Source organism: Roseateles sp. FW305-36 (assembly GCF_058787015.1).
Map to the genome: position 1 here is coordinate 365,874 of NZ_JBYSZK010000004.1, position 56,480 is coordinate 422,353.

Sequence of the window (56,480 nt, forward strand, 5' to 3'; positions counted from 1 at the left end):
CGTGGTGCTGCTGGGTGACTTCAACTCCCACGGCCAGGAAGACCCGATCGACACGCTGACCAGCGGCGGTGCCATCGTCGACGCGGTGGCCCACTTCGACCCGGCCGACTGGAGCTACATCTTCGACGGCGCCTCGGGCCGACTCGACCATGGCCTGGTCACGGCCGGCCTGCTGTCCAAGGTGGTCTATGCGACGTCCTGGCACATCAACGCCGACGAGCCCATCGTGCTGGACTACAACACCGAGTTCAAGGTCTTCGGTGCCAACACGACCGGCAGCCCCGACTACTACACGCCGACGGCCTATCGCTCGTCTGACCATGACCCCATGGTCATGGGCTTGAACCTGGTCAAGAACATCACCGGCACCAACGGCCGCGACACCATCGTGGGCACGCCGGGCGACGACATCATCGAAGGCGGCCCGGGCGCCGACACGCTGACCGGCAACGGTGGTCGCAACCAGTTCGTCTACGGCAGCATGCTGGACGCCGGCGACGTCATCACCGACTTCACCGTCGGCATGGACACGCTGGTGCTGACCAAGCTGATGGCGTCCCTGGGCATCGTCAGCGCCGATCCGCTGGCCAGCGGCCACGTGACCTGCACGGCTTCGGCAGCAGGTGCCGTCATCAACATCGATGCCGATGGCAGCGCCGGCGCGGCCAAGGCCAAGCCCCTGCTGCAGCTCAAGGGCGTGGCCTGCTCGGCCATCAACGCCTCCAGCTTCAAGTTCTGAGTCCCCGCATTTCCAGGAAGAACAACATCATGATCCGCAAATCCTTGCTGGCCCTCGCGGCCTTGACCCTGGCCGGTGCGGCCCTGGCTTCGCCCCACAGCATCACGGGCAGCTTCGACAGCAACCCCGGCGTCAACGTGCTGACCGGCTCCTTCGACTTCGACGATGCCCAGGTCGCCGCGGGCGGCTTCGATGGCGCCTTCGACCTGACCTCGCTGAACTTCATCTTCAATGGCGAGAGCTTCTCGCTGGCCCAGGCCGCCTTGAACAGCGCCTATGTGCAGTTCGACGGCGGCACGCTGACGGGCCCCAACGGCTTCTTCACCACCGCAGGCGGCGACTCGCTGGAACTGCAGTCCTTCTTCGGGTCGAGCAATTTCACCTTCAGCACCGCGCGCGGCGATCAACTGGGCACGCTGACGGTGTCCGCCGTGCCTGAGCCGGCCAGCCTGGCCCTGGTGCTGGGTGGCCTCGCTGCGGTCGGCGCCGTCTCGCGCCGCTTTCGCAAGGCGGCCTGAACGGCTTCGCAGTCGATAGAACGGCCCGCCTCGGCGGGCCGTTCTGCTTGCGTCAGTAGGTCCGACCGCCCTTGAACTGGGCGTGCTGGCGGCGCTGCAGCGTGGTGCTGCGGCTCATGGCCTCGAAGCTGGTGCGCGCATGCGCATGCATGACGGCCAGTCCGAGCGCATCGGCTGCGTCCTTGCCGGGCACGCCGGGCAGGTTCAGCAGGCGCTGCACCATGGCCTGGATCTGCTCCTTCTTGGCCTGGCCGTGGCCGACGATGGCCTTCTTCATCTGCGTGGCCGTGTACTCGCTGACGGCGAGGTCGGCCGACACCAGCGCCGCCAGCGCCGCGCCGCGCGCCTGGCCCAGCAGCAGCGTGGACTGCGGGTTCACGTTGACGAAGACGATCTCGACGGCCGCGCACTGCGGCTGGTAGCGCGCCGTGACTTCGCGGATGCCGTCGAACAGGATCTTCAGCCGCGCCGGCAGGTCACCGACGGCGACCGCGTTGGTCTTGATGGTGCCGCTGGCGACATAGGCCAGGCGTGGGCCTTCGGCGTCGATGACGCCGAATCCCGTCGTCTGCAGGCCGGGGTCGATGCCGAGAATTCTCAACGGTAGTACCAGCGTGCCGAATGGAAGAGCACCGGCGCGGCGAAGCACAGCACCGCGATGCGGTCGAGCAGGCCGACGGCGCCGGTGATGGAGCTGCGGTTGCCCCAGTACAGCACGCCGGCGTCCTTCTTCAGCGCTTTCATGACGAGGCCGCCAAAGCCCGCGGCGCCGGCCGTCAGGAAGGCCATGACGAGGGCCTGGCCGGCCTTGAAAGGCGTGATCCAGTACAGCAGCAGGCCGGCCAGCGAACCGGTCAGCGTGCCTATCCACCAGGCCCGCATCGAGAAGCTGCGGCTGATCTGGCGCGACACCGGGCGGCGGCGCAGCGTGCGGGTGGCGATCTCCTGCGCGATCTGCGAGGCCGCCACCACCATGACGAGGAAGAACAGCAGGAAGGCGCCGCGGCCGGTGTTGCCCGGGATGTCCAGCAGCAGCAGGGCCGGCGCATGCGACAGGCCGTAGACGCAGACCATCACGCCCCACTGGATCTTGGCGTTGCGCTCCAGGAAGCGCTGCGGGTCGCCGGCCAGGGCGCTGACGATGGGCAGCACCAGGAAGCCGTAGACGGGCAGGAAGACGGTGAAGAGGTCGAAGAAGCGCGTGCCGCAGATCATGTACTGCACCGGCAGCAGCACGAAGAAGGCGACGATCAGCGTGCGGTGGTCGCTGCGCTGGGTGTGCACCAGGGTGATGAACTCGCGCAGGGCCAAAAAGGAAAACAGCGCGAACAGCAGCGTCGCGCCCAGCGGCCCGGAGATCCAGGCCACCCAGAACATGCAGCCGCCGATCCAGGCCGCGCGCAGATCGCGGCGCACCCGCTCCCAGGTCAGCTCGGAGGCGCGGCGGGCTTCCTCGTCCTCGCGCTCGCGCAGCGAGTTCAGGAACAGGCCGATGGTCAGCAGCATCAGGAAACCGAACAGCACGACGAAGAGCAGGGCCACCTGCTCGCTGGCGTTGAGGGATTTCAGCCAGCGCATCAGTCGGCCTCCACCGGTCGGCCCACCAGGGTCGGGTCGGGCCGCTGCTCCATGACGGCCTCGCGGGCCCGGCACAGGAAGTCGGCCTTGGTCTCGCCCTCGCGCAATTGGATGGGCGCGCCGAAGGTCACCGTGCACAGGATGGGCACGGGCACGACCTCGCCCTTGGGCATGACGCGCTGCACGTTGTCGATCCAGGTCGGGATCAGCTGCACATGCGGGAACTGCTCGGCGAGGTGGAAGATGCCGCTCTTGAACGGCATCGGGTTGCCCTTGTTGGAGCGCGTGCCCTCGGGAAAGATCACCAGGGAGTCGCCATTGGCCAGGGCCTCGATCAGAGGCTCGAGGGGGTCTTCGTCGGGGTTGGCGCGGGTCCGGCTGACGTAGATGGCGTTGAAGACCTCGGTCGTCAGCCAGCGCCGGAAGGCGCTCTTGGTCCAGTAGTCACGCGCGGCGATGGCGCGGGTCTGGGCGCGCAGCTCATGCGGGAAGGCGGCCCAGATCAGGACGAGATCGAAGTGACTCTGGTGGTTGGCGATGTAGATGCGCTGCTCGGCTTTTGGCGGGCAGCCCTTCCAGTGTCCCTGTGCGCCCGTGATGAGACGGGCGATGAAGGCGAGCAACTGGCCGGTGAAGGCGGCTGGCGTCATGGGGCGGGATTATCAGGGTCCCAGACGTGTGGTTCGCGGGCCGAGCGCCGGGCCGCTCCCTAGCCGGCCCGCTCTGGCGATGTGCCTTGCGGCTCGATGCCGCAAGCATCGCCGTCCCCTCGGGGGACCGGCCAAGGTACTCCTTGGACGAGGGGCTTAACGTTTACCAGTCGTCGCTGCCGCCACCGCCGCCACCGAAATCGCCGCCTCCGGCATCACCGCCGCCCCAGCCGTCACCACTGCCGAAGTCGACATCGCGGCGACTCAGGTCATCGGCGGCGCTGTTGTAGCCGCCGTTGTCGAAGCTGCCTGGGATGAGGCCGCCAGCACTGCCGCCGTCGTCACGCGGGACGCTGCGCTGATCATCATGGCCGTGCAGCAGCTTCTCGGCCAGCATGCCGGCGGCGACACCGCCGGCTGCCGCCAGACCCACGCCCATCAGGCCGGGACCGCCCGAGGTGGGCGGCACGCCGGGGCCATAGCCCTGCGAGCCGTAGCCCTGGCCATAGCCGCCGCCATAACCACCCGCCATGGCCGGCTGGCTCTGCATTGCAGTGCGACGGCGCATCCAGCTGACGGCGACCCAGATGAAGACGACGACGCCGACCACGAGCAGCCAGACGGGCACGCCGCCACCGCTGCTTTCACGCTGCACCGGCGCTGCCCGCATGGGCGGCGGCGGCGCATTGACGATGGCCGGCGTCGTTGTGGATGAGCGGGCCACGCCGGCCTGCTCGCGCTGCAGCAGTTGCTCGAAGGCATTGAACTTGGCCGGGTCGGCGAACTTGATGGCCGGGTCCAGGGCGCGGGCGCGGCGCGTGTGCTCGGCGGCCTCGTTGAACTGGCGCTGGTGGGCCAGGATCTCGGCCAGCACATAGTGGGCACGCGGGCTGTCGGGCTTGGCCGCGACGACCTCGCGCATCATCTTCTCGGCGCCGGGGTAGTCGCCGCGCTGCACGGCGGCCTGCACCTCGTCGACATTGGGCAGAGCCTGGGCCGCGCCCAGCCACAGCCCGGACAGCAGAGCCATGCACAAGAGCAGGAATCGGGGGAACTTCATCGCAACACTCCTCAAGCCATGTGGCAGTTTGCGCCCCTGAGATGGCACCGGCGCCGCCGGTTTCAAGGCTTTACGCGTAGGACAGGGTCGGGTCAGAACCAGTAGTCACCCACGCAGCGCCCGTCGCGAGGCAGATCATCGAAGGAGTCCAGCCCGTCGAAATGGTCGATGGGAATATTCGCTACCGCCCCTGGTTCGGCCAGACGCAGGTTGACGGCGATGCGCCGGCGCCCGTCTTCCTCCAGCCTCAGACCCTTCCAGTAGGCCACGCAGCCGCAGTGGGGGCAAAAGTGGAATTCGATGGCCTTGCCACGCACATAGGTCTTGGTCGGGCCGGTGACGTGGATGCCCTCGTCGACATAGTCATAGGCCCACAGCGCGCCATAGCGCCGGCAGACGGTGCAATTGCAGGCCGTCGCGCCATCGGGCTGGCCATCGAAGCGCCAGTGGACGCTGCCGCAGTGGCAGGAACCTTCGATCATGCTCACTCCACAGGCCGCACGGCGGCGGCATAGACCGGGTCGATATAGATCTGGCCGCCGAACTCGAACTCCTGGCCACCGACCTTGGCAAAGCCGAAGCGCTCATAGAACTCGACGGCGCGCACGTTGCGATCGTAGACGCCGAGCCACAGCGTCTGCGCACCGCGCAGCCGGGCCTGCTCGTGCACGGCCAGCAGCAGCGCGGCGCCCACGCCTTGGCCGATGAAGCCCTCGCCCAGGTAGATGCGCCACAGCTTCAGCGGCGCCGCCCCCATCACGCAGGCTGGTGCGGGCTCGGCCCTGACGATGGCATAACCGGCCAGTTGCTCGCCCACCCAGGCCAGCAGCACCGTGCAGGCCGGGTCCCGGATGACGCCGGCCATGACCTCGGGCTGGAAATGCTCGGCCACGTAGTCGGCGATCTCCTGCGCGTCGCTGAGCTCGCGGTAGGTGTCGCTGAAGGCCTGGGCAGCAAAGGACGCCAACAGGGCGGCGTCCTGGGGCGCGGCGAGGCGGATGGCGGTGGGCATGCGGCGATTCTCGTCGCCGCAACCCAAGCGCCCGGATCACGTCAAACGATGCCGGCCACCTGCGCCGCCGGCTCGGGTCGGCGGGCCGCCGCCTGCATCATCTGCGCCGCCTTCTCGCCGATCACCATCGCCGGCGCATTGGTGTTGCCGCTGATCAGCGTGGGCATGATGGACGCATCCACGACGCGCAGGCCCTGCAGGCCGTGCACGCGCAGCTCGGTATCCACGACGGCCATCGGGTCCGTGCCCATCTTGCAAGTGCCCACCGGGTGGTAGATCGTGTCGGTGCGCTGGCGCAGCAACGCCTCGATGTCGGCGTCGCTGCGGGTCTCGGTGCTCCACAGCTCGCGCTGCCAGTGCGCACGCAGCGCGGGCTGCTGCAGCAGCGTGCGCGTGAGCTTGAAGGCAGCCACCATCTGGGCCATGTCGTCGGGGTGCTGGAAGAAGGCCGGGTCGATCAGCGGCGCGGCACCGACGTCGCGGCTGGCGAGCCTGAGCGTGCCGCGGCTTTGCGGGCGCAGCAGGCAGACATGGCAGGACATGCCGTGGCCCCAGGTCAGCTTGCGGGCATGGTCCTCGACGGCTGCGACGACGAAGTGCAGCTGCATGTCGGGCCGCTGCTGCGCGGCGCTCGTGCGCAGGAAGCCGCCGCCTTCGGCGAAATTGCTGGTCAGCATGCCGCGGCGCTCGGCGCGGTAGCGCTTGATGGCCTGCCAGAACGCCAGGCCGCCGCGCAGCGACAGCCCGAAGGTGTGCAGGCTGCTGCTGCGCAGGCCGAAGACGAAGTCGGGGTGGTCCTGCAGATTGGCGCCCACGCCGGGAAGGTGGTGCAGCACCTCGATGCCCTGGGCCTGCAGCTGGGCCGCGTCACCCACGCCGGACAGCATCAGCAGCTGCGGCGACTGGATCGCACCGGCCGACAGCACGACCTCGCGGCGCGCCTGAAGGCGGCGCGTGACGCCACCCACCTTGACCTCGACGCCGACCGCGCGGCGGCCGTCGAACAGGATGCGCTGCACTTGCGCGCCCACCGTCACGCGCAGATTGGGCCGGCTCAGGTGCGGGCGCAGATAGGCGCGCGCGGCGCTGCAGCGCTCGCCCCGGTCCTGGGTGACCTGGTAGATGCCAATGCCTTCCTGCGTGTCACCGTTGAAGTCGGCGTTGATGGCATGGCCCGCCTCCCGGCCGGCGGCCAGCCAGGCCTCCTGCAGCGGGTTGTCGCTGCGCAGGCGGCTGACCTTCAGCGGTCCGTCGGTGCCATGCAGAGGTGCGCCGTGGCTGTCATTGCCCTCGCTCTTGATGAAGTAGGGCAGCAGGTCGTCCCAAGCCCAGCCGGGGTTTCCCAGCGCCGCCCAGTGGTCGTAGTCCTCGCGCTGGCCACGGATGTAGACCATCGCGTTGATGCCCGATGAGCCGCCCAGCATCTTGCCGCGCGGCACATAGCCGCGGCGGCCGTTCAGGCCCGGCTGCGGCACGGTCTCGAAAGCATAGTTGTGCAGCTTGCTGGGCACCATCAGCACGGCGCCCGTGGGCACGGTGCCGAGCCAGTTGTTGACGTCGGCGCCGGCCTCCAGCACCAGCACGTGGGTGCCCGGGTCCTCGCTCAGCCTCCCGGCGAGGGCCGAGCCGGAAGAGCCGCCACCGATGACGATGACGTCATGGATTTCATCGAAGCGCTGTGTGTCGTTCATGGGATGGACTGCGGACGTTCAGATGATGCGCTTGAGCAGCGAGAGCAGCCGCTCGAAGGTCGCGCCGTAGGGCGGCTGGAACAGCCGGGTGCCGGCGAAGCGCGACTGGATGAAGAGGGGCTTCTCCTTGCTGAAGGTGCGAAAGCCCCACTCGCCGTGATACGAGCCCATGCCGCTGGCACCGACACCGCCGAAGGGCTGCTCTTCCTGGCCCAGATGCCAGATGCAGTCGTTGACAGTCACGCCGCCGGCATGGGTCTCGCGCATGACGCGGTCGCGCTCGGCGCCGTCCTGGCCGAACCAGTACAGGGCCAGCGGCCGGTCGCCGCGGTTGATGTGGGCCAGGGCTTCGTCGACCTTGTCATAGGCGACGACGGGCAGCAGCGGGCCGAAGATCTCTTCCTGCATGACGGTGGCCTCGGGCGGCACGTCCAGCAGCAGGGCGGGCACGATGCGTCTATCGTCGGGCTGCTCGTCATGGCTGCGCAGCACGCGCGCACCGCGCTGGGCCGCGTCGGCGATCAGGCCTTGCAGGCGCGCATGGTGACGCGGCGCGACGATGCTGGTGTAGTCGGCATTGCCGGCGATGCGCGGATACATGCGGCGCATCTCGGCCAGGATTTTCCGGCTCAGCGGTTCGACCATCTCCCGGGGCACCAGCAGGTAGTCGGGCGCGACGCAGGTCTGGCCGGCATTGAAGAGCTTGCCGAAGGCCAGCCGCGAGGCGGTCAGGTCGAGGTTGCAGCTGCGGTCGACCATGGCGGGCGACTTGCCGCCCAGCTCCAGCGTCACGGGCGTCAGGTTCTTGGCCGCGGCCTGGGCCACGAGGCGGCCGACCGGCGTGGAACCGGTGAAGAAGAGATGGTCGAAGGGCAGCTCGGTGAAGGCCTTGCCGACGTCGGCGTCGCCCGTGATGACCTGCATCTCCTCGGGCGCGAAATGCTCGGCCACGATGCGGGCCATCAGCTCCGCGGTGGCAGGCGTCAGCTCCGACGGCTTGATGAGTACGCGGTTGCCGGCGGCCAGAGCCGCGACGGCGGGCTCCATCGCCAGGTAGTAGGGATAGTTCCAGGGCGAGACGATGCCGACGACGCCCAGGGGCTGGCGCATCAGCACATTGCGCGCGGGCAGGAAATGCAGCGGCGTCTCGACGCGCCGGGGCTTCATCCAGCGGCGCAGGCGCTTGAGCGCGTGCCTGGCGCCGGACTCGACGGTGAAGATGTCGGCCAGCAGCGATTCCTGGCGGGCACGGTGACCGAAGTCCTGGGCCATGGCGGCGGCGAGCGCGTCGCCATGCTTGACCGTCATCGCGATCAGCCTTTGCAGGCGGTCGCGGCGCACCTCGTAGCTCGGCATGCGCTCGGCCTCATAGGCGCGGCGCTGGGCCGTCAGCGCCAGATGCAGGCGCTCCTGCAGGGCGGTGTCCATGGCCTTGTCTCCGGTTCTAGATCGAATCGGGTGAGGCTAACCGCAACAAGGGCCTCCACCATCGGGGGAGGCCCTGGACTAGAGGACTGCGTCTAGTCGCGTTGGTGACAGGAGGTCAGTGCCGGAAGTGGCGCACGCCGGTGACGACCATGGCGATGCCGCGCTCGTTCGCCGCGGCGATGACTTCGTCGTCGCGCATCGAGCCGCCCGGCTGGATGACGCAGGTCGCACCCGCATCGGCCAGCACGTCCAGGCCGTCACGGAAGGGGAAGAAGGCGTCGCTCGCCACGGCCGAGCCCACGAGGCTGAGGCCGGCGTGCTGGGACTTGATGGAGGCGATGCGGGCCGAGTCGAGGCGGCTCATCTGGCCGGCGCCGACGCCCAGGGTCATGCCGCCGCCGCAGAAGACGATGGCATTGCTCTTCACGTACTGGGCCACGGTCCAGGCGAACATCAGGTCGTCAAGCTGCTGGGCCGTGGGCTGCAACGTCGTGACGACCTTGAGGTCTTCGCGCTTCAGGAAGTGGTTGTCGGCCGTCTGCAGCAGCAGGCCGGAACCGACGCGCTTGCTGTCGCCGGCATTGCGGCCCTGGTCCCAGGGACGCGGGCCACCCGGCGGCAGCGCGATCTGCATCAGGCGCACATTGGCCTTGGCCTTGAAGATCTCCAGCGCCTCGGCGCTGAAGCCCGGCGCCATCAGCACTTCGACGAACTGCTTGGCGACGAGCTGGGCGGCCGCGCCATCCACCTCGCGGTTGAAGGCGATGATGCCGCCGAAGGCGCTGGTCGGGTCGGTCTTGAAGGCCTTGCTGTAGGCCTCGGCCGGATTCGCACCGACGGCCACGCCGCAGGGGTTGGCGTGCTTGACGATGACGCACGCGGCAGCGGAGCTGCCGCCTGTCATCCCTGGCGTGTCGAACGCCTTCACGCATTCCCAGGCCGCATCGGCATCGGCGATGTTGTTGTAGCTGAGTTCCTTGCCCTGCAGCTGCTTGCCGGTGACGAGGGAACCCGGCGCCGGGAACAGGTCGCGGTACAGGGCCGCGGTCTGGTGCGAGTTCTCGCCGTAGCGCAGGTCCTGCACCTTGACGAAGGTGGCGTTCATCTGCGCCGGGTACTCGGACTTGCTGCCGTCTTCCTGCAGCGAGGACAGGTAGTTGCTGATGGCCGCGTCGTACTGGGCGATGCGGTTGAAGGCGGCAACCGAAGCGGCGAAGCGGGTCTTGTCGCTGGTCTTGCCATTTGCCTTCAGCTCGTCGAGCACCGCGCCGTACTGGGCCGCGTCGGTCAGCACCGTCACGTCCTTCCAGTTCTTGGCCGCGCTGCGCACCATGGCCGGGCCACCGATGTCGATGTTCTCGATGGCGTCTTCCAGCGTGCAGCCGGGCTTGGCCACGGTGGCTTCAAACGGGTAGAGGTTGACGGCCAGGATGTCGATGCGCGTGATGCCGTGCTTGTCCATCGCCGCCACATGCTCGGCAAGATCAGAGCGGGCCAGCAGGCCGCCATGGATCTTGGGGTGCAGCGTCTTCACGCGGCCGTCCATCATCTCGGGGAAGCCGGTGTGCTCGGCCACCTCGGTGACCGGCAGGCCGGCGTCGGCCAGCAGCTTGGCGGTGCCGCCGGTGGACAGCAGCTTGGCGCCGAGGGCGTGCAGGCCTTGGGCGAATTCGAGGATGCCGGTCTTGTCGGAGACCGAAAGCAGTGCAGTGAGTTGAGACATAGTCAGCCGAGGTTGTGATCGTTCAATTTCCGCCGCAGCGTGTTGCGGTTGATGCCCAGCCATTGCGCGGCCTTGCTCTGGTTGCCGCCGGCCTCGCGCATGACGATCTCGAACAGCGGTTTCTCGACCAGCTTGACCAGCATCTCGTGCATCGAATGCGGCTCCTGGCCGTCGAGATCACGAAAGAAGGCTTCGAGGTTGTCGCGCACGCAGGCATCGATGGGATTGGGCGGATTGGTGTTCTTCTGGGCACTCATGACAGGGAGCGAATGGGTTTCGTCAGGCGGCGCAGGCTTCTTGGGCCTGGGCTTCGTCGTCGTCGTTGGCCGCCTCGGCAGGAGGCAACCGGTCATGCGTCTGGCCGAGTTCGTCGAACCAGTCGCGCAGAGCTTGCAACTGCAGGTCGCAGCGCTCCAGGGTGTTCATGTGCTGGCGGAAGGCTTCACCGCCGGGCAGACCGCGCACGGCCCAGCCGATGTGCTTGCGCGCGCTGCGCACGCCACTGAGCTCGCCGTAGAGGCCGTAGTGATCGTGCAGATGCTCGGTCAGCACGTCACGCGCCTCCGTCACCGTCGGCGAGTCTAGGTGTTCGCCTGTCGCCAGAAAATGGGCCGTCTCACGGAAGATCCAGGGCCGGCCCTGGGCCGCGCGGCCAATCATCAGCGCGTCGGCTTTCGTGTAGGCCAGCACGTCACGCGCCTTCTCGGGCGAGTCGATGTCGCCATTGGCGACGACGGGGATGGTCAACGCTGTCTTTACGGCCGCAATCGTGTCGTACTCGGCCAGCCCCTTGTAGCCCTGCTCGCGGGTGCGGCCATGGATGGTCAGCATGGCGATGCCGGCGGATTCGAAGATTCGCGCCAGGCGCAGCGCGTTGCGCTCGTCGGCGCTCCAGCCGGTACGCATCTTCAGCGTGACCGGCACACCGCGCGGTGCAGCCACGGCGACAACGGCCTCGACGATCTCGAGCGCCAGCGCCTCATTGCGCATCAGCGCCGAACCCGCCCATTTGTTGCAGACCTTCTTGGCCGGGCAGCCCATGTTGATGTCGATGATCTGGGCGCCACGGTCGATGTTGTAGGCCGCGGCTTCGGCCATCATGGCCGCGTCGGTGCCGGCGATCTGCACGGCGATGGGCCCCGGCTCGCCGCTGTGGTCGGCGCGGCGCGAGGTCTTGAGGCTGCCCCACAGCTCCTTGCGCGACGTGACCATCTCGCTGACTGCATAGCCCGCGCCCAGGCGCCGGCAGAGCTGGCGGAAGGGCCGGTCCGTCACTCCGGCCATCGGCGCCACGAAGAGCCGGTTGGGAAGGAGGTGGGGGCCGATTTGCACGAGGGGTCTGCTTAAAAATGAGGCGAGATTGTAGCCATCCGGCCCGTTGACAATCCGCGCATGGAAGCTTGGCTCGGTCAACTCATCCACGACCTGCTCGCCGCCCTGGCTCTGCCCCAGATCGGCCTGGTCGCGGTCTTCATCATCACTTTCGTCTCGGCCACCCTGCTGCCGCTAGGCTCGGAGCCGGCCGTCTACCTGGTCGTCAAGGCGGACCCGAGCATGTTCTGGGCGGTGATCGCGGTCGCGACGGTCGGGAACACGTTGGGCGGCATGACGAGCTGGTGGATGGGCTACGGCGCCGAAAAGGCCGTGGAAGCGGTCAAGCATCGCGAGCCCCCCAACCCGCGGGCCCTGGCCTGGCTGAAGCGCTTCGGCCCCAAGGCCTGCGTGCTGAGCTGGCTGCCCATCGTGGGCGACCCGCTCTGCGCCGTGGCCGGCTGGCTCAAGCTGCCGTTCTGGCCCTGCGTGGGCTGGATGGCGCTGGGCAAGGGCCTGCGCTTCATCTGTTTCACCGTCGCCCTGCTGTACTTCATCCCGGAGACCTGGTTGTCATGACGCTGCCCCTCGCCCAGTCCCGCACCGCTGAACGCGGGCGAGCTTGGTCGGTCTTGCAGACCGCGCAGCCGACGGAGCGGCTGCTCTTCAGCAGGCACGCCAAGTCCGCAGGACTTGCCGTGTCCAGCCTCAGCCCCCGAGGGGACGGCGACGCTTGCCGGATCGACCGGCAAGCACGTCGCCGACGGCGGGCCGGCTAGGGAGCGGCCCGGCGCTCGGCCCGCAAATGCCAATGCAACACACGACCTGAGACTGACATGACCCCTGCCTACAACGACCTCGCGGCGCGCCAGCAGCGCCTGCATCACCTCGGCCATCTGCAGGCCATCGCCCAATGGGACCAGGCGGCCAATATGCCGCCCAAGGGCAACGAGGCGCGCAGCCTGGCCCTGGCCGAGATGGACGGCCTGCTGCACCAGCTGGCCACCGACCCCGCCCTGCCGGGTCTGCTGGATGCCGCCGCCGCCGAGCCGCTGGACGAAGGCCAGCGCGCCAATCTGCGCGAGATCCGCCGCGTCTGGCGTGCCGCCAACGTCCTGCCCCAGGCCCTGGTGGAGGCCAAGAGCCTGGCCAACAACCGCTGTGAGCACGCCTGGCGCAGCCAGCGCCCGGCCAACGACTGGGCCGGCTTCGTACCGAATCTGCGCGAGGTGCTGAAGATCGCCCGCCAGGAAGCCGAATGCCTGTCGCAGAGCAGCGGCCTGTCCAGGTACGACGCACTGCTGGACAACTACGAGCCGGGCATGCGCAGCGCCGACGTCGAGGCCGCTTTCGGTCCGCTGCGCGGCTGGCTGCCGGGGCTGATCCGCGACGTGACTGCCAAGCAGGCGGGCGAGACCGTCATCGAACCCGTCGGCCCCTTCGCCACCGCGGCGCAGAAGGCTCTGGGCATGGACGCCATGAAGCTGCTGGCCTTCGACTTCGCCGCCGGCCGCATGGACGAGAGCACCCACCCCTTCTGCGGCGGCGTGCCCGAGGACGTGCGCATGACGACGCGCTACCGCGAGGACGATTTCCTGCCCAGCCTGATGGGCACCATTCACGAGACCGGCCACGGCCGCTACGAGCAGAACCTGCCCCGCGAGTTGCTGGGCCAGCCCGTCGCCCGCGCCCGCTCCATGGGCATCCACGAGAGCCAGAGCCTGAGCTTCGAGATGCAGCTGGGCAGCCACCCGGCCTTCGCCGGCCTGCTGTCACCGCTGCTGGTCAAGCATTTCGGCGACCAGCCTGCGTTCGAACCCGGCAATCTGCACAAGCTGCTGACGCGCGTGAAGCCGGGCTATATCCGCGTCGACGCCGACGAGGTCACCTACCCCGCCCACATCCTGCTGCGCTTCGACATCGAGCGCGCCCTCATCGAAGGCCAGGCCGAGGTGGAGGACATCCCGGCCCTGTGGGACGCCAAGATGTCCGAACTGCTCGGCCTGGACACGCGCGGCAACTTCAAGGACGGGCCCATGCAGGACGTGCACTGGCCCGCCGGCCTGTTCGGCTACTTCCCCTGCTACACGCTGGGTGCCATGTATGCCGCGCAGTGGTTCGCGACCATGCGCGCTCAACAACCTCAACTGGATGCCCAGATCGCGCGCGGCGAGCTCGGCGGCGTGTTCGACTGGCTGTCCAACCATGTCTGGCAGACCGCCAGCCGCTACGAGACGCCGGAGCTCGTCAAGCGCGCCAGCGGCGAGACGCTGAACCCGGCGCACTTCGAAGCCCATCTGCGCGGCCGCTACCTGGGCGCCTGAATGAAAAACGCCGAGGACAGTCCTCGGCGTTTTTCAGTTCATGAGGCTTGATCAGCCGGCCGTCGTGCCGTTGGTCTTGGCGCGGTGGATGCGCGTGCTCTGGCGGTTCTCGGCGCGCTGCACATGCTTCTGCTCACCGGCACCGACATGGCCGTCGGCCGCGGCATGGGCTTCGGCGCGGTCCACATGCGCCTGGCCCTGCTCCATGCGGGCGGCTTCACGCTTGGTCAGGGCGCCGGTCTGCAGGCCGTTCTCGACGCGCTTTTCCTGGTTCACATTGCGCTGCACATCGGCCTGCATGCGCTGGCTGGAAGCCGACAGCGGGTTGCCGTTGACGCCGTTGGTCTTGGCCGTCTCGATGTCGTGGCTGACCTTGTTCTGCGCCGTGCGCAGTTGCTGGCGCTCGGCGGCGCTGAGCTTGCCGTCCTTCATGTCCTTGGCCTGCAGCTTGTCGACCTTGGCCTGCTCGCGCTCGAGGAGACCGGCTTCGCGCGTCGTCAGCTTGCCGCTTTGCAGGCCGTTCTCGATGCGCTGCTGCTGGTTCACGTCGCGCTGCACGGTGGTCTGCGCGGTGACGGGCGTCTGGGCCATGGCGGCGCCGGTCAGCAGGGCGAGGGCGGCGGCGGCAATCAGGGAGATCTTCATTTGAGGGGTCCTTTCAGCGGTCAGCGACGGCTGGCCTGTGCTTTCAACGCCGACGCGGCCGGTCAGCCGACGCGCGAGCCCACGGCGCGGTGAGAGGTCGTAACAAAACCGGACAGCCTGCCGACAGCTTGTGCTGTGGCGCGCAAACAAGGCCGCTCCTGTTTGAGAGGCAAAAAAAGGGCCACTCCTGCGGGAGCGGCCCAATTCGGTACAACAACGATTTCTCTCTTCAATCCACTGCGCTTCCCCGGCCCCCCGGCCATCTCCACGCGTGGCGCCCGGGTCAATGTTCTCCCGGACTGGGCCGCTGCAACTCGTTCAGCGACCGTGAAGTCATTCTGAACACATGCCGCCGGGCTGGCATCCCCGCAAGCCCAGGGGTGGTCCGGCTACGCCGTGACGAGCGTCACAGCAGCAGGGCCAATCGCTCCAGGATCAGCACGCCGAAAAAGGCCAGGCCGGCCACCAGCGTCCATTTCATGATGATCAGGCCCAGCCGCCGCCAGCGCGCCTGGCCGGTGGCGATGGAAAAGGCGAAGCACAGCACGGCCGAGAACAGCAGCAGGCCGACGATGAGGCGCGCGATGAGCATGCGCTCACATCACCAGGCCGGCGCCAGCTCGGCGAAGCCCTTGGGCGCGGCGCGGTCGTCGTCGAAGCTGACCACCTCGTAGGCCGACTCGTCGGCCAGCAACGCGCGCAGCAGCTTGTTGTTCAGCGCATGGCCGCCCTTGAAGGAGGTGTAGGACGCCAGCAGCGGCATGCCGGCGACCTGCATGTCGCCGATGGCGTCGAGGATCTTGTGCTTGACGAACTCGTCGTCGTAGCGGAGGCCGTCGGCATTCAGCACCTTGTAGTCGTCGACGACGATGGCGTTGTCCATCGAGCCGCCCAGCGTCAGGCCGCGCGAGCGCATCAGGTCGATGTCGGCCGTCATGCCGAAGGTGCGCGCACGGGCGATCTCCTTCTTGTAGCTGCCCGACCCCATGTCGAAGACGAAGCTGCTGCCGGTGGCGGCCACGGCGGGGTTGTCGAACTCGATCTCGAAGCTCAGCGTGTAGCCATGGTGGGGCTCCAGCCTGGCCCACATCAGCTTCTTGCCTTCGCCCTGGCGCACCTCGACAGGCTTCCTGACCTTGAGGAAGCGCTTGGGCGCGTCCTGCATGAGGATGCCGGCCGACTGCAGCAGGAAGACGAAGGCGGCCGCCGAGCCGTCCAGCACCGGCACCTCGTCGGCATTGATGTCGATGATGAGGTTGTCCAGGCCCAGGCCGGCGCAGGCCGACAGCAGATGCTCGATGGTCTGCACCTTGGGGCCGCCCGGGTCGCCGCCGGGGCTGATGGTGGTGGCCATGCGGGTGTCGCTGACCGACATGACGCCGACGGGGATGTCCACCGGCGGGCAGAGGTCGACGCGGCGGAAGACGATGCCGGTATCGACCGGCGCGGGACGCAGCGTCAGCTCGACCTTCTGGCCGCTGTGGATGCCGACGCCGACGGCGCGCGTGATCGACTTCAGGGTGCGTTGCTTGACCATTTCGGGATTGTCCCGGATCAGGCGTTGTCTTTCCGTTCCACGGGCAATCTCAGCGACAGCCGCGTGCCCATGCCCGGCTGGGAGTCGATGCGCAGCTTGCCGCCCAGGCGCTGGGCGCGCTTGATCTGGCTCTTCAGGCCGCGGCCGTGCTGGATGCTCTGCAGGTCGAAGCCGGCGCCGTCGTCCTCGACGCGGATCTCGACATAGCTGCCGTGGTGGCGCGTGACCATGCGCACGCGACTGGCCTGGGCATGCTTGAGGACGTTGTTCAGCGCCTCCTGCATCAGCCGCAACACGTGCAGGGCATCGGGCGGCTCCAGCCAGGCCAGCGGCGGCAGGTCCTGCACATCCCAATCGAGCTTCAGGCCGCCGGTCTGCAGGCGCTTGCCGAGGCGGTAGCGCATGGTGGCCAGCAGCGAGACCAGATCGTGGCCGACGGGCTCCAGCGAATCGATGACCAGGCGCAGGTCGTCCACGCATTCGCGCAGCACTTCCACACACTGCTCGTGCGACATGCTGCCCTGCTCCATCGCCACCAGGGCCGACAGCAGCGAGGAGCCCAGGCCATCGTGCATGTCGGCCATGATGCGCTGGCGCTCCAGCAGCAGGGCCTGCTGGCGCTCGGCCTCGCGCAGCTGGGCGTTCTGCATCTGCAGCACCGAGACCTGCTCGTCCAGGTCCTCCTGCAGTTGGCTGTTCTCGGCCTGCACCTGCTCCACGGCCCCCACATAGCGGCGCTGCACCGCGTGCAGGAAGCTGACCATGACGATCAGCGTCGCGAACGGCATCAGGAAGAAATGCTCGGGCCAGGCCCAGCCTGCCAGCACGGCGAGATCGTGGCCGCCGATGACGACGCCGGCGATCAGGGCCGCGGCCATGATGCGCAGTTCGGCCCGGCGCTCTCGCCAGGCGAGGAAGCTCACCCAGGCCGTGCCGATGGCGGCCACCGCCGCCGTCACCGTGTACTGCATGACGACCATGTCGAGCTGGCGCAGCCACAGCGGCATGCTGAGCACGCTGACCACGGTCACGCTGGCGATCAGCGCCCATTCCAGCCAGGGTGTGCGCCGGCTCGAGAAGCGCAGGGCGAACAGCAGCGCCGTCAGCATGACCCAGCCCATGGACGCATGCGTGGCCCACCAGAACCAGTCCTGTCCCGCGGGCGAGGCCGGCAGCGTGACGTAGTAATGCAGGTTGCGCACCATCCAGGCGGCCGCACCGAGGGCGAACAGGCCGTAGATGCCCTCATCGGGGCGGCGCAGCCACAGCGTCAACGCGAACAGGCCCAGCACGGCCAGCGTCAGGCTGACGGCCTGGGGCAGACCGGTCTGGGCCCGAACCCGCCACAGCCAGCGCTTCTCGAGCTGATCACGCGGGGCGATCCAGATGCGCGACACCGCGTGATAGCTGCCCGCCGGCACGGGCAGCGCGACGACAACGTCCATGCCGGGGGCACCCACGCCCGGCAGCGGCAGCCAGAGGGGCTGCACCCACTGCTCGCGCTCGGCATGCTGGTTGTCGAGCAGGGTCTGCCAGCCCTTGTCGGTACGGGCCAGCACGGCGGCCGACAGCGTGACCAGTCGTGGCAGGTACAAGGCCATGGCCTCGTCGTTCGCGGCCGGCAGGTGCACGCGGTACCAGCGCATCTCATAGCCGCGCGAGTCGTTGACCATGGCCGCACCGGGGCGCGAGCGCACGTCGGGCATGGCCACGGGCTTCCAGGCCGCGGCATCCTCGGGAGGCAGCAATTCAGGCGGCAGTTCGAGGTGGTCGCCACCGGCGACGGTGTGGCGGCGCAGCGCAGCCCACCAGGCATCGAGCTGCTCGCGCGTCCAGGCGGTGGTGGCGAGTTCGGTGGGGGCGGCATCGTCACCGGCGACGCGCGTCGTCGGCTGGGGCAATCGCTGTGCCTGCGACGGCAGGCAGGCCAGCAGAGCCAGCAGCAGCAAGCCGCGGCGCAGCAGGGTCCCCAACTCAGGCATGTCGAGCAATTCTTCTAGGCGTTGACATGGGGCGCGAGCATGCCACAGGGGTGCGCCCCCTCCCAACGCGCCCGCGCCGCCTGGCGCCGTGCGGCGACCGTTCAGCCGCCGGCGGGCAGGCTCTTGCGTGCGGCTTCGCGTACCTCTTGTGACAAAGCAGCGTCGCCGACGGCACGCGACAGCAGCACCGCCCCCACCAGCGTCGACAACATGGCCAGCGCCTGCTCGCGGCGCGCGGGAGCGCCCTCGGCCGGCATCTGCGTCTGCAGCGTCGCGACCAGGCTGGCCACGCCCTCGGCAAAGGCTTCTTTCACGGCCGGGCCGCCACGTGCGGCATCACCGGCCAGCGCCACCAGGCCGCAGCCGGCACCGATGTGATCGCGGTGAGCATCCGACAGATAGGTTTTCACCCAGGCCTGCAGGCTGCGGTCGGTCTGCTTCTTCCACTGTTCGCGGTTGGTCTGTAGTGCGCGCCGCGTGGCTTGGGCGGCCAGGTCGTCCTTGGATTCGAAATGGCCGTAGAAGCCGCCGCGCGTCAGGCCGGCGGACTGCATCAGGTCGTTCAGGCCGATGCCGTCGAAGCCGCGCTCGCGGAAGAGCTGGGCGGCGTTGTCGAGGATGCGTTCGCGGTTTTCTTCGGCCTGGGCGCGGCTGACCTTCATGGCGGTCTCCTGGGAGCGGGGGCAAAAGCCCCTCGTCTTGACGGATTTTATATGTTGACCGACATTTATATCAATCATGTCAATCGACATGAATAACCGGATCGCAAGGAAGTCCCACCATGAAGCTCAAGAACGCCGTCGTCTTCATCACCGGCGCCAATCGCGGCCTGGGCCGCGCCTTCGCAGAGGCGGCGCTGGCCGCCGGTGCCGCCAAGGTCTACGCCGCCGCGCGCGACCCGGCGTCCATCGATCTGCCGGGCGTGGTGCCCATCGCGCTGGACGTGACCAACCGCGAGCAGGTGGCCGCGGCTGCCGCGCAGTGCACCGACGTGACGCTGCTGATCAACAACGCCGGCATCTCGCAGGGCATTGGCGTGCTGGCCGACGACGCCATCGCCACGGCACGCCGCCATTTCGACACCAACTTCTTCGGCGTCTGGGCCCTGACCCAGGCCTTCGCGCCGGTGCTGTGGGCCAATGGCGGCGGCGCGGTGCTGAATGTGCTGTCGGTGCTGAGCTGGGTCACCCTGCCCGGCCTGACGCCCTACAGCGCCAGCAAGGCGGCCGCCTGGGCGCTGAGCAACGGCCTGCGCAGCGAACTCAAGGCCCAGGGTACGCAACTGACCAGCCTGCACGTCGGCTATATGGACACCGACATGACGCGCGGCGTCGAAGGTCCCAAGTCTTCGCCTGCCGATGTCGCTCGCGTTGCGCTGACCGAACTGGAAGCCGGTGCCTTCGAGGTGCTGGCCGACGACATCAGCCGCCAGGTCAAGCACAGCCTGTCCACGCCCACGCCGGCCTACGCTGGCTGACGCATCTCGAGGAGACCGCCATGCTCGCTGCCTCCCCCGCCCTGGCTGCGCCCTTTGCGGCGCATGACGACGGTCACCTGGCCGCGGCCCGCCATGCCTTTTCGACGCCCGAGCGTGTGCCGCTGACGGCCAACGAGCGCGATGCGCTGGCCGGCCGTGCCGAGCCGCCGCTGCGCCACGAGGGCTGCAAGCTGGCGCGCTGGACGCTGGGAGAGGGCCCGCGCGTCGTCCTTGTGCATGGCTGGAACAGCCGTGGTGCCCATCTGCTCGGCTTCGCCAAACCCCTCGTCGAGGCCGGCTTTTCTGTCACGCTGTTCGACCTGCCCGCCCATGGTGACTCGACCGGTCATGCCGCCAGCGTCGTGCACGCCGGCCGCGCACTGCGCGCCGTGGTGGCCGACATCGGCGAGCCCGTGCATGGCGTCATCGGCCATTCCATGGGCTCGGCCGCCGCCCTGCTCGGATTTGCGCATGGCTGGCAGGTCAGGCGCAGCGTGCACCTGGCCGGGCCTTCTTCGCTAACGCCGATGGTCAAGGGACTGGCCGCGGCCCACGGGCTGGGGCCGGCGGACGCCGCGGCCTTTGCCGGCTGGGTGGAACGCTTCATCGGCACGCGCATCACCTATGTCGATCTCGAGCGGCTGCAGCACGGACTGCGCCACCCAGGCTTGATCGTGCACGACCCCGAAGACCGCACCGTACCCTTCGCCGCGTCGGAAGCGCTGCACGCCGCCTGGGCGGGCTCGCGCTTCGAGCCCGTCGCCGGCCTGGGCCATCGTCGGCTGCTGGCCGACCCTCGCATCATCGCGCGCAGCGTCGCCTTCATCGCGGAGCGCTGAAAGCAAAAGGGCGAGCCGCAAGGCTCGCCCTTTTCGTGGAAGCGCTGGCTTCAGTCGGCTTGCTTGCGCAGGAAGGCCGGAATCTCGATCTCGTCCATGCCGTTGGACGACAGGGCCTCGACCTTGGCCGCGGCGCTGCCCGAACGGCCATGGCGCCAGACGCTGGGCACATTGGCGTTGGCGAAATCACCCAGGCCCAGGCCGACATTGGCCTGCTGCGCGGTCGGCGTGGCCATCTGCACGGCCTGCGTCAGCACGGGCATGGCCATGCCGTCGGTGCCGTTGCGCACCACCTGCTGGGTCTGCACGACCTGCAGCGGCGCCTGCTGGCGGGCGCGGCCGGCGGTCAGGCCGGTGGCGATGACGGTCACGCGCAGGGCGTCACCCAGGCTTTCATCGTAGGCCGTGCCAAAGATGACATGGGCTTCTTCCGAGGCATAGCGCTTGATGGCGTTCATCGCGTTGCGCGACTCGCTGAGCTTGAAGTTGCTGCGACCGGCAGCGATCAGCACCAGCACACCACGGGCGCCGGACAGGTCGATGCCTTCCAGCAGCGGGCAGGCCACGGCGGCTTCGGCGGCCTTGGCGGCGCGATCGGGGCCGGTGGCTTGCGCCGTGCCCATCATGGCCTTGCCAGGTTCGCTCATCACCGTCTTGACGTCTTCGAAGTCGACGTTGACCAGGCCGGGGATGTGGATGATGTCGGAAATGCCGCCAACGGCATTCTTCAGCACGTCATTGGCGTGCGCGAAGGCCTGGTCCTGCGTGACGTCGTCACCCAGCACGTCGAGCAGCTTGTCGTTCAGCACGACGATCAGCGAGTCGACATTGGCCTCCAGCTCGGCCAGACCGGCATCGGCAGCCTTGGCGCGACGGCCGCCTTCGAAATCGAAGGGTTTGGTGACCACGCCCACCGTCAGGATGCCCATTTCCTTGGCGACGCGGGCAATCACCGGCGCGGCGCCCGTGCCGGTACCACCGCCCATGCCGGCGGTGATGAACAGCATATTGGCACCGGCGATGGATTCGCGAATGCGGTTTTCCGCCTCTTCGGCGGCGGCCTTGCCCATTTCGGGTTTGGCGCCCGCGCCGAGACCGGAGGTGCCGAGTTGCAGCAATTGGTCGGCCTTGGAGCGGTTCAGGGCCTGCGCGTCAGTATTCGCGCAGATGAACTCAACCCCTTGAACGCCCTGGGCGATCATGTGGTCCACGGCGTTGCCACCGCCGCCACCGACCCCGATCACCTTGATTTGGGTGCCTTGGTCAAACTCTTCGATCATCTCGATGGGCATATCAAACCTCCTACTGCAATTGTGCCGTGGCACTCAAAAAATGAACAGTTGCTGAAACAAATATTTCGTGTTTGCCGTTGGTTTTGGGGGGTCAAAAATTCCCCATGAACCAATCCTTGACCCGACCGAGCAGGGTTTGCACCGAGCCAGCCTGCTGGGCCGCCTTGAAACCCCGGCTGCGCGACAGCCGGGCTTCCTCGAGCAGACCCATGACGGTGGCCGAACGGGGGTTGGCCACCATGTCGTAAAGGGCCCCCGAATAGGTGGGCAGGCCGCGCCGGACGGGTTTCAGGAAAATGTCCTCGGCGAGTTCCACCATGCCCGGCATGACCGCCGATCCACCGGTCAGCACGATGCCGCTGGACAGCAATTCCTCATACCCGCTCTCGCGAATGACCTGGTGCACCAGGGAAAAGATTTCCTCGACGCGCGGCTCGATGACGCCGGCCAGGGCCTGCTTGGACAACATGCGCGGGCTGCGGTCACCCAGGCCGGGCACTTCCACCTGATCGGAGGGGTCGGCCAGCAGCTGCTTGGCGACGCCATATTCGACCTTGATTTCCTCGGCATCCTTGGTCGGGGTGCGCAGAGCCATGGCGATATCGCTGGTGATCAGGTCGCCGGCTATCGGGATGACGGCGGTATGGCGGATGGAGCCGCCGGTGAATATCGCCACATCGGTCGTGCCGGCGCCGATATCGACCAGCGCCACGCCCAGATCACGTTCGTCGGCAGTCAGGGCGGCATGGCTGGAAGCGCTTGGGTTCAAAACCAGCTGGTCGACCTCCAAACCACAGCGGCGCACGCACTTGACGATGTTTTCAGCAGCACTTTGCGCCCCGGTCACGATATGGACCTTGACTTCCAGGCGACCGCCGCTCATGCCGATGGGCTCTTTCACCTCATGGCCGTCGATGACGAATTCCTGCGGCTCGACCAGCAGCAGGCGCTGGTCGTTGGGAATATTGATGGCCTTGGCGGTTTCGACCACCCGGGTCACGTCGACCGGCGTGACCTCCTTGTCGCGCACGATGACCATGCCGGTGGAGTTCTGGCCGCGGATATGACTGCCGGTGATCCCCGTGTAAACCCGGGAGATTTTGCAATCGGCCATCATTTCGGCCTCTTTCAAGGCCTGCTGGATGGACTGCACGGTGGCATCGATATTGACGACGACGCCACGCTTCAAGCCATGCGAGGGCGCCACGCCGAGGCCGGCGATGCGCAATTCCCCGCCCGGCAATACCTCGGCCACCACGGCCATGATCTTGGCGGTCCCAATATCCAGCCCGACGACCAAATCCTTGTATTCCTTGGCCATGTCCGTCCTCAGCGTTTTCTATTTGCGGGTTTCCCCGAGGTGTTCGTCGTCACGCCGCGCAGCTTGACCGCGTAGCCGTCGGCGTGGCGCAGGTCGGCGGACAGCAGCGGGCTGCGGTAGGTCGCCGTGACCTGCGTGATGGATTGGGCAAAGCGGCCAAAGCGCTCGACGACTTCGGCCTCGCTGCCGCGGCCCAGCTCAATGACGGCGCCGCTGCCGAAGCTGGCGCGCCAGGAGCCGCGGCCCGACAGGTCCAGGCGGTCGATGCTCTCGCCCAGTTTTTCGGCGGCCGGCGACAGCGCGCGCCACATCTGCAGCATGGCGCCCGCGCTGCTCGAGGGGCCGGCGAGCACCGGCAGGTCTTCGTCTTCGACGTCGCCGAGATTGGCCTGGAAGACTTCGCCGAAGCTGTTGACCAGGGCGCGCTCTGCCGCGGCTTCGGTGGCGGAGTCGGCACCGTCGGTACGCGCTTCCCAGTAGGCCGCGGCACGGTGCTCCTCGAGATTGACCTTGAGGCGCATCGGCCAGACACGGGTCAGCTGCGCATGCCTCACCCAGGGCACGGCCTCGAAGGCGGCGCGGCCGTCCTTCAGGTTCATGCTGAGGAAGGAGCCGTGCAGGCGCGGCAGCGCATTGGCGCGCAACGAAGCGACGCTGTTGCGGCTGACATCGCCCTCGACCTGGATGGCGCGGAAGTTGAACGCCGGGAGGCGCACCACCCAGCGGATCAGCCCCCAAGCCGCCGTCGCCACCAGCGCGGCCACGAGCAACGCCGACACCGCATTCATCAGGCGGACGTCGGGCGGCAGCGCGGCGGTGGCGGCGGCGGAATTCATCAGATCAAGCGCGGTCAAGGCGTGCCTGCGACAGCAGCCACAGGCAGAGATGCGGGTAGTCCACGCCCACGGCCTGCGCGGCCTTGGGTACCAGGGAGTGCGAAGTCATTCCCGGGCTGGTGTTCATCTCCAGCAGAAAGGGCTTCATGTCTGACTTGCGCAGCATCAGGTCGGCGCGGCCCCAGCCGCGGCAGCCAAGCAGGCGGTAGGCGTGCAACACCAGTTGCCGGATCTCGGCTTCGAGCGCGGCGGACAGCGAGCCGAAGACGTACTGCGTCGTGTCGGTCTCGTACTTGTTCGCGAAGTCGTAGTTGCCGGCCTCGGCGCGGATCTCGATGACGGGCAGCGCGACGGCGCCAGCGCCTTCACCGAGCACGGCGCAGGTCAGCTCGGGGCCTTCGATGCATTGCTCGAACAGCAGTTCGTCGTCGAAGCCCAGGGCCAGATCCACGGCGCCTTGCATGTCCGAATAGCCGGCGGCCTTGGTGATGCCGATGCTGCTGCCCTCGTGCGGCGGCTTGACGACGACGGGCAGGCCCAGAACATCGGGAATCGTGCGGATGCGCTCGCGCGTCAGCTCGGCGCGCGACAGGGCCAGGTATTGCGGCGTCGGCAGGCCTTCGTTGGCCCACAGGCGCTTGGTCATGGTCTTGTCCATCGCGACGCCGGAAGCCGTCACGCCGGAGCCCGTGTAGGGAACGCCCAGCCATTCGAGGGCGCCCTGGATGGTGCCGTCTTCGCCGCCGCGGCCGTGCAGCGCGATGAAGGCGCGATCGAAGCCCTCGTCCTTCAGGGCCTGCAGCGGACGCTCGGCGGGGTCGAAAGCGTGGGCGTCGACGCCGATGGACTGCAGCGCGGCCAGCACGCCATTGCCGCTCATCAGCGACACCGGCCGCTCGGCGCTGTGGCCGCCGAACAGCACGGCGACACGGCCGAGACTTCTGGCGTCGATGTTCAGGTCGATAGGCGGCTTCATGCTGCGCCTCCTTGGAAATGTTTCGCGACGCGGCTGGGCAGGCTGCTCATGGAACCTGCGCCCATGCCGATGACGACGTCGCCATCACGCGTCAGTGCCGCGAGAGCGGCGGGCATGTCGGCCACGGCGGCGACGAAGTTGGGCGTGCCCACGGCCTGGGCGAGCGCCTTGCCCGTCGCACCTTCGATGGGCTCCTCGCCCGCCGAATAGACCTCGGTCAGCAGCACCACGTCGGCGCCCTTCATCACGCGAACGAAGTCGGCAAAGCAGTCCCGCGTGCGCGTGTAGCGATGCGGCTGGAAGGCCAGCACCAGGCGGTGGCCGGGGTAGGCGCCGCGTGCGGCGGCCAGCACGGCGGCCATTTCGACGGGGTGATGGCCATAGTCGTCGACCAGGGCGAAGCGGCCGCCGTCGGCCGCCGGCCATTCGCCATGCTTCTCGAAGCGGCGACCGACGCCGGAGAAATTCGCCAGTGCCCTCTGGATGGCTTCGTCCGGGCAGTCCAGTTCCATCGCGATGGCGATGGCCGCGAGCGCGTTGCGCACATTGTGTTCGCCGGCCAGGTTCAACAGCACCTCGAGATCGTCGGCATCTTCGCGCTGGCAGGTGAAGCGCATCTGCGCACCGGCCAGGGCTTGCACGTTGACGGCGCGCACGCTGACGCCTTCGGACAGGCCGTAACTGACGACGGGGCGCTCGATGCGGCCGATGATGGCTTGCACGCCGGGGTCGTCGGCACAGACGACCGCCGCGCCGTAGAAGGGCATGCGGTGCAGGAACTCGACGAAGGCCGCGTGCAGCTTCTCGACCGAGTGGCCATAGGTGTCCATGTGGTCCTCGTCGATGTTGGTGACGACGGACAGCACCGGGCTGAGCTTCAGGAAGGAGGCATCGCTCTCGTCGGCCTCGACGACGATGAACTCGCCCCGGCCCAGGCGCGAGTTGGCGCCGGCGGCATTGAGCTTGCCGCCGATGACGAAGGTCGGGTCCAGGCCGGCCTCGACGAGGATGGCGGTGACGAGGGAGGTCGTCGTGGTCTTGCCATGCGTGCCGGCGATGGCGATGCCGCGGCGCAGGCGCATCAACTCGGCCAGCATGACGGCGCGCGGCACCACGGGGATCTGGCGCGCGCGGGCGGCGACGACCTCGGGGTTGTCGGCGGCCACGGCGGTGCTGGTGACCAGGGCTTGCGCGTCGCCGATATGGGGGGCGGAGTGACCGATCTCGACGCGCAGGCCCAGCGAGCGCAGGCGTTCGGTCGTGGCGCTCTCGGCCGCGTCGGAGCCGCTGACCTGGAAGCCCAGGTTGTGCAGGATCTCGGCGATGCCGCTCATGCCGGCGCCGCCGATGCCCACGAAATGCAGTCGTTGAACCGCGTGCTTCACTTCAACATTCCTTCGATTTCGTCGGCCACGCGGGCTGCCGCGCGGGGGCGGGCCAGCGAGCGGGCCTTCTCCCCCATGGCCAGCAGCGCGCCGCGGTCCAGGCCGCTCACCAACTCGTGCAGCTTGGCCGGCGTCAATTCGGTCTGTGGCAGATGGATGGCCGCGCCGTGCTGTGCCATGAAGACGGCGTTGTCGCGCTGGTGCGAGGTGGTGCTGACCACCAGCGGCACCAACACTGCGGCGCAACCGGCCGCGCAGAGTTCGCTGACCGTGATGGCGCCGGCGCGGCAGACGACGACATCGGCCCAGGCCAGGGCCGCTGCCATGTCGTCGATGAAGGGCCGCACCTCAGCCGACAGGCCGGCGTCGGTGTAGGCCTGCCAGACGGCACCGAGGTGGTCCTGGCCGGACTGGTGCAGCACCTGCGGGCGCTGGTCCTCGGGCCACAGCGCCAGCGCCTGCGGCAGAGTCTGGTTCAACGCGCGCGCGCCGAGCGAGCCGCCCAGCACCAGCAGGCGCAGCGGGCCCGTGCGGTCGGCAAAGCGCTCGGCGGGCGCCGGCAGGGCCTCGATCTCGGCGCGCACCGGATTGCCGCTGACGACGGCGCCCGACGTCGAAGCCGCCGCCGCACCGTCGAAGCCGAATGCAATCCGGCGCGCAAAAGGTTTCAGGGCGAGATTGCTCTTCAGCATCGCCGCATCGGCATTCACCAGCATCAGCGGCCGGCCGCTCAGAGCCGCCGTCATGCCGGCCGGCACGCAGACATAGCCGCCCATGCCCAGCACCGCCGTCGCGCGGCGCTTGTCGTAGACACGCCTGGCCTGGCCCAGCGACTTGAAGAAGCCGACGATGCCGCGCAGCATGTGGCCCAGGCCCTTGCCTCGCAGTCCGGCGAAGGGCAGCGCGTCGATCTCGATGCCGCGCGCTGGCACCAGACGGTTCTCCATGCCCTGCGGCGTGCCTATCCACGACACCGTCCAGCCGCGGCGCTGCATTTCTTCAGCCACGGCGAGACCGGGAATGACGTGGCCGCCCGTGCCGGCGGCCATCACGACGAGGTGGCGCGCGCTCATGAACGCCCTCCCCGCATCATTTGCCGGTTCTCGAGGTCAATCCTCAAGACGACAGCCAGCGCCACGCAATTCATCAGGATGGCCGAGCCACCAAAGCTCAGCAGCGGCAGCGTCAGTCCCTTGGTCGGCAGTGCGCCCAGATTCACGCCCATGTTGATGAAGGCCTGGCCGCCCATCCAGATGCCGATGCCTTGCGCATAGAGGCCGGCGAACACGCGGTCCAGCGCGATGGCCTGGCGGCCGATCAGGAAGCAGCGGCGGGTCAGCCAGAAGAAGGCGAGGATCACCACGGCAACGCCAGCAAAGCCCAGTTCCTCGCCGATGACGGCGAGCAGGAAGTCGGTGTGGGCCTCGGGCAGGTAGTGCAGCTTCTCGACGCTGCTGCCCAGGCCCTGGCCCAGCCACTCGCCGCGGCCGAAGGCGATCAGGCTGTGGGTCAGCTGGTAGGCCTTGCCCTGGGCGTATTTGTCGTCCCAGGGGTTGAGGTAGGCAAAGATGCGCTCGCGGCGGAACTCGCTGAAGGTGATCATCAGCGTGAAAGCGCCCACCAGCACCAGCGTGATCAGCAGGAACATGCGGCCGTTGACGCCGCCGAGGAAGAGGATGCCCATCGCGATGGCCGCGATGACCATGAAGGCCCCCATGTCGGGTTCGGCCAGCAGCAGCAGGCCCACGAAGGCCAGCGAGATGGCCATGGGCGTGACGGCCTGGAAGAAGTTCTCCCGGGCGTCCATCTTGCGCATCATGTAGTTGGCCGCGTACAGCGCGATGCCGAACTTGGCCAGCTCCGAGGGCTGGAAGTTCATGACCCCGAGCGGGATCCAGCGCCGCGCGCCGTAGACGACCTTGCCGACGCCCGGGATGAGCACGGCGACCAGCAGCACCAGGGCCGCGACGAAAACCCAGGGCGCGTAACGCTCCCACAGCGACACCGGAATCTGCACGGTGATCAACCCGGCGATCAGCGCAAAGCCGATGGCCACCATGTGGCGGGTCAGGAAGTGGGTCGGCAGGTATTTGGCAAAACGCGGGTTGTCCGGCAGCGCGATGGAGGCCGAATAGACCATCAGCAGGCCGAAGGCCATCAGTGCAAGCACGACCCACACCATGGTGATGTCGAAGCCCTGCAGCTGGGTCGGGCGGCCGGCGGACGTGGACACCCAGTCGCGCACCGGCACGCTGGCGTCTTCGCCATCGCGCTTCCAGAAGGACTGCAGCCTGGCAGTGAAACCTCCCAACACGGCGTTCACAGCGCGACACCCCGCTCATCGGCCAACTGCTGCACCGTCGCGACGAAGACCTCGGCGCGGTGGGCGTAGTTCCTGAACATGTCCAGGCTGGCGCAGGCGGGCGACAGCAGCACGCTGTCGCCGCTCTGGGCCTGCTGCAGGCACCATGCGGTGGCGGCCTCGAGCGTGTCGTGGCGCTGCATCAGCACGCCGGTATTCAGCAGCACCGCCTCGATCTGCGGCGCATCGCGGCCGATCAGCGCGACGGCGCGGGCATGGCGAGCCACGCCATCGGCCAGCGGCGCAAAGTCCTGGCCCTTGCCGTCGCCGCCCAGGATGAGCACCAGCTTGGCGGGGGCGCGGTCGGCACCCAGGCCGCTGATCGCCGCGACGGTGGCGCCGACATTGGTGCCCTTGGAATCGTCGTAGAACTGGACGCCGTCGATGCTGCCCACGGGCTCGACGCGATGCGGCTCGCCGCGGTATTCGCGCAGACCATGCAGCATGGGCGCCAGCTCGCAGCCAGCCGCCGTCGCAAGTGCCAGCGCGGCCAGCGCGTTGGCGGCGTTGTGGCGGCCGCGCACGCGCAGTGCATCGGCCGGCATCAGGCGCTGGATGATCAGGGCCTCGTCCTCGTCGCCTTTGCGTTTCTTGATCGTCGGGTCCAGTTCGCGGGCGCGCACCAGCCAGGTGAGGCCGCCCTCTTCCGTCAGGCCGAAATCGCCCGGCGCACGCGGCGGGTTCAAGCCGAAGCGCACGACATTGCGCGACACCGTGCGGCCCGCCTTGCCGCGGCTGCCCTTGACGAACACCGGTGCCGGCACCAGGGCCTCGACTTCGGCGTCGTCACGGTTGGCGACGATGACGGACTCGCGGCCGAAGATGCGTGCCTTGGCGCGGCCATAGGCGGCCATGTCGCCATGCCAGTCGAGATGGTCCTGGGTCAGGTTGAGCACCGCGCCGGCGGTGGGCTCGAAGCCTGTGACACCGTCGAGCTGGAAGCTGGACAGCTCCAGCACCCAGACCTCGGGCAGGGTCTCGAAGACCGGGCCGCGCGGCGGTGGCGGGGCTATGGGCAGGGGCGTGTCTTCGTCCGTTAGCACGGCAGCGGCTTCTTCGGCAGCGGCGGCTTCCTCTTGCTCGACCGGAACATCCTCGATGGCTTCGGCAAGCGCCTCGGCCGGCGTCTCTTCGACGACGGGCGCCGGGTCAGGCTCCTTGGCCAGGGCCTCGGTCAGCGTATCCAGCAGGGTCGGGCCAATATTGCCGGCGACAGCCACGCGCTTGCCGGCGCGCTCGGCCAGCAGGCCGGTCATGCAGGTCGTCGTCGTCTTGCCGTTGGTGCCGGTGATGGCCAGCACCGCGGGCGCATAGCCGTGCTGCGCCTTCAGCGCAGCCAGCGCATCGGCGAACAGATCCAGTTCGCCACGCACGGCGGGGCCGTGTTCGTAGACGGCCTTGAGGCGCGCATCCAGCGGCGACAGGCCGGGGCTCTTCAGCACGGCGTTGAAGCCGACGACGTTTTCCGCCGTCAGCTCGCCGGTGACGAAGGCGGCCCCATTGCCGATCGTGCCCAGCGCTTCCAGCTGCGGCGGCTTCTCGCGCGAGTCCCACACCGTGACCTGCGCCCCGAAACGCGCGCACCAGCGAGCCATCGCGAGACCGGAGTCCCCGAGGCCCAGCACGAGCACGCGCTGTTCGTTGAGTTGGGGCAGGTCCAGCTTCATGCGCTCACCGCAACTTGAGGCTGGCCAGGCCGACGAGGCAGAGCAGCATGGTGATGATCCAGAAGCGGATGACGACCTGCGTCTCGTTCCAGCCGCTCTTCTCGAAATGGTGGTGCAGCGGCGCCATCTTGAAGATGCGCCGGCCCTCGCCGAACTTCTTCTTGGTGAACTTGAACCAGCTGACCTGCAGCATCACGCTCAGCACCTCGGCGACGAAGATGCCGCCCATGATGCCGAGCAGGATTTCCTGGCGCGTGATGACGGCCAGCGTGCCCAGGCCACCGCCCAGGGCCAGCGCGCCGACGTCACCCATGAAGACCTGGGCCGGATGGGCGTTGAACCACAGGAAGGCCAGGCCCGCGCCGGCCATGGCGGCGCAGAAGATCAGCAACTCGCCGGCTCCGGGGATATAGGGCAGCAGCAGGTATTTGGCGAACACCGACGAGCCGGTCAGGTAGGCGAACAGGCCCAGGGCCGAGCCCACCATCACCACCGGCATGATGGCCAGGCCGTCCAGGCCGTCGGTGAAGTTGACCGCGTTGCTGGTGCCGACGATGACGAAATAGGCCAGGGCCACGAAGCCCCAGACGCCCAGCGGCATGCTGATGGTCTTGAAGAAGGGGATCAGCAGGTCGGCCTTGGGCGGCAGCTCGGTCGAGAAGCCGCTGCTCACCCAGCGGAAGAAGAGCTGCACGACGCCGAGGAAGCTCGTTTCCGACACGCTGAAGGCGAGATACAGCGCGGCGAACAGGCCGATCAGCGACTGCCAGAAGAACTTCTCGCGGCTCTTCATGCCCTCGGGATTCTTGTCGACGACCTTGCGCCAGTCGTCCACCCAGCCCACCGCGCCGAAGCCCATGGTCACCAGCATGACGACCCAGACGAAGCGGTTGCTCCAGTCGAACCACAGCAGCGTCGACACGCCGATGCCGATCAGCACCAGCACACCGCCCATCGTCGGCGTGCCACTCTTGGCCAGGTGGGCCTGCACGCCGTAGGCACGCACGGGCTGGCCGATCTTCATCTCGGTCAGGCGGCGGATCACCCAGGGACCGAAGGCCAGGCCGATCAACAGGGCCGTCATGGCCGCCATCACCGCGCGGAAGGTGATGTAGTTGAAGAGGCGCAAGAAGCCCAGGTCGGGATAGAGGCCCTGCAGCCACTGGGCGAGGCTAAGCAGCATGGGTGTCTCCAGTTTGGGTTTGCAAGGCGGAGACCACTTGTTCCATCTTCATGAAGCGCGAGCCCTTGACCAGGGTCTGGGCCGCGTCGGGTTGTTCTTTCAGGGCGGCGATGAGGGCGGCCGTGTTGTCGAAGGCGCGCGCCTTGGCGCCGTAGGCGGCGGCGGCGTCGCGGGCGGCCGCACCGGCCGTCCAGAAGTGGGCGATGCCACGCTCGGCCGCATAGGCGCCCACCTCGCGGTGGAAGGCCGGACCTTCGTTGCCCACCTCGCCCATGTCGCCGAGGATGAGCCAGCCCTCGCCCGGCATGCCGGCCAGCACGTCGATGGCGGCGCGCACGCTGTCGGGGTTGGCGTTGTAGCTGTCGTCGATGAGGGTCTTGCCGTGCGCGTCGAGCTTGAGTTCCGAGCGGCCCTTGACGGCGCGGAAGGCTTCCAGGCCCTGGGCTATTGCGGTCAGCGGCGCCCCGGCGGCCAGCGAGCAGGCGGCTGCCGCGAGGGCGTTGCGCACGTTGTGCTCACCGGCCATGTGCAGAGCGACCGGTGCAGTGCCCGCGGGCGTGTGCAGTTCCAGCGCCCAGTGCGTGCCCATCCAGGCGGCGTCGCCGGTCACGTCGGCCTCGCCGCGCAGCGCGAAGCTCAGATGCGGACGCGAACCGGCCAGCTCCAGCCAGATCGGTGCGCAGGCGTCTTCGGCGGGGAAGACGGCGCAGCCGCTGTTGCCGAGCGCTTCGATGACGGCACCGTTCTCGCGTGCGACGGCCTCGACCGTGGCCATGAACTCCTGGTGTTCGCGCTGGGCGTTGTTGACCAGGGCCACCGTCGGCTGCGTCATGGCCGCCAGCGGCGCGATCTCGCCGGGATGGTTCATGCCCAGCTCGATGACGGCGGCGCGGTGGCTGACCTCGTCGTCATGGCGCAGGCGCAGCAGCGTCAGCGGCACGCCGATGTCGTTGTTGTAGTTGCCTTCGGTCGCCAGGGCCGCGTCGCCCACCCAGGCGCGCAGGATGCTGGCGATCATCTGGGTCGTCGTCGTCTTGCCGTTGGAGCCGGTGACGGCGATGACGGGCAACTGCTGCTGGCGGCGCCAGGCGGCGGCGAGCTGGCCGAGTGCCACCTTGGCGTCCGGAACCAGCAGGCCGGGCAGATCGCCGAGGTTGCGTTCGGCGAGCGCTGCCACGGCGCCGGCTTGCGCAGCCTGGGCGATGAAGTCGTTGGCGTCGAAGCGTTCACCGCGCAGGGCGACAAAGAGATCGCCGGCCTTGAGCGTACGCGTGTCGCTGTGCACGCGGGCGAAGCCCAAATTGCCAATATCGTCGCCGTCGCCCACCAGCGTCGAGCCGGGCAGCAGGGCTTGGGCTTGGGCCAGGGTCAGGAAGTTCACAGACCCGCCCTTTCGAGCAGCGCCGCGCGCGCCTCGGCCACATCGGAGAAGGGTCGGCGCACGCCGTTCACTTCCTGGTAGTCCTCGTGGCCCTTGCCGGCGATCAGCACGATGTCGCGCGAACCGGCCTCGGTGATGGCCGCGCGGATGGCTTCCTCGCGGGCCTCGATGACGAGGGCGTCGGGTGCGGCCACGGCGATGTCGCCCATGATCTGGACCGGCGCTTCGGTGCGCGGGTTGTCGGTGGTGACGACCACGCGGCCTGCCAGGCGGGCCGCGATGGCGCCCATCTGCGGGCGCTTGCCGCGGTCGCGGTCGCCGCCGCAGCCGAAGACGCAGACCAGCTCGCCGCCGCGCGCCTGGGCCAGACCCTGCAGGGCCGAGAGCGCCTTGTCCAGCGCATCCGGCGTGTGGGCGTAGTCGACGACGACCTGGGGCAATTCGCGGCCATTGCCGACGCGCTGCATGCGGCCCGGCACGGGCGTCACGCGGCCCAGCACGCGGGCCACGTCGGCCAGCGCATGGCCTTGCGCACGCAGGGCACCGGCCACGCCGAGCAGGTTGGCGGCGTTGTAGTCGCCGATCAGGCTGGTCTGCACGGAGATGGCTTCGCCGCCCTCGTGCAGCGTGAAGGCCAGGCCCTCGCCGGTGTAGCGCAGGCCGCGGGCCGACAAGCGGGCATCGCTGCGCTCGACGCCCGTGGTCCAGACGTCCAGCGAAGTCAACTCAGCCGCCAGCTCGGCACCCTTGGGGTCGTCCAGGTTGATGACGGCGGCACGCAGGCCGGGGAAGCTGAACAACGCCCGCTTGGCCGCCCAGTAGGCGTCCATGGTGCGGTGGTAGTCGAGATGGTCCTGCGTGAAGTTGGTGAACACGGCCACGCGCACCGCGCTGCCGGCCAGGCGGCCTTCGACGATGCCGATGCTGCTGGCCTCGATGGCGCAGGCCGAGAAGGCGTCATCGCGCATGCGGGCGAAGGCGGCCTGCAGCAGCACGGGATCGGGCGTGGTCAGGCCGTTGTAGTCCAGCTTGGGCGGCTCGCCGATGCCCAGCGTGCCGACGACGCCGCAGCGCTTGCCGAGCTGGGCCGAGGCCTGGGCGATCCACCAGGCCGACGAGGTCTTGCCATTGGTGCCGGTGACGGCGATGACGTCCAGCGTGTCGGTGGGCTTGCCGAAGAAGGTGGCGGCGATGTCGCCGGTGCGGGCCTTGAGGCCGGGCAGCGAGGCCACGCGGGCGTCGGTGAAGCCGAAGCGCTCGACGTCGGCCTCTTCGACCAGGCAGGTGGCGGCGCCAGCGGCCAGGGCCGCGGCCACGTACTCGCGGCCGTCGCGCGCATAGCCGGGCCAGGCGATGAAGGCATCGCCGGCCTGGACCTGGCGGCTGTCGGTGCGCAAGGTGCCGGTGCACCATTCGGCCAGCCAGCGAGCGGCGGCGTCGGAGGATTTCAAACGAGTCAGCATCAGAAGCTTTCCTCTGTGGCGACGGCCTTCTGGTTGGCGACGATCTGGCTCTTCACGTCCAGGTCGGGCTGCACGCCCAGCAAACGCAGCGTCTGGGCGGTGACCTGGCTGAACACCGGGCCGGCGACCTTGCCACCGTAGTACACGCCGGCGGTCGGCTCGTCGACCATGACGGCGACGACGATGCGCGGCTTGCTGATGGGCGCGATGCCGACGAACCAGGAACGGTATTTGTGGCTGGCGTAGCCCTTGCCTTCCTGCTTGTGGGCTGTGCCGCTCTTGCCGCCGATGCTGTAGCCGGGCACCTGCGCCTCGGGCGCCGTGCCACCGGGGCCGGCCGCGGCCTGCAGCATCAGGCGCAGGTCCTGGGTGACCTTGGGGCTGAAGACACGGATGCCGGCGACCGGATGATCGTGCGGCTGGCGCAGCATGCTGACGGGGATGATCTCGCCGTCACGCGCGAACACGGTGTAGGCGCGGGCCAGCTGGAACAGCGACGCCGACAGGCCGTAGCCATAGCTCATGGTCGCCTGCTCGATGGGCCGCCAGGTCTTGTAGGGCCGCAGCTTGCCGCTGATGGCGCCGGGGAAGTTGATCTGCGGACGCTGGCCCAGGCCGATGGCCGTGAACATCTCGTGCATCTCGCGCGGCTGCATCTGCATCGCCAGCTTGGTGGCGCCGATGTTGCTGGAGAACTTGATGACCTCGCGCACCGGGATCACGCCATGGGCATGGGTGTCGCTGATGACGGCACCCTGGAAGGCGTATTTGCCGTTGCCGGTGTCCACCAGGGTGTCGGGCGTGCTGCGGCCGGTCTCCATCGACAGGCCGGCGATGAAGGGCTTCATCGTCGAGCCGGGCTCGAAGACGTCGGTCAGGGCGCGGTTTCGCAGTTGCTCGCCGGACAGGTTCTGGCGGTTGCCGGGGTCGTAGCTCGGGAAGTTGGCCAGGGCCAGCACCTCGCCCGTCTGCGCGTCCAGCACGACGACGGAGCCGGCCTTGGCCTTGTTCTCGGCCACCGCGTCGCGGATGCGCTGGTAGGCGAAGAACTGCACCTTGGAGTCGACGGCCAGGTCGATGTCCTGGCCGTTGGCGGCCGGCACCACGTCGCCGATGTCTTCCACCACGCGGCCCAGGCGGTCGCGCACGACGGAGCGCGAGCCGTCGCGGCCCTGCAGCTCCTTCTGGAAGGCCAGTTCGATGCCCTCCTGGCCGCGGTCTTCCACATTGGTGAAGCCGACCACATGGGCGGCGGCCTCGCCCTCGGGGTATTTGCGGCGGTACTCGCGGTCCTGGAAGATGCCCTTGAGGCCGATGGCCTTCACCTTGGCCGCGGTCTCGTCATCGGCCAGGCGCTTGAGCCAGACGAAGCGCGTCTCGGGGTTGAGCTTGACCTCCAGCTCCTTGTTGGACAGGCCCAGGGCCTTGGCCAGCTCGCGGCGCTTGTCGGCGTCAGCGTCGACTTCCTTGGGAATGGCCCAGATCGACGGCACGGCCACGCTGGCTGCCAGCACCTGGCCGGTGCGGTCGTTGATGCGGCCGCGGCTGGCGGGCAGTTCCAGCGTGTGGGCGTAGCGGGCCTCGCCCTGCTTCTGGAAGAAGTCGGTGTTCAGCACCTGCACGTAGACGGCGCGGGCCAGCAGGCCGAGGAAGGCCAGGCCGACCAGGGCGACCAGGAAGCGCGAGCGCCACGGCGGCGTCTTGGACGCCAGCAGCGGGCTGGTCGAGTAACTGACCGCGCGGGCGCCGGACTGGTTGGCCTTGTTGGCCTTGTTCGCCTTGCTCATGGCGTCACCCCCGAGGCCACGACGGCCGGGCTGATGACGCGCATGCCCAGGCGCTCGCGGGCCACCTGTTCGACGCGCAGATTGGTGGCCTGCGCATGGCGCTCGGCGGCGAGGCGCTCGGCGTCGGCCGCCAGGCGCTGGCCCTCGGCCTTGGCCTTGTCGCGCTCGGCGAACAGACGACGCGACTCGTAGGCGCTGTGCACCAAGACGACGCCGCTGGCCAGCACGGCGAGGATCAGGATCAGGTTGAGCTTGGCCACCGCTTCAGCCCTTCAACGGCGCATCGGTGCGCTCGGCGATGCGCAACACCGCCGACCGGGAGCGCGGATTGGCAGCCACCTCGGCGTCGCTGGGCTTGATGCGGCCCAGCGCATTCAGGACCAGCGGCGCCGGTTCGGCGAAGGGCGCGCGGCGGTCGAACACTGCCTTGCTGTGTTCGGCGATGAATTGCTTGACGCGACGGTCTTCCAGCGAATGGAAGCTGATGATGGACAGCCGCCCGCCCGGCGCCAGCAGATGCAGGGCGGCGTTCAGCCCTTGATCCAGTTGCTCAAGCTCGCCATTGACATGAATCCGAAGGGCTTGAAAGGTGCGGGTCGCCGGATCCTGGCCGGGCTCGCGGGTCTTGACCGTGCGAGCCACGAGTTCGCGCAGTTCGTCGGTGCGCGTGAGCGGCGTACCGGTTTCTCGGCGAGCAACAACCGCCTTTGCAATCTGGCCAGCAAACCGTTCTTCGCCATAGTCTCGAATCACCCTTGCAATCTCGCGCTCCTCGGCGCGGGCGAGGAAGTCGGCCACGCTCTCGCCGCGCGTGGTGTCCATGCGCATGTCCAGGGGACCCTCGAAGCGGAAACTGAAGCCGCGCTCCGGGTTGTCGATCTGAGGGCTGGACACGCCCAGGTCCAGCAGCACACCATCCACCTGATGCACACCCAGATTCGCCAGCTCATGGGCCATGTCGGCAAAGCCGCTGTGGACGATGGAGAAGCGCGGGTCGGTGATGGCGGCGGCCGCGGCAATGGCCTCGGGGTCGCGGTCGATGCCGATCAGGCGGCCCTCGGGCGCCAGCTTGCTCAGCAGCAGGCGCGAATGCCCGCCACGGCCGAAGGTGCCGTCCACATAGACGCCGTCGGGGCGTGCGAGCACACCGTCGACCGCCTCGTTCAGCAGCACGGTGGTGTGGCGGAACTCGGCGCTCTCACTCATCTCGCCGCCCATCAGAAGCTGAAGTCCTTGAGCGCGTCGGGCAGCGGGCCGGCCATCACTTCGGCCTCATGGGCGGCATGGGCTTCGGCATCCCAGAGCTCGAAGTGGCTGCCCATGCCAATCAGCATCACGTCGCTCTTCAGCCCTGCGCTCTTGCGCAGCTCGGGCGAGACCAGCACGCGCGCCGCCGAGTCGACCTCGACGTCCATCGCGTTACCGAGAAAAACACGCTTCCAGCCGGCGGCCGACATCGGCAGGGCGGCGACCTTGTCGCGGAAGACCTCCCAGGTCGGCCGCGGAAACAGCATCAGGCAGCCGTCCGGGTGCTTGGTGACGGTCAGGCGCCCCTGGCAGATCAGCTGCAGCACCTCACGATGTCGGCTGGGCACGCTCAGGCGTCCCTTGGCATCTAAAGCCAAGTTGGAGGCACCCTGAAAGACGATTTCCGACACTTTTCACCACGAAACGACACTTCCTCCCACTTTAAGGGTCAGACCCTGCCGGGTCAAGTTTCCGCACAAGTTTTTTCAATGAAATCAAGCACTTAGCGACAGCTGTCAATTTATACAGCCTGCGAAGAAAATACCTTTTAGAAATAAGGACTTGCCAGGATATTGCGAAGTTCTTCTTGAAGTACCGGACGCGGCGGCATCGCGTTTGCCCCCATGCTTGAGGCCTCCGCGCCATGGCGACCGCCCGGCCAGCGTCATGTCTGACAGGGTTTTGCCGCACAAATCACGGCAAACCTTTGCAGCGAGCCGCCCAGAATGCTTCGGCCCCCGCAATTTCTGCTGAAATTTCATGCTGTTTCAGCCCTGCCGATCAAGAACTCAACCCCGGGGCTCCCACCGAATACCAAGACGCGAGGCGCCCCCATGAATTTCTTGTCCCGTATGCGCATCGGACAACGCCTCACGGCCGGCTTCGCGGTCGTGATCGCCTGCCTGATCGCGATCACGCTGCTGGGCTATTTCGGCATCCAGACGCTGAACGGCGAGATCAGCCAGCTGATCAGCGGCGACTACAAGACCGTGGCCCTGGCCAACCGCGCCAAGGCGGAGCTGGGCGACGCCTCGCGCAGCATGATGACGACGCTGATCATGACCGGCGAGGACCAGATCAAGAAGGAGCTGGACACCGTCGCCGGCCTGCTGGCCGCCCATGAGAAGACCATGGCCGAGCTCAAGCCTCTGCTGATCGACGAGACCAGCCAGGAGCAGTTGAAGGCGGTGGAAGAAGCCCGCGCCAAGTTCATGGCCGGCCAGGCCGCCTTCGTGAAGACCGTGGCCTCCGGCGACACCGAGGGTGCGCCGCTGAAGTACCAGTTCTCGGTGCGCGCCGCCCAGGGCAAATACATGGCCGCGCTGGACAAGCTGGTCCAGACGCGCAATGCCGCCATGGATGCGGCTGGCGAGAAGTCCAATCAGGTGGCCCACAAGCGGGGTCTGCTGGTGGTCGGACTGGCAGTGCTCGCCATCGTGGCCAGCGTGCTGACCAGCGTGCTGATCACCCGCGGCATCGTCAATCCGCTGCGCGGCGCTGTCGCCGTGGCACGCAAGGTGGCCTCGGGCAACCTGACCAGCGAAATCGAGGTGCGCAGTCACGATGAGACCGGCGAGTTGCTGCAGGCCCTGCGCGACATGAACGAGAGCCTGAAGGGCATCGTCGGCCGCGTGCGCGAGGGCACCGAATCCATCTCGTCCGCCTCCAGCGAGATCGCCAGCGGCAACCTGGATCTGTCGGTGCGCACCGAGGCCCAGGCCGCGTCTCTCGAGCAGACCTTGTCGGCCATGAAGACGCTGACCGACGCCGTGCAGCAAAACGCCCAGAACGCCCAGCAGGCCAACCAGCTGGCCCAGGCGGCTTCCCAGGTGGCCGGCGAAGGCGGCGCGGTGGTGGCCAAGGTCGTGACGACCATGGGCAGCATCGATGCCTCGTCCAAGAAGATCGTCGACATCATCAGCGTCATCGACGGCATCGCCTTCCAGACCAACATCCTGGCCCTGAACGCGGCCGTGGAAGCCGCGCGGGCCGGTGAGCAGGGCCGTGGCTTCGCCGTCGTGGCCGGCGAGGTGCGCTCGCTGGCCGGCCGCAGCGCCGACGCCGCCAAGGAGATCAAGCGCCTCATCAGCGACTCGGTCGAGAAGGTCGCCCAGGGCAGCCAACTGGTCGCCCAGGCCGGCAACACCATGCAGGGCGTGGTGGCAAGCGTGCAACGCATGACGGACATCATGGGCGAGATCACGCACGCCAGTGCCGAACAGAGCTCCGGCATCGAGCGTGTCACGCATACCATCCATGACATGGACAAGAGCACGCAGCAGAACGCCGCGCTGGTGGAAGAAGCCGCCGCCGCCGCCGACTCGCTGCGCGCCCAGGCCCATGGTCTCGAAGAAGTCGTCAGCCTCTTCAAGCTCGAAGCGGCGCACTGATCCCCATCCCCCCAAAAGATTCAGGAGACTCCATGAAGACGCACAAAGCCATCCGCTGGATTGCCGGCCTCGGCCTGGCTCTGGGCATGGCCAGCACGGCGATGGCCATCGACGTCGGCGGCATCAAATTCGACGACACCGTCAAGGTGGGCGGCAAGGAACTCAAGGTCAACGGCGCCGGCGTGCGCGTGCGCATCGTCGTCAAGGTCTACTCCCTGGTCCTCTATCTGCCCGACAAGAAGGACACCACGGCCGGCGTGCTGGAAACCACCGGCCCGCGCCGCTTCAGCCTCGGCCTGCTGCGCGAGGTGACCGGCGACGATCTGGGCCAGGCCTTCATGGCCGGCATCACGGCCAACACCGACAAGGCCGAGCGCTCCAAGTTCGTCAACCAGCTCGCCCAATTCGGCGAGACCTTCGTCAACATCCCCCAGGGCAAGAAGGGCGACATCATCACCGTGGACTGGGTGCCCGACACCGGTACCGTCATGTACCTCAACGGCAAGCCCATCGGCGAGCCCATGAAGGACGTTGCCTTCTACAACGCGGTGCTGAAGATCTGGCTGGGCGACAAGCCGGTCGACTCCTCGCTGAAGCCCCAGCTGCTGGGCAAGGGCTGACGTACATGCGCCACGAAACACGCCATGCCGCCACCGCGACGTGGCGTGTTTTGCCTTTGGCGGCCCGAACTCATGGCAGCATGACCTCATCTTGAGCCGCAAGCCCTCGTCCTCCCTCTTTGCCGCCCTGGCCCTCGGCGCCAGCATCGGCCTGCTGCTTCCGGCCCTGATCGTCGGTGGCCTGTTCATCGGCCTGCGCGAATCCAAGGTCGCCGAGCAGGCCCTGCAGCGCGATCTCGACGCCAAGCTCGACGTGCTGGCCAGCAGCCTGCCCGAGCTGCTGTGGAACCTGGACGCCGTCGCCGCGCGCGAGGTCGTGTCGGCCATCGTCAAGTCGCCCGAGGTCGTGCGCGTCAGCGTCAGCGACGCCTCGCAGGGCCTGCCCTTCATCGAGAACCACCTGCCCGAGCGGCGCCTGGGCCAGACCCTGACCGGCGAGCGCGACATCCTGCGCGGCGCCACCCGCATCGGTCATATCCAGATCGAGATCGACGACCACCTCAGCACGACGGCCGTGCTACGCCAGCGCTGGCTCTACGGCGCCACCGTCGGCGGCCAGCTGCTGGCCTCGCTGGCCCTGGTGCTGTGGCTGCTCAATTCACGCCTGTTCCGCCCGCTGCGCGAGCTCGGCGACTTCGCCAACGACCTCGCCGAGGGCCGCTTCAACGCCAAGCTGGAGCACACCCGCCAGGACGAAATCGGCCTGCTCGGCGGCCACCTCGAGCACATGCGCGACGCGCTGCAGCAGCAGTTCGACGCCCAGCGCAACCTTATCGAGCGCCTGCGCGGCATGGCCGAGACCGTGCCCGGCGTCGTCTACCAGCTGCGCCTGGCGGTCAACGGGGAGTTCTCCTTCGCCTATGTCAGCGAGGCGGTGCGCGAATACTTCCTGCTCGGCAGCGCCGAGCTGAGTCGCAGCGCCGCCCCCTGGTTCGAGCGCATCCACCCCGACGACCGCGCCGCCGTGCGCGAGAGCCTGCTGGCCTCGGCCCGCAACCTCAGCCCCTGGCAGCAGGAGTTCCGCACGCCGCAGGCCGATGGCAGCGAGCGCTGGATCTACGGCAATGCCATCGCCCAGCGCGAGGCCGACGGCAGCGTGCTGTGGCACGGCTTCCTGACCGACATCTCGCGCCAGCGTCGCGACGCGCTGGAGCTGGAGCGCTACCGCCACCACCTCGAGGAACTCGTCGAGGCGCGCACCGCCGAGCTGGCCGAAGCCACCCAGGCCGCCCAGGCCGCCAGCCTGGCCAAGAGCGCCTTCCTGGCCAATATGAGCCACGAGATCCGCACGCCGATGAACGCCATCATCGGCCTGACCTATCTGGCCCAGAGCGACACCATCGAGCCCGAGCAGCAGCAGCGGCTGCAGAAGGTGGCCAACGCGGCCGAGCACCTGCTCAGCGTCATCAACAACGTGCTGGACTTTTCCAAGATCGAGGCCGGCAAGGTCGGACTGGAGCAGCGTGAATTCACCGTCGGCGAGGTGCTGGACAACATCGCCAACATGACGACCCAGACCGCGGCGGCCAAACGCCTGCGCGTCGAGACCGACGTGTCGCCGGCCCTGCGCAGCCGCACGCTGATCGGCGATCCGCAGCGCATTTCCGAGGTGCTGCTGAACTTCGCCGGCAACGCCGTCAAGTTCACCGACAGCGGCTTCGTGCGCCTCGCGGCACGCCTCCAGGAAGGCGCACCGGGCGCCGCGCTGACACTGCGCTTCGAGGTGCAGGACAGCGGCATCGGCATCGCGCCCGATGCGCAGGCCCGCCTGTTCCGCGACTTCGAGCAGGCCGACAGTTCGACGACGCGGCGCTATGGCGGCACCGGCCTGGGCCTGGCCATCTGTCGCCGCCTGGCCGAGCTGATGGGCGGCCATGTCGGCGTCGACAGCGCCCTGGGCCGCGGCAGCACCTTCTGGTTCGCCCTGCCCGTCGAGGCGGCTGCCCAGGCCCCGACTGCGCCCGTGGCGGCACCGCGGCCGCACTCGGCCCGCGAGCGCCTGGCCGAACTGGCGGCAGGCCAGTCGCGTCGCATCCTGCTGGCCGAGGACAACCCGGTCAACCAGGAGGTGGCCGTCGCCCTCATCGGCAGCGCAGGCCTGACGGTGGACGTCGCCGCGGACGGCCAGCAGGCCGTCGACATGGCCAAGGCCGGCGACTACGCCCTGGTGCTGATGGATGTGCAGATGCCGGTCATGGACGGCCTGGATGCCACCCGCGCCATCCGCCGCCTGCCCCAGGGTGCCGCCCTGCCCATCCTGGCCATGACGGCCAATGCCTTCGACGACGAACGCCAGCGCTGCCTGGATGCCGGCATGGACGACCATGTCGCCAAGCCGGTCGTCGCCGAACAGCTGTTCGCCACGCTGCACGACTGGTTGTCGGGCGCCAAGGCCGTGCGAGCTCGCTCAACGCCCTGAAGCCCTGCTGACGACGCGGTGACCCGCGTACACCGCCGCGCGGCGGGGCTAGAGTCGTCCCAAACCGTTGCGCGGGAGGCTACATGAAGACATTCGCGTTCGGCCTGCTGGTTCTCTGCGCTCCAGCGCTGGCCCAAGGGCAGCAGCGGCTGGTGCTGACGACCGAGGAATATCCGCCCTACAACATGAGCGACGCCCAGGGCCACGTCGTCGGCATCTCGACCGAGATCGTCAAGACCTTGCTGGACACCGCGGGCATCGAATACGAGGTGGCGGTCTATCCCTGGGCACGCGCCATCGCCATGGCGCGCCTGCAGATCAACACCTGCGTGTACTCCATGTCCCGCACGCCGGAACGTGAAGACCTCTATCGCTGGATAGGCCCGCTGGTGGCCAACGACTGGACGCTGTTTGCCCGCGGCGGGGCCAGCCGTCCCGGGCAACTGGAAGAAGCGCAGAACATGAGGATAGGCAGCTACCAGGGCGACGCCATCGTCAGCTATCTGCAGACGCGCGGCTATCTGGTGGACGTGGCCCCCAACGACGACGCCAACCCCAAGAAGCTGCTCGCGGGCCGCATCGACTACTGGGCCACGGGCCGGTTGATCGGCCAGTACCGGCTCAAGCAGCAGGGCATCAGCGGGATCGAGCCGGTGCTGACCTTCAACCACACCGAGATGTACCTGGCCTGCAACAAGCAGCTGCCCGACGAACAGGTCAGGCTGCTCAACGCGACGCTGCAGCAGCTCGAAAGAAAGGGCACGATCAAGAAGATCCATGCCGCCGCGGGCTACACGCCTTGAGCGGCGCCGGCCCGGCCTACTGCGACTCCTTGATCAAGCGCCCCGACCCGGCCTGCAAGGGCCGCGCATTCATCGGATAAAGCTTGGCGAAGATGCCGATCTGCTGGGCCGAGGCGGCCACGGGCTGGCGCATCACCATCCACAGCACGCCTTCGCTGCAGGGCGGCGTCGTCAGCGAACCCATATAGGTGTAGTAGCTGCGGTCGGTGGGCAGCAGCTGGTTCAGGTCGATCTGCACCTGGGCCGCCAGCGCCTCGCCCTTTTCAAGCGGCAGATTGGCCCAGACGGTCTGGATCAGCGGCTGGGGCTTGTTGTCGGGCCCGCGCTCCAGCAGCACGGCGACGACGGCCAGCTTGCCCTGGGCATCCTTGTGCACGAGATGGGCCACCATGTCGAACTGCTTGCCGTTGACGCGTTCCTCGCTGGGGCGATGGAAGTGGAACTGCACCAGCTCAAAGCGCCGGCCCATGACGGTCAGATCGTTGCCGGCCGCCACATTGACCTGGATGGTGTGGCCGTTGTCCTGCACCGAGAAATTGCTGGCGCGGTAGTCGAAGCCGATCTGCTCCAGATCGACGGCGATGCCTTCGCGGATGTCGATGGGGCTCTGGCGCGTGCCGACGGCGCAGAGCTTGTTGTCCGGAGCCAGTTCGGCCCAATGCTCGGGTCCGACGTCGCCGGCATAGCCCCAATGCGCGGGCTTGGCCGCTTCGGGCTTGGCGGCCTTGGCCGTCTTGCCGGTCGACTTGGCAGTGGCCGTGCCCTCGCTCTTGGTGGACAGTCGTTCGGCCAGGCGCTGGCGCAGCACGTCCACGGGCTCCTTGGAGGGCTCCTCGGCCTGGGCGGTGAGCGCCAACAGGCAGGCGGCGAGCGTCATGCGGGTTTTCATCCGCTGATTTTCGGCAACTGTGCCGTCGGCTTGAGCCGCGGCCCGGCTGCAGGCCGACAAATAGTTGGGAAGCGGCGGGAAATCAGTTCGCGACCGAACGCCTGACGCTGTACCAGGACACCAGCCCCACCATCATCAGCCCCGCCGACGTCAGGGCCAGGGCGACGGTCGAATGCATGACCAGGGGCACCAGCAGGCCGGCCACCAGGCCGTTGGCCGCCGAGCCTATGCAGGCCTGCAGCGACGAGGCCATGCCGCGGCGCTCGGGCACCTGGTCCAGCACCAGCAGCGTGACGACGGGCACCATCAGCGCCCAGCCGAAGGCGAACAGGCCCACCATGGGCAGGGCCCAGAAGGCGCTCAGCGGCGCGAAGAGATTGAGCAGCACATTGCTGACCGACACCGCCACCATGATGCGAAAGCCGCGCATGATCTGGCGCTTCGGGCTCATCCTGCCGGCCAGGCGGCCGCTGACCGCGGCGCCGGCCATGATGCCGCCGATGGAGCACAGGAAGAACCAGAAGAACTGCTGCGGCGCGAAATGCAGATGCTCGCCCAGGAAGACGGGCGTGGCCAGCACGTAGAGGAACATGCCGTTGAAGGGAATGCCGCTGGCGAGCACCAGCATCATGAACTTGCGGCTGCTGCACAGCCGCCAGTACTCGCGCATCAGGGCGCCGACGTGAAAAGGCTGGGCCAGCTTGGGATGCAGGGTCTCGGGCAGCAGCCGCCAGTTGGACACCAGCAGGGCCGCACCCACCGCCGTCAGGAACCAGAAGATGGAGTGCCAGTCGGCGTGCACGAACAGGAAACCGCCGACCATGGGCGCGATGGCCGGCGCGACGCCGAAGAAGAGGGTCACCTGCGACATCACGCGCTGGGCGTCCGCCGGCGGGAACATGTCGCGGATGATGGCGCGCGACACGACGATGCCGGCCCCCGCCGACATGCCCTGCACGGTGCGCCAGAACACCAGCTGGCCGATGGAGCCCGCCATCGCGCATCCGATGCTGGCGCCCGTGAACACCGCCAGGCCGATCAGCACCACCGGCCGGCGGCCGAAGCAATCCGACAGCGCGCCGTGGAAGAGGTTCATGAAGGCGAACCCCAGCAGATAGGCCGACAGCGTCTGCTGCATCTGCACCGGCGTCGCATCCAGGGCCGAAGCGATGCCGGCGAAGGCCGGCAGATAGGTGTCGATGGAGAAGGGCCCGACCATGGCCAAACAGGCCAACAGCACGGACAGGGCCCAGCGGGGCGCGCGCCAGAGGCGGCTGGCGTCAGGATTCATCGAGGGGGTGCTTGGATGAGTCGGCAGCCGCGGGTTGCGGCTGCCGGCCAGTGTATCGACCCCTCCCGACCCGCGACGTCGCGGGGTTGACTCAGGCGAAGCCGCTGCGCGCCTGGGCCGTCTTGAACTGCGAGATCACGTCCAGCAGGCCGGCCGCCTGCTGCTGCAGGCTCTCGGCCGCCGCCGCGCTCTGCTCGACGAGGGCCGCGTTCTGCTGCGTGCCCTGGTCGATGGAGGCGACTGCCTGATTGACCTGGCCGATGCCGCTGCTCTGCTCGGTCGCCGAGGCGTTGATCTCGGCCATCAGGTCGGTCATGCGGCGCACCTGGCTGACGATGTCGCCCATGGTGGTGCCGGCCTCGCCGACGAGTTGGCTGCCGGCCTCGACCTTCTCGACGCTGGCGCCGATCAGGCCCTTGATCTCGCGCGCCGCCTGGGCGCTGCGCTGGGCCAGGGCCCGTACCTCGCCGGCCACCACCGCGAAGCCGCGGCCCTGTTCACCGGCGCGCGCCGCTTCCACGGCGGCATTCAGCGCCAGGATATTGGTCTGGAAGGCGATGCCGTCGATGGTGCCGATGATGTCGGCGATCCTGCGGCTGGAGTCGCTGATCTCGCCCATGGTCATCACGACGCGCTGCACGACGTCGCCGCCGCGGCCGGCCACCTCGGTGGCGGCGCTGGCGAGCTGGCTGGCCTGGCGCGAGCTCTCGGCCGTCTGCTGCACGGTGGACGTCATCTGCTGCATGGAGGCCGCCGTCTGCTGCAGGGCGCTGGCCTGCTGCTCGGTGCGGCTGGACAGGTCATGGTTGCCGCTGGCGATCTGCTGCGAGGCCGTGGCAATGCTGTCGGCCGACTGGCGCACGCGCCCCACCATGTCGACCAGGCCGTCGTTCATGCGCTTGAGGGCCGCCAGCAGCTGGCCAGTCTCATCCTCGCGGTCGACGACGATGTCGGAACTCAGGTCGCCCGAGGCCACGGCTTCGGCCAGTCGCACGGCTCGCTCCAGCGGTCGCGTCACGGCGTTGCTGAGCGCCAGGCCCAGCAGCACGGCGGCGGCGACCGCGGCGATGCAGGCGCCCAGCATCAGCAGGCGGTCACTGCCATAGGCGCTCTCGGCCTGCTGGGCGCGCTCGACGGCCGCGTGCTCCTCGTAGGCGAGGAAATCGCCGGTGGCCTTCAGCAGGGCTGCCAGCAGCGGGCGACATTCGGCGTTCATCTTGGCGATGGCGTCATCACGCCTGTCGTTCAGCGCCATGCCGACGATGGCCAGCGCCACCGGTCCGTACTGGGCTTCGACGCGCTCCATCTCGCCCACCAGGGCGCGGTCGCGGTCGGACAGGTCGGTCGCCTTGCCCAGCGCCTGCTTGAGCTTGGCCAGCGACTGCTGCATGTCTTCATGGGCCCGGGTGACGGCGGCCTTCTCCAGATCGCGGTCGGCCGGCGTCGTCACCAGCACGAGGTTGCGCGCCGCGATGGCCCGCCGCGACGCCGCGTCGCGCACGTCGTTGGCCAGGCGCTCTCGCTGACCCACGCCCTCCAGGTAGCCCGTGAAGCGGCCGTTCGAGCGGCTCAGCGAATTCAGGGCCAGGCCGGATACCAGCAGCACCACGGCCGCCAGCAGGGCGAATCCCAGCATCAGCTTGGCACGCAACCTCAGATTGCTCAACTTCATTTCAACACTCCCTTGGCTTGGCCCGGCGCTTGGATCCGGTGCTCGATCCGGGCGGTTCGGGCACCGTGGAATCTCATTCGATGGGTGGACAGCCTTGCCGCGACTCGAGGCCGATCCGCAACTGCTTCGGAGGGAATGGGGTCTGCCGGGCATGGCGCGGCGGGCAAACAGGGGCGCTCCCGGCACCGCCGTTGGCGCCGCCCCCCGGGCCTGAGCCGGGACGAGATCCTCGTGATCTCCGGGATCATCTTTTCTCCCTGCCGGGGCTGCTGCCCGCGACTGACACCCGACCACTGGCGCTGCGGCATCATGACGTTAGGCCTAACGTCACGTCAACGTGAAATCTAGTCGTTGCCGCCGCGCTTGGCGAGGGAAAACAAGGGGGAGAAGGGGAAGTGAAGGAAATAAAGAGTGAAGCAAGCCGATAGGCCGGATTCTGTGCACCGCCCTCCCCTTGCGGTTCGGACGGCGTGACCGCCATTCCTCTGGGCCGGACATCACTGCCCGGCTCGGTGCCACCTACCCGCCAGCTCTGCGAGCCGCATCAACGCTGGCCTACTTGGTGTTGCTGCGCGTAGAGATTGCCCGTTTCACCTCTGCCGGGCAGAGCCCGGCAGAGGTGCTATGCAGTTCGCGCTTGCGCGCGACGGTGCGAGGCTTTCGCCTCACCCCACACCAGCTTGCGCTGGCGCCGCAAAGACCACCCATCGGGATGTCCCCACAGAACTCGTCTCTGTTGCTCTGATCCTCGGCTTTCGCCGGGCAGCCGTTAGCTGCTACGCCGCTCTATGCAGTCCGGACCTTCCTCCAGGGCCATGTTTCCATGCTTGCCCCAGCGGCGGTCTGGCTTGCTTCACACTAGCGATTATCCCAGCACCTTTGCCCAGGACTCCGCATGAAGGCCCAAAGCATCCTCGACACCATCGGCAACACCCCTCACATCCGCCTGCAACGCCTGTTCGGCGGGGCCGAGGTCTGGGTCAAGTCCGAGCGCAGCAACCCGGGTGGCTCCATCAAGGACCGCATCGCGCTGTCCATGGTCGAGGACGCCGAGGCCCAGGGCCGCCTCAAGCCCGGCGGCACCATCATCGAGCCGACCTCGGGCAACACCGGCGTCGGCCTGGCCATGGTGGCGGCCGTCAAGGGCTACAAGCTCATCCTCGTCATGCCCGACAGCATGAGCGTCGAGCGCCGTCGCCTGATGCTGGCCTACGGGGCCAGCTTCGACCTGACGCCGCGCGAGAAGGGCATGAAGGGCGCCATCGCCCGCGCCCGCGAGCTGCTCGAGCAGCACCCGGGCTCCTGGATGCCGCAGCAGTTCGAGAACGCGGCCAACCCGGCCATCCACGTGAAGGCGACGGCGCAGGAAATCTTGCGCGATTTCCCCGACGGCCTGGACGCGCTGATCACCGGCGTCGGCACCGGCGGCCACATCACCGGCTGCGCCCAGGTGCTCAAGCGCTCGTGGCCCCAGCTCAAGGTCTACGCGGTGGAGCCCAGCGCCTCACCGGTCATCAGCGGCGGCCAGCCCAGCCCGCACCCCATCCAGGGCATCGGCGCCGGCTTCATCCCGGCGGTGCTGGACACGGCCCTGCTGGACGGCGTCATCCAGGTCGAGGCCGAGGCGGCGCGCGAATACGCCCGCCGCTGCGCCCGCGAAGAGGGCCTGCTGGTGGGCATCTCCAGCGGCGCGACGCTCGCGGCGATTGCGCAGAAGCTGCCCGAGCTGCCCGCGCATGCGCGGGTGCTGGGCTTCAACTACGACACCGGCGAGCGCTATCTGTCGGTCGACGGCTTCCTGCCCCAGACCTGAGCGGCGCTCACTCGCCGCCGGTGTCGTCGTCGACGGCGCCGTCGTTGTCCTTGCGCGCCTGCCGGGCCAGTTCGGCCTTCAGCGGCTTCAGCGACTCGATCAGCGTCTCGGGCGGCTGGGGTGCCACCAGGCGCAGCGCCGGCGGCGGCAGGCTGGCCAGATAGGGCGGGCCGAGGACATATTGCTGCTCCTGCCGGCCACCCAGCTGCAGGCCCAGGCCCAGCAGCAGCAGGGCCGCGATGCCGCCGTTCAGGATGCGGCGCGCGCCGGGCCACACCAGGCCGGCATGCCAGGCGATCAGGGCCGCACCGGCCACCGGCGTGGCCAGCGACTCGATGACCATCAGGCGCGGCCAGGAGAAGGCATAGGCGACGGCGGGCAGCAGCCACTCCAGCACCTGCAGCGCGACGATGACGACCAGGGCGCGGCGCAGATGGGTGGTGAAGGGGAAACGATGCTGGAAGAGCTGGCTGGCCAGTGACCACAGGCCGGCCCAGCCCAGCACGAAGGCCAGCGGCCCGAGCAGCGGCGAGGCGTAGTCGATCCAGCGCGCATCGGGGTCGACGGCGGTCCAGCGGTCCAGCCACTGGAAGAACAGCATGGACAGCAGCAGCAGCGGCAGCAGCGCCCAGTGGCGCACCGGCTGCACGAACAGCAACTGCTCCGGCGCCAGCACGTCGGCGCTGGTACGCAGGCGCAGCGAGCAGCCCGCCAGCTGGAAGGCGCCGCCTTCGGGCAGCGCGGCCTCCTCGCCAGCATGCAGGCGCTTGCCGGCGACGGACCCGCCATTGCGGCTGTCCAGCAGCCTGAGTTGCACGCCGCCGCCCGGCACGAGCTGCAGCTCGGCATGCTCGGCAGCGAGGTGGGCGTCGTCCAGCACCACGTCGCAGGCGGGCGAACGGCCGATGCGCACCGGCCACTGCGTCACGCGCTGCACCAGGGCAGTACGGCCGTCGCGGCCCAGCAGCTCGACGACGGCAGCAGCAGGCGTGGCGGGCGCCACCACGGGGGCGACCGGCGTCACTTGGTCTTGCTGCTCTTGGTCCACGCGAAGCCCTCCAGGTAGTGCGCCGCGAGCTTGAGCGCGTTGTCGAAGCTGACGCCGCGGGCGTCGAAGCGGCCCAGGGCGCCCTCGGTGGACGAATCTACCGTCGTCACAAGGACGCTGAGGTCGTGCAGGCCGTCCAGCTTGCGGTAGGCGCGCAGGCAGACGACGGCGCGCAGGGGCAGGCCGTCACGATCGACGAACTGCTCCTTGCAATACGGTGCCGTGCGCGACTTGTCGGCCGCGCCCAGGCGCTCGTTGCGAAAGCTGCCCGAGTACTGGCGCGAGAAGCGCAGCGCACCGAGCTTGGCGCCGTCGTAGGCCTCGTGGGACATGTCCAGCCAGCCGGTCTGCAGGTTGCCGCTGACGAAGAGGGCGTGGTCCATGCGGCATTGCGAGCGCTCGAAGTCCAGGCCCTTGGTGTCGGCCGACGTGCCGCGGCCCCAGCAGCGCATGAAGTCCTGCTTGGGCACCGGCAGGCGGTAGCGATCGTTGTTGGCGCTCTCCCAGGGCAGGGCCAGGAAGCGCGTGACGAGCTCGTCCTGGTATTTGGTGAGCTGGTCGCGCAGCCGGCCCCAGGCGGCCGCGCGGATGGGCTTGGCGGCGAGGCTGCGCTTGACCAGGCTCTCGGCGAATTCGCCCGGCACCAGGAAGCTGACCTGCTGGGCGAACAGCAGCGTCGACACGTTGACGCCGACGACGAGGCCGTCCTCGTCCAGCACCGGGCCGCCGCTCATGCCGGGGTTGATGCCGCCAGCGTAGTAGATCAGCGGGTCGAAGCTGCGCTCGACCAGGCCGTTGTAGTTGCCCTCGACGACGGCGAAGGCCACGTCGTGGGGGTTGCCCATGGAATAGATGCGCTCGCCCTTGGCCAGGGGCTGGCTCTGGGGCCGAAAGCCGAGTGCGCCGCGGCCCTTGAGTCCGTTGCCGCCGCCCCCCTTGCCGTCGTCGACGGCGCGCAGCAGGGCCAGGTCGCGGCGGGCGTCAAAGTCCAGCAGCTCCAGCGCCCCGCCCTCGCCGTCGGTCGTCGCATAGCGCAACCGGTAGCTGTCGGGCTCCAGCGCGAACTGGCTGATGACGTGATAGTTGGTGACGACATGGCCGTCGTTGCTGACCAGGAAACCCGACCCCACCGAGGCCTGGCTGTCCTGGGTCTTGAGCAGGGTGCGGATCTGCAGCAGCTGGCCCTTGCTGCGCTCGTACAGGCGCCGGGCACTGGCCGAGACTGTAGGCGGCTGCTGGGCCTGCGGCGGCTGCGGATTGGGAGCGGCGGGCGCGGGCGGCGGCGATTGCGCGCCGGCGGCGATGGCCAAGCCGGCCAGCGCCGCGCCCAGCAGGGACTTCAGACAGGACTTCAGCAAACGAGACCTCCCGTGGAGGCCGTCGATGCTAGCTGCTTTGCGCGCACGAGCCGCTGGTCACGCCACATGGCCGTGAAGCATTCCGATCATCCGTGGCCGAAACGCACCTGGTTGGGCTGCTTCTCGGGCTGCAGCTGGAAAGCCTGCGGGTGCTTGCGGAAGAGCTTGGTCGCCGGCGCGGACTTGGGCAGCAGGCCGGCGTCCTTCAAGGCCTTGGCGGCGCTGCCGAGGTCATGCCATTGGCCGTCTGCCAGCTTGGGCAGCAGGGCCAGCACGGCGTTGATTTCCCGGGCTGCGGCGACGTTGGCGTCGACGGCGCTCGGGGCCGGCGCCGCCTTGGGGGCGGGAGCCGGCGTCGGCTTGGGCGCCGGAGCCGGCGCTGCGGCCTTGGGCGGCGCCGCCTTCTTGGCGGCCGGCTTGGGCGCTGCCGCCTTCCTCGCAGCCTTGGCCGCCGGCTTGGGCGCCGGTCGGCCGCTGTCGTGGGCCAGCTCGTTGAACTGGTCGTAGATCTGGATGACGCCGTCGCCCGTCTTGCCATGCTGGCCGAAGCCGCGCAGCCAGGCGCCCTTCTCGCGCAGGCGCAGCACCAGCGGCGCGAAGTCGCTGTCGGACGACACCAGCACGATGACGTCGGGCTTCTCGCTGATGGCCAGCTCCATCGCGTCCACCGCCAGCGCGATGTCGGTGGAGTTCTTGCCGATGGCGAGATTGACGATGGCGCGCAGGCCCAGACGCTTCAGGAAGTTCTGCTCGCGCAGGGCCTGCTCGGCATTGCAGTAGGCGCGGCGGATGTGGGCGGCGCCGTAGTCCTTGAACACCATGCCGAGCGCCTGCTCGATGACGTCGGTGGCGACGTTGTCGAAGTCGACGAGGAAGGCGACTTTCTTGTTGGTGGTCATCACGAGATCAGTTTCCAGTTCAGGGTTTCGCCGCCGCGCAGGGGCTTGAGCTGAGCTTCGCCGAAGGGCACGGCGCTAGGAAGCGTCCAGGGCTCGCGCTTCAATGTGACCGTGCCGGTGTTGCGCGGCAGGCCATAGAAGTCGGGGCCATGATGGCCGGCGAAGGCGTCGAGCTTGTCCAGCGCACCGATGGCTTCGAAGGCCTCGGCGTACAGCTCCAGCGCCGAGATGGCCGTGAAGCAGCCGGCGCCGCAGACCGAGTTCTCCTTCAGCTGGGCAGCGTGCGGCGCGCTGTCGGTGCCGAGAAAAAACTTCGGCAGCCCCGAGCCGGCGGCCTTCAGCAAGGCCTGGCGATGCTCCTCGCGCTTCAGCACGGGCAGGCAGTAGTAGTGGGGGCGCAGGCCGCCGGTGAAGATGGCGTTGCGGTTGTAGAGCAGATGCTGGGGCGTGATGGTGGCGGCCGTGAAGCGGTCGGCCTCGGTCACGTACTGGGCGGCCTCCTTGGTGGTGATGTGCTCGAACACCACCTTCAGCTCGGGCATGGCGGCGCGCAGCGGCGTCATCACGCGGTCGACGAACACCGCCTCGCGGTCGAAGACATCGATGTCGGCGTCGGTCACCTCACCGTGCACCAGGAAGAGCAGGCCCTCGCGCTGCATGGCTTCCAGCGTCTTGTAGGTCTTGCGGATGTCGGTGACGCCGGCATCGCTGTTGGTCGTGGCGCCGGCCGGGTAGAGCTTGAGCGCGACCACGCCCGCGTCTTTGGCCCGCTTGATCTCGTCCGGCGGCGTGTTGTCCGTCAGATACATCGTCATCAGCGGCTGAAAGTCCAGGCCTGTACCTTGTTCAGGCAGCGCGGCCAGGATGCGCTCGCGATAGGCCACCGCCTGGGCGGCCGTCGTGACCGGCGGGCGCAGATTGGGCATGACGATGGCTCGGGCGAACTGGCGCGCCGTGTAGGGCAGCACGCTGGCCAGCGCTGCCTCGTCGCGCAGGTGCAAGTGCCAGTCGTCAGGCCGGGTGAGGGTGAGCTGTAAGGGAGCTTGGGTCATAAAACCGGATTGTCGTCTGCGCGCCCGGTCCGGCTTCGGTGACACTCCGCCCTGATCGAAATAAGGAGACTGCTTCCTCTCATCATGAACAACGCGAAACGCCTGGTCGGCACCCTGGTCCTGTTGGCAGCCTTTGGCGGCGCCCTCTTCTTTGCGCTGCGCAGCAATGAAGAGCACAAGCAGATCGCGCAGGAGCAGGCCGCGATCGCCAGCGCCGAGCCGCTCAAGGGGCTGATCGCCGTCGATGTGGAGGCTTTCTTCAAGGACGAGCGCGTCGCCAAGGTGCTGGGCGGCGCCAAGCTGCCGGTGCAGGTGGCCCGCGTCGGCAGCCGCGACATGGCGGCCAAGATCGGCGCCGCCGACCAGCCCGACTTCTTCATCGCCAGCGGCGTCGTCGCCGCCAACATGATTGCGGACGCCGCCCGCAAGGCCGGCAAGAACGCCACCCAGACCTCGCCCTTCCACACGCCCCTGGTCGTCGCGTCCTGGGAGCCGGTCGCCAAGATCCTGGCTGCCAACGGCATGGCCAAGGCCCAGGCGCCCAAGGTCTACAGCCTGGACATGGAGAAGCTCACGCAGGCCATGCTGGCCAAGCAGCGCTGGCGCGACCTGAAGGCCAGCGGCGACTACGCGGTGTCGCGCAGCGTGCTGGTCAGCACGACCGACATCCGCCGCAGCAACTCCGCCGCCATGTATCTGGCCCTGACGTCGGCTGCGCTGAACGGCGACGTGGTGGCCGACCGCACGGCGGCGCAGAAGTACGCGACGCAGCTGGCCGAGCTGTTCAAGCGCCAGGGCTTCCAGGAGAACTACGTCAACGGCGCCTTCGACGACTATCTGGCCATCGGCATGGGCAAGACGCCGCTGACCTTCATCTACGAGGCCCAGATGGTGGCCCAGGCCCAGAAGGGCGGCATCCGTCCCGAGATGGTGTTGATGTATCCCCAGCCCACCATCGTCAACAAATGGGTGCTGGTGGCGCTGAACGAGCGCGGCAAGCAGCTGGCCGAGCTGCTGTCGACGAACAAGACACTGCAGGCCGTGGCCCTGGAGCAGGGCTTTCGCACCGGCGACACCACCGCCTTTGCCGAGGCCACCAAGACCGCCGGCCTGGCCGTGGACGTGAAGCTGAACCAGGTCATCGACCCGCCAGGGTTCGATCTGATGTTTGAAATGATCGACATCGTCAGCCGGGAGATGAACCAGTGATCCGCCGCACCCTGCTCCTGTTGAGCTTCACGCTGCTGGCCGCCTGCGGCAAGAAGCCCGAGCCCGCTGTCCAGACGGCACCCGAAGCGCCCGCCGGCCCGGTGCTGCAGGTGCTCGCCACCAGCGACCTGAAGGACATCGAGCCGCTGGCGGGTCAGATCAAGGCCGCCACCGGCGTGGACGTGCAGTTCCGCTTCGGCGGGACGATGGAAAGCACGCAGGAGGTGCTGAACGGATCGAAGGCCGACGTGGCCTGGTTCGCCAACGCCAAATACCTGCTCAGCGATGCGGCCGGCCAGGGCAAGGTCAAGCTGCAGGAAAAGATCATGCTGTCGCCCATGGCCGTGGGCGTCAGCAAGAGCGACGCCGCCAGGAATGGTTGGGACAAGCCCGATGCCAAGCTGACCTGGTCCGACATCACCCGCGCCGCCAAGACCGGCAAGCTGCAATACGCGCTGTCCAACCCGGCCACCAGCAACCAGGGTTTCATGGCCCTGCTGGGCGTGGTTGCCGCAGCTGGCGGCAAGGGCGAGGCGCTGAGCGCGGCCGACGTGGACCGCGGTGCGATTGCCGACTTCCTGAAGGGCTACAGAATAGTCGGCGACAACTCGACCTATCTGGCCGAGCAGTTCGCCAAGCAACAGGGCACGCGGGCCAACGCCTTCATCAACTACGAGAGCTGGCTGCTGACGTTGAACGCCAGCGGCAAGCTGCGCGAGCCCCTGCACCTCATCTACCCCTTCGAGGGCGTGACGACGGCCGACTATCCCTTCATGCTGCTGAACGACGCCCGTCGCGCCGACTATCTGAAGGTGGTCGAGTATCTGAAGGGCGACACCGCCCAGCTGTGGCTGGCCCGCCAGACCCTGCGCCGCCCGATGCGCGCCGAGGTGGCGGCCCAGGTGGCCGACATCCTGCCAGCGCGCGGCTTCCAGGTGGAGCTGCCCTTCTCGCCCGACCGCCAGCTGGCCGACGGCCTCATCGACGCCTATCTGAACGAGTTCCGCAAGCCCATCGCCAGCACCTTCGTGCTGGACACCAGCGGCAGCATGCAGGGCAAGCGCCGCGAGCAGCTGGTCGAGGCCATCCACTACCTGGCCGGCGCCGACGCCTCGCTGACCGGCCGCGTCGCCAAGCTGACCAACCGCGAGCGGCTGTGGTTCCTGCCCTTCAGCGACCACGTGCGCGAGCCCGTGGCCTTTGAGATCCCGGCCGGCAGCAAGGTCACCAAGGGCGTGCGGCCGCAGGCCGACACCGAGGCCAAGCTGGCCGAACTCAAGCGCGTGCGCGACGCCGCCGACGAGCTGAAGATGGCCGGCGGCACGGCCCTCTACGACGCGGTGCTGACCGGCCTGCAGAACATGCTGGAGGAGCGCAAGCGCAACCCCGACTACCAGTACTCGGTCGTGGCCTTCACCGACGGCAAGAGCAATATGGGCCGGCGCCTGGAGGACTTCAGGCGCGCCTACGAGCAACTGCCGGAGGACGTGCGCGGCATTCCGGTCTTCATGGTGCTGTTCGGCGAGGCCGACGCGGGTGATCTGAAGGCCCTGGTGGAGATCACCGGCGGCAAGGTCTTCGACGCCCGCAAGACGCCGCTGT

Annotated in this window: 51 protein-coding genes and 1 other RNA gene (2 of these 52 cut by a window edge); 13 read left to right on the plus strand and 39 right to left on the minus strand. The window is 68.2% G+C overall.

The window, feature by feature from the left end; genetic code table 11:
• Together AC3WOE_RS10315 and AC3WOE_RS10320 are read left to right on the plus strand one after the other, a co-directional pair.
• Positions 1 to 739, plus strand: the final stretch of a protein-coding gene (locus AC3WOE_RS10315) for an ExeM/NucH family extracellular endonuclease (protein WP_492690229.1). The gene continues 2,336 nt to the left of window position 1, outside the view; only the last 739 of its 3,075 coding nucleotides appear in the window; the start codon falls outside the window, past its left edge; the stop codon is at positions 737 to 739.
• 29 nt (positions 740 to 768) lie between these two features.
• Complete coding sequence (locus AC3WOE_RS10320) at positions 769 to 1,257, plus strand: PEP-CTERM sorting domain-containing protein (protein ID WP_492690230.1); 489 nt, start codon at positions 769 to 771, stop codon at positions 1,255 to 1,257.
• Between the two features lie 52 nt (positions 1,258 to 1,309).
• Here the strand turns inward: AC3WOE_RS10320 and ruvC are convergent, their stop codons facing one another.
• The 11 genes from ruvC to dusB form a co-directional block, all read right to left on the minus strand.
• The gene (gene ruvC, locus AC3WOE_RS10325; protein WP_492690232.1) at positions 1,310 to 1,858 is read right to left on the minus strand and encodes a crossover junction endodeoxyribonuclease RuvC; all 549 of its coding nucleotides are present in this window, start codon (positions 1,856 to 1,858) and stop codon (positions 1,310 to 1,312) included.
• On the minus strand, positions 1,855 to 2,835 hold the full coding sequence (locus AC3WOE_RS10330; protein ID WP_492690234.1) for a phosphatidate cytidylyltransferase: 981 nt from the start codon (positions 2,833 to 2,835) through the stop codon (positions 1,855 to 1,857). Before AC3WOE_RS10330 ends, ruvC begins: the two co-directional genes overlap by 4 nt.
• Entirely contained in the window at positions 2,835 to 3,485 is a 651-nt protein-coding gene (locus AC3WOE_RS10335; RefSeq protein WP_492690236.1) for a lysophospholipid acyltransferase family protein, read from the minus strand. Before AC3WOE_RS10335 ends, AC3WOE_RS10330 begins: the two co-directional genes overlap by 1 nt.
• 163 nt (positions 3,486 to 3,648) lie before the next feature.
• Entirely contained in the window at positions 3,649 to 4,545 is an 897-nt protein-coding gene (locus AC3WOE_RS10340) for a tetratricopeptide repeat protein (protein ID WP_492690238.1), read from the minus strand.
• A 92-nt stretch (positions 4,546 to 4,637) separates the two neighbouring features.
• Positions 4,638 to 5,027 (minus strand): GFA family protein, encoded by a 390-nt coding sequence (locus tag AC3WOE_RS10345; protein ID WP_492690240.1) that lies wholly within the window; start codon positions 5,025 to 5,027, stop codon positions 4,638 to 4,640.
• Between the two features lie 2 nt (positions 5,028 to 5,029).
• Positions 5,030 to 5,557, minus strand: a complete 528-nt coding sequence (locus tag AC3WOE_RS10350) for a GNAT family N-acetyltransferase (protein ID WP_492690241.1) — start codon at positions 5,555 to 5,557, stop codon at positions 5,030 to 5,032.
• Between the two features lie 41 nt (positions 5,558 to 5,598).
• On the minus strand, positions 5,599 to 7,248 hold the full coding sequence (locus AC3WOE_RS10355; protein WP_492690243.1) for a GMC family oxidoreductase: 1,650 nt from the start codon (positions 7,246 to 7,248) through the stop codon (positions 5,599 to 5,601).
• 18 nt (positions 7,249 to 7,266) lie between these two features.
• Positions 7,267 to 8,676, minus strand: a complete 1,410-nt coding sequence (locus AC3WOE_RS10360; RefSeq protein WP_492690245.1) for a coniferyl aldehyde dehydrogenase — start codon at positions 8,674 to 8,676, stop codon at positions 7,267 to 7,269.
• A gap of 115 nt (positions 8,677 to 8,791) precedes the next feature.
• Positions 8,792 to 10,399, minus strand: coding sequence for a bifunctional phosphoribosylaminoimidazolecarboxamide formyltransferase/IMP cyclohydrolase (gene purH / locus AC3WOE_RS10365; RefSeq protein WP_492690246.1), 1,608 nt, complete (start codon positions 10,397 to 10,399; stop codon positions 8,792 to 8,794).
• A gap of 2 nt (positions 10,400 to 10,401) precedes the next feature.
• A complete protein-coding gene (locus AC3WOE_RS10370; RefSeq protein WP_492690247.1) occupies positions 10,402 to 10,656 on the minus strand; it encodes a helix-turn-helix domain-containing protein in 255 nt (84 codons plus the stop codon).
• Positions 10,657 to 10,678: 22 nt separating this feature from the next.
• Complete coding sequence (gene dusB, locus AC3WOE_RS10375; protein WP_492690249.1) at positions 10,679 to 11,731, minus strand: tRNA dihydrouridine synthase DusB; 1,053 nt, start codon at positions 11,729 to 11,731, stop codon at positions 10,679 to 10,681.
• A 60-nt stretch (positions 11,732 to 11,791) separates the two neighbouring features.
• Here dusB and AC3WOE_RS10380 point away from each other — a divergent pair, with 60 nt between their 5' ends.
• Positions 11,792 to 12,289: a YqaA family protein gene (locus AC3WOE_RS10380; protein WP_492690251.1), complete on the plus strand. Its 498-nt coding sequence runs from the start codon at positions 11,792 to 11,794 to the stop codon at positions 12,287 to 12,289.
• Positions 12,290 to 12,546: 257 nt separating this feature from the next.
• Positions 12,547 to 14,034 carry a carboxypeptidase M32 gene (locus AC3WOE_RS10385; protein ID WP_492690253.1) on the plus strand — a complete coding sequence of 496 codons (1,488 nt, stop codon included), beginning with the start codon at positions 12,547 to 12,549 and terminating at the stop codon, positions 14,032 to 14,034.
• 51 nt (positions 14,035 to 14,085) lie between these two features.
• On the opposite strand, the gene AC3WOE_RS10390 is transcribed toward AC3WOE_RS10385, so the two are convergent.
• The 5 genes from AC3WOE_RS10390 to AC3WOE_RS10410 all read right to left on the minus strand — a co-directional run bounded on the left by AC3WOE_RS10390 (position 14,086) and on the right by AC3WOE_RS10410 (position 18,860).
• Positions 14,086 to 14,679, minus strand: coding sequence for a hypothetical protein (locus AC3WOE_RS10390; RefSeq protein WP_492690255.1), 594 nt, complete (start codon positions 14,677 to 14,679; stop codon positions 14,086 to 14,088).
• A gap of 406 nt (positions 14,680 to 15,085) precedes the next feature.
• A complete protein-coding gene (locus AC3WOE_RS10395; RefSeq protein ID WP_492690256.1) occupies positions 15,086 to 15,271 on the minus strand; it encodes a hypothetical protein in 186 nt (61 codons plus the stop codon).
• 9 nt (positions 15,272 to 15,280) lie between these two features.
• On the minus strand, positions 15,281 to 16,216 hold the full coding sequence (gene lpxC / locus AC3WOE_RS10400) for a UDP-3-O-acyl-N-acetylglucosamine deacetylase (RefSeq protein WP_492690258.1): 936 nt from the start codon (positions 16,214 to 16,216) through the stop codon (positions 15,281 to 15,283).
• A gap of 17 nt (positions 16,217 to 16,233) precedes the next feature.
• Positions 16,234 to 18,198, minus strand: a complete 1,965-nt coding sequence (locus AC3WOE_RS10405; protein WP_492690259.1) for a sensor histidine kinase — start codon at positions 18,196 to 18,198, stop codon at positions 16,234 to 16,236.
• Positions 18,199 to 18,299: 101 nt separating this feature from the next.
• Positions 18,300 to 18,860: a TetR/AcrR family transcriptional regulator gene (locus AC3WOE_RS10410; RefSeq protein ID WP_492690261.1), complete on the minus strand. Its 561-nt coding sequence runs from the start codon at positions 18,858 to 18,860 to the stop codon at positions 18,300 to 18,302.
• A gap of 119 nt (positions 18,861 to 18,979) precedes the next feature.
• On the opposite strand from AC3WOE_RS10410, the gene AC3WOE_RS10415 reads away from it, so the two are divergent.
• Entirely contained in the window at positions 18,980 to 19,675 is a 696-nt protein-coding gene (locus AC3WOE_RS10415; protein WP_492690263.1) for an SDR family oxidoreductase, read from the plus strand.
• 20 nt (positions 19,676 to 19,695) lie between these two features.
• A complete protein-coding gene (locus AC3WOE_RS10420; RefSeq protein ID WP_492690265.1) occupies positions 19,696 to 20,514 on the plus strand; it encodes an alpha/beta fold hydrolase in 819 nt (272 codons plus the stop codon).
• A gap of 50 nt (positions 20,515 to 20,564) precedes the next feature.
• Here the strand turns inward: AC3WOE_RS10420 and ftsZ are convergent, their stop codons facing one another.
• The 15 genes from ftsZ to mraZ form a co-directional block, all read right to left on the minus strand.
• Positions 20,565 to 21,806 carry a cell division protein FtsZ gene (gene ftsZ / locus AC3WOE_RS10425; protein WP_492690267.1) on the minus strand — a complete coding sequence of 414 codons (1,242 nt, stop codon included), beginning with the start codon at positions 21,804 to 21,806 and terminating at the stop codon, positions 20,565 to 20,567.
• Between the two features lie 91 nt (positions 21,807 to 21,897).
• A complete protein-coding gene (gene ftsA / locus AC3WOE_RS10430; protein WP_132570473.1) occupies positions 21,898 to 23,127 on the minus strand; it encodes a cell division protein FtsA in 1,230 nt (409 codons plus the stop codon).
• Between the two features lie 8 nt (positions 23,128 to 23,135).
• Positions 23,136 to 23,963: a cell division protein FtsQ/DivIB gene (locus AC3WOE_RS10435; RefSeq protein WP_492690269.1), complete on the minus strand. Its 828-nt coding sequence runs from the start codon at positions 23,961 to 23,963 to the stop codon at positions 23,136 to 23,138.
• Between the two features lie 4 nt (positions 23,964 to 23,967).
• Entirely contained in the window at positions 23,968 to 24,939 is a 972-nt protein-coding gene (locus tag AC3WOE_RS10440) for a D-alanine--D-alanine ligase (RefSeq protein WP_492690271.1), read from the minus strand.
• Complete coding sequence (murC, locus tag AC3WOE_RS10445) at positions 24,936 to 26,324, minus strand: UDP-N-acetylmuramate--L-alanine ligase (protein ID WP_492690272.1); 1,389 nt, start codon at positions 26,322 to 26,324, stop codon at positions 24,936 to 24,938. Before murC ends, AC3WOE_RS10440 begins: the two co-directional genes overlap by 4 nt.
• Complete coding sequence (gene murG / locus AC3WOE_RS10450; protein WP_492690273.1) at positions 26,321 to 27,397, minus strand: undecaprenyldiphospho-muramoylpentapeptide beta-N-acetylglucosaminyltransferase; 1,077 nt, start codon at positions 27,395 to 27,397, stop codon at positions 26,321 to 26,323. The genes murC and murG overlap by 4 nt, the downstream gene beginning before the upstream one ends.
• Complete coding sequence (gene ftsW, locus AC3WOE_RS10455; RefSeq protein ID WP_492690275.1) at positions 27,394 to 28,635, minus strand: putative lipid II flippase FtsW; 1,242 nt, start codon at positions 28,633 to 28,635, stop codon at positions 27,394 to 27,396. Before ftsW ends, murG begins: the two co-directional genes overlap by 4 nt.
• An 8-nt stretch (positions 28,636 to 28,643) precedes the next feature.
• Positions 28,644 to 30,353: a UDP-N-acetylmuramoyl-L-alanine--D-glutamate ligase gene (murD, locus tag AC3WOE_RS10460; protein ID WP_492690277.1), complete on the minus strand. Its 1,710-nt coding sequence runs from the start codon at positions 30,351 to 30,353 to the stop codon at positions 28,644 to 28,646.
• 4 nt (positions 30,354 to 30,357) lie between these two features.
• Positions 30,358 to 31,536 (minus strand): phospho-N-acetylmuramoyl-pentapeptide-transferase, encoded by a 1,179-nt coding sequence (gene mraY / locus AC3WOE_RS10465; RefSeq protein ID WP_492690279.1) that lies wholly within the window; start codon positions 31,534 to 31,536, stop codon positions 30,358 to 30,360.
• Positions 31,526 to 32,908: a UDP-N-acetylmuramoyl-tripeptide--D-alanyl-D-alanine ligase gene (locus AC3WOE_RS10470; RefSeq protein ID WP_492690331.1), complete on the minus strand. Its 1,383-nt coding sequence runs from the start codon at positions 32,906 to 32,908 to the stop codon at positions 31,526 to 31,528. The genes mraY and AC3WOE_RS10470 overlap by 11 nt, the downstream gene beginning before the upstream one ends.
• Before the next feature lie 5 nt (positions 32,909 to 32,913).
• Entirely contained in the window at positions 32,914 to 34,380 is a 1,467-nt protein-coding gene (locus AC3WOE_RS10475; protein ID WP_492690281.1) for a UDP-N-acetylmuramoyl-L-alanyl-D-glutamate--2,6-diaminopimelate ligase, read from the minus strand.
• On the minus strand, positions 34,380 to 36,167 hold the full coding sequence (locus AC3WOE_RS10480) for a peptidoglycan D,D-transpeptidase FtsI family protein (protein ID WP_492690283.1): 1,788 nt from the start codon (positions 36,165 to 36,167) through the stop codon (positions 34,380 to 34,382). Before AC3WOE_RS10480 ends, AC3WOE_RS10475 begins: the two co-directional genes overlap by 1 nt.
• The gene (gene ftsL / locus AC3WOE_RS10485; RefSeq protein ID WP_310263624.1) at positions 36,164 to 36,427 is read right to left on the minus strand and encodes a cell division protein FtsL; all 264 of its coding nucleotides are present in this window, start codon (positions 36,425 to 36,427) and stop codon (positions 36,164 to 36,166) included. Before ftsL ends, AC3WOE_RS10480 begins: the two co-directional genes overlap by 4 nt.
• A gap of 4 nt (positions 36,428 to 36,431) precedes the next feature.
• Positions 36,432 to 37,373 carry a 16S rRNA (cytosine(1402)-N(4))-methyltransferase RsmH gene (gene rsmH / locus AC3WOE_RS10490; protein ID WP_492690285.1) on the minus strand — a complete coding sequence of 314 codons (942 nt, stop codon included), beginning with the start codon at positions 37,371 to 37,373 and terminating at the stop codon, positions 36,432 to 36,434.
• Between the two features lie 11 nt (positions 37,374 to 37,384).
• Positions 37,385 to 37,816 (minus strand): division/cell wall cluster transcriptional repressor MraZ, encoded by a 432-nt coding sequence (mraZ, locus tag AC3WOE_RS10495; protein ID WP_492690333.1) that lies wholly within the window; start codon positions 37,814 to 37,816, stop codon positions 37,385 to 37,387.
• 432 nt (positions 37,817 to 38,248) lie between these two features.
• Between mraZ and AC3WOE_RS10500 the strand changes: the two genes are divergently transcribed.
• From AC3WOE_RS10500 to AC3WOE_RS10515, 4 genes are all read left to right on the plus strand, one after another.
• Positions 38,249 to 39,805, plus strand: coding sequence for a methyl-accepting chemotaxis protein (locus AC3WOE_RS10500; RefSeq protein WP_492690287.1), 1,557 nt, complete (start codon positions 38,249 to 38,251; stop codon positions 39,803 to 39,805).
• A gap of 32 nt (positions 39,806 to 39,837) precedes the next feature.
• On the plus strand, positions 39,838 to 40,425 hold the full coding sequence (locus AC3WOE_RS10505; RefSeq protein ID WP_492690288.1) for a chalcone isomerase family protein: 588 nt from the start codon (positions 39,838 to 39,840) through the stop codon (positions 40,423 to 40,425).
• 91 nt (positions 40,426 to 40,516) lie between these two features.
• The gene (locus AC3WOE_RS10510) at positions 40,517 to 42,844 is read left to right on the plus strand and encodes an ATP-binding protein (protein ID WP_492690289.1); all 2,328 of its coding nucleotides are present in this window, start codon (positions 40,517 to 40,519) and stop codon (positions 42,842 to 42,844) included.
• An 83-nt stretch (positions 42,845 to 42,927) separates the two neighbouring features.
• Positions 42,928 to 43,647, plus strand: a complete 720-nt coding sequence (locus tag AC3WOE_RS10515; protein WP_492690290.1) for a substrate-binding periplasmic protein — start codon at positions 42,928 to 42,930, stop codon at positions 43,645 to 43,647.
• A gap of 16 nt (positions 43,648 to 43,663) precedes the next feature.
• On the opposite strand, the gene AC3WOE_RS10520 is transcribed toward AC3WOE_RS10515, so the two are convergent.
• From AC3WOE_RS10520 to rnpB, 4 genes are all read right to left on the minus strand, one after another.
• Entirely contained in the window at positions 43,664 to 44,536 is an 873-nt protein-coding gene (locus tag AC3WOE_RS10520; protein ID WP_492690292.1) for a carbonic anhydrase, read from the minus strand.
• 82 nt (positions 44,537 to 44,618) lie between these two features.
• On the minus strand, positions 44,619 to 45,827 hold the full coding sequence (locus AC3WOE_RS10525) for a multidrug effflux MFS transporter (RefSeq protein WP_492690293.1): 1,209 nt from the start codon (positions 45,825 to 45,827) through the stop codon (positions 44,619 to 44,621).
• Between the two features lie 91 nt (positions 45,828 to 45,918).
• Positions 45,919 to 47,499 (minus strand): methyl-accepting chemotaxis protein, encoded by a 1,581-nt coding sequence (locus AC3WOE_RS10530; RefSeq protein WP_492690295.1) that lies wholly within the window; start codon positions 47,497 to 47,499, stop codon positions 45,919 to 45,921.
• Between the two features lie 409 nt (positions 47,500 to 47,908).
• An RNA gene (gene rnpB, locus AC3WOE_RS10535) (RNase P RNA component class A) lies at positions 47,909 to 48,354 on the minus strand.
• Between the two features lie 40 nt (positions 48,355 to 48,394).
• Here rnpB and cysK point away from each other — a divergent pair.
• Positions 48,395 to 49,312: a cysteine synthase A gene (cysK, locus tag AC3WOE_RS10540; RefSeq protein ID WP_492690296.1), complete on the plus strand. Its 918-nt coding sequence runs from the start codon at positions 48,395 to 48,397 to the stop codon at positions 49,310 to 49,312.
• 7 nt (positions 49,313 to 49,319) lie between these two features.
• Here the strand turns inward: cysK and AC3WOE_RS10545 are convergent, their stop codons facing one another.
• The 4 genes from AC3WOE_RS10545 to pyrC all read right to left on the minus strand — a co-directional run bounded on the left by AC3WOE_RS10545 (position 49,320) and on the right by pyrC (position 53,669).
• Positions 49,320 to 50,360 (minus strand): FHA domain-containing protein, encoded by a 1,041-nt coding sequence (locus tag AC3WOE_RS10545; RefSeq protein ID WP_492690297.1) that lies wholly within the window; start codon positions 50,358 to 50,360, stop codon positions 49,320 to 49,322.
• Entirely contained in the window at positions 50,333 to 51,718 is a 1,386-nt protein-coding gene (locus AC3WOE_RS10550) for a S1 family peptidase (RefSeq protein ID WP_492690298.1), read from the minus strand. The genes AC3WOE_RS10545 and AC3WOE_RS10550 overlap by 28 nt, the downstream gene beginning before the upstream one ends.
• An 86-nt stretch (positions 51,719 to 51,804) precedes the next feature.
• Complete coding sequence (locus tag AC3WOE_RS10555; RefSeq protein WP_492690299.1) at positions 51,805 to 52,617, minus strand: NYN domain-containing protein; 813 nt, start codon at positions 52,615 to 52,617, stop codon at positions 51,805 to 51,807.
• Positions 52,617 to 53,669 (minus strand): dihydroorotase, encoded by a 1,053-nt coding sequence (gene pyrC / locus AC3WOE_RS10560; protein ID WP_492690300.1) that lies wholly within the window; start codon positions 53,667 to 53,669, stop codon positions 52,617 to 52,619. Before pyrC ends, AC3WOE_RS10555 begins: the two co-directional genes overlap by 1 nt.
• A gap of 84 nt (positions 53,670 to 53,753) precedes the next feature.
• Between pyrC and AC3WOE_RS10565 the strand changes: the two genes are divergently transcribed.
• Positions 53,754 to 54,878 carry a hypothetical protein gene (locus AC3WOE_RS10565; protein WP_492690301.1) on the plus strand — a complete coding sequence of 375 codons (1,125 nt, stop codon included), beginning with the start codon at positions 53,754 to 53,756 and terminating at the stop codon, positions 54,876 to 54,878.
• Positions 54,875 to 56,480 carry the 5' portion of a substrate-binding and vWA domain-containing protein gene (locus tag AC3WOE_RS10570; protein ID WP_492690302.1) on the plus strand. It continues 35 nt past the right edge of the window, so only the first 1,606 of its 1,641 coding nucleotides appear in the window; it begins with the start codon at positions 54,875 to 54,877; the stop codon falls past the right edge of the window. The genes AC3WOE_RS10565 and AC3WOE_RS10570 overlap by 4 nt, the downstream gene beginning before the upstream one ends.

Bases quoted from the DNA above. Each gene is read 5' to 3' on its own strand.
- AC3WOE_RS10410 (WP_492690261.1), bottom strand. From the start codon at position 18,860: ATGAAGGTCAGCCGCGCCCAGGCCGAAGAAAACCGCGAACGCATCCTC.
- AC3WOE_RS10330 (WP_492690234.1), bottom strand. From the start codon at position 2,835: ATGCGCTGGCTGAAATCCCTCAACGCCAGCGAGCAGGTGGCCCTGCTC.
- AC3WOE_RS10415 (WP_492690263.1), top strand. From the start codon at position 18,980: ATGAAGCTCAAGAACGCCGTCGTCTTCATCACCGGCGCCAATCGCGGC.
- rsmH (WP_492690285.1), bottom strand. From the start codon at position 37,373: ATGAGTGAGAGCGCCGAGTTCCGCCACACCACCGTGCTGCTGAACGAG.
- ftsZ (WP_492690267.1), bottom strand. From the start codon at position 21,806: ATGCCCATCGAGATGATCGAAGAGTTTGACCAAGGCACCCAAATCAAG.
- AC3WOE_RS10340 (WP_492690238.1), bottom strand. From the start codon at position 4,545: ATGAAGTTCCCCCGATTCCTGCTCTTGTGCATGGCTCTGCTGTCCGGG.
- AC3WOE_RS10480 (WP_492690283.1), bottom strand. From the start codon at position 36,167: ATGAGCAAGGCGAACAAGGCCAACAAGGCCAACCAGTCCGGCGCCCGC.
- mraY (WP_492690279.1), bottom strand. From the start codon at position 31,536: ATGCTGCTTAGCCTCGCCCAGTGGCTGCAGGGCCTCTATCCCGACCTG.
- AC3WOE_RS10350 (WP_492690241.1), bottom strand. From the start codon at position 5,557: ATGCCCACCGCCATCCGCCTCGCCGCGCCCCAGGACGCCGCCCTGTTG.
- AC3WOE_RS10390 (WP_492690255.1), bottom strand. From the start codon at position 14,679: ATGAAGATCTCCCTGATTGCCGCCGCCGCCCTCGCCCTGCTGACCGGC.
- AC3WOE_RS10440 (WP_492690271.1), bottom strand. From the start codon at position 24,939: ATGAAGCCGCCTATCGACCTGAACATCGACGCCAGAAGTCTCGGCCGT.
- AC3WOE_RS10355 (WP_492690243.1), bottom strand. From the start codon at position 7,248: ATGAACGACACACAGCGCTTCGATGAAATCCATGACGTCATCGTCATC.
- AC3WOE_RS10500 (WP_492690287.1), top strand. From the start codon at position 38,249: ATGAATTTCTTGTCCCGTATGCGCATCGGACAACGCCTCACGGCCGGC.
- AC3WOE_RS10515 (WP_492690290.1), top strand. From the start codon at position 42,928: ATGAAGACATTCGCGTTCGGCCTGCTGGTTCTCTGCGCTCCAGCGCTG.
- AC3WOE_RS10530 (WP_492690295.1), bottom strand. From the start codon at position 47,499: ATGAAGTTGAGCAATCTGAGGTTGCGTGCCAAGCTGATGCTGGGATTC.
- AC3WOE_RS10435 (WP_492690269.1), bottom strand. From the start codon at position 23,963: ATGAATTCCGCCGCCGCCACCGCCGCGCTGCCGCCCGACGTCCGCCTG.
- AC3WOE_RS10520 (WP_492690292.1), bottom strand. From the start codon at position 44,536: ATGAAAACCCGCATGACGCTCGCCGCCTGCCTGTTGGCGCTCACCGCC.
- AC3WOE_RS10335 (WP_492690236.1), bottom strand. From the start codon at position 3,485: ATGACGCCAGCCGCCTTCACCGGCCAGTTGCTCGCCTTCATCGCCCGT.
- AC3WOE_RS10395 (WP_492690256.1), bottom strand. From the start codon at position 15,271: ATGCTCATCGCGCGCCTCATCGTCGGCCTGCTGCTGTTCTCGGCCGTG.
- AC3WOE_RS10360 (WP_492690245.1), bottom strand. From the start codon at position 8,676: ATGGACACCGCCCTGCAGGAGCGCCTGCATCTGGCGCTGACGGCCCAG.
- AC3WOE_RS10525 (WP_492690293.1), bottom strand. From the start codon at position 45,827: ATGAATCCTGACGCCAGCCGCCTCTGGCGCGCGCCCCGCTGGGCCCTG.
- cysK (WP_492690296.1), top strand. From the start codon at position 48,395: ATGAAGGCCCAAAGCATCCTCGACACCATCGGCAACACCCCTCACATC.
- murD (WP_492690277.1), bottom strand. From the start codon at position 30,353: ATGAAGCTGGACCTGCCCCAACTCAACGAACAGCGCGTGCTCGTGCTG.
- ftsA (WP_132570473.1), bottom strand. From the start codon at position 23,127: ATGGCCAAGGAATACAAGGATTTGGTCGTCGGGCTGGATATTGGGACC.
- AC3WOE_RS10320 (WP_492690230.1), top strand. From the start codon at position 769: ATGATCCGCAAATCCTTGCTGGCCCTCGCGGCCTTGACCCTGGCCGGT.
- AC3WOE_RS10420 (WP_492690265.1), top strand. From the start codon at position 19,696: ATGCTCGCTGCCTCCCCCGCCCTGGCTGCGCCCTTTGCGGCGCATGAC.
- AC3WOE_RS10555 (WP_492690299.1), bottom strand. From the start codon at position 52,617: ATGACCACCAACAAGAAAGTCGCCTTCCTCGTCGACTTCGACAACGTC.
- AC3WOE_RS10565 (WP_492690301.1), top strand. From the start codon at position 53,754: ATGAACAACGCGAAACGCCTGGTCGGCACCCTGGTCCTGTTGGCAGCC.
- AC3WOE_RS10385 (WP_492690253.1), top strand. From the start codon at position 12,547: ATGACCCCTGCCTACAACGACCTCGCGGCGCGCCAGCAGCGCCTGCAT.
- AC3WOE_RS10405 (WP_492690259.1), bottom strand. From the start codon at position 18,198: ATGCCTGAGTTGGGGACCCTGCTGCGCCGCGGCTTGCTGCTGCTGGCT.
- lpxC (WP_492690258.1), bottom strand. From the start codon at position 16,216: ATGGTCAAGCAACGCACCCTGAAGTCGATCACGCGCGCCGTCGGCGTC.
- purH (WP_492690246.1), bottom strand. From the start codon at position 10,399: ATGTCTCAACTCACTGCACTGCTTTCGGTCTCCGACAAGACCGGCATC.
- pyrC (WP_492690300.1), bottom strand. From the start codon at position 53,669: ATGACCCAAGCTCCCTTACAGCTCACCCTCACCCGGCCTGACGACTGG.
- murG (WP_492690273.1), bottom strand. From the start codon at position 27,397: ATGAGCGCGCGCCACCTCGTCGTGATGGCCGCCGGCACGGGCGGCCAC.
- AC3WOE_RS10475 (WP_492690281.1), bottom strand. From the start codon at position 34,380: ATGCTGACTCGTTTGAAATCCTCCGACGCCGCCGCTCGCTGGCTGGCC.
- AC3WOE_RS10505 (WP_492690288.1), top strand. From the start codon at position 39,838: ATGAAGACGCACAAAGCCATCCGCTGGATTGCCGGCCTCGGCCTGGCT.
- AC3WOE_RS10370 (WP_492690247.1), bottom strand. From the start codon at position 10,656: ATGAGTGCCCAGAAGAACACCAATCCGCCCAATCCCATCGATGCCTGC.
- AC3WOE_RS10345 (WP_492690240.1), bottom strand. From the start codon at position 5,027: ATGATCGAAGGTTCCTGCCACTGCGGCAGCGTCCACTGGCGCTTCGAT.
- AC3WOE_RS10380 (WP_492690251.1), top strand. From the start codon at position 11,792: ATGGAAGCTTGGCTCGGTCAACTCATCCACGACCTGCTCGCCGCCCTG.